General features: G+C 72.7%; 51 protein-coding genes (1 of these 51 cut by a window edge). 21 read left to right on the top strand and 30 right to left on the bottom strand.

Annotated features, from left to right (window positions below; all coding sequences use genetic code 11):
• On the top strand, window positions 1–1,275 hold the 3' portion of the coding sequence (locus ACZ45T_RS02905; RefSeq protein ID WP_468436770.1) for an ABC1 kinase family protein. It extends 54 nt beyond the left edge of the window; only the last 1,275 of its 1,329 coding nucleotides appear in the window; its start codon lies off the left edge, out of view; its stop codon occupies window positions 1,273–1,275.
• A gap of 12 nt (window positions 1,276–1,287) precedes the next feature.
• Here the strand turns inward: ACZ45T_RS02905 and ACZ45T_RS02900 are convergent, their stop codons facing one another.
• The 5 genes from ACZ45T_RS02900 to ACZ45T_RS02880 all read right to left on the bottom strand — a co-directional run bounded on the left by ACZ45T_RS02900 (window position 1,288) and on the right by ACZ45T_RS02880 (window position 5,226).
• Complete coding sequence (locus ACZ45T_RS02900; RefSeq protein ID WP_468436768.1) at window positions 1,288–1,491, bottom strand: hypothetical protein; 204 nt, start codon at window positions 1,489–1,491, stop codon at window positions 1,288–1,290.
• Window positions 1,492–1,591: 100 nt separating this feature from the next.
• Window positions 1,592–1,921, bottom strand: coding sequence for a hypothetical protein (locus ACZ45T_RS02895; RefSeq protein ID WP_468436766.1), 330 nt, complete (start codon window positions 1,919–1,921; stop codon window positions 1,592–1,594).
• Window positions 1,918–2,289: a WhiB family transcriptional regulator gene (locus ACZ45T_RS02890; RefSeq protein ID WP_468436764.1), complete on the bottom strand. Its 372-nt coding sequence runs from the start codon at window positions 2,287–2,289 to the stop codon at window positions 1,918–1,920. Before ACZ45T_RS02890 ends, ACZ45T_RS02895 begins: the two co-directional genes overlap by 4 nt.
• 196 nt (window positions 2,290–2,485) lie before the next feature.
• Window positions 2,486–2,824 (bottom strand): hypothetical protein, encoded by a 339-nt coding sequence (locus tag ACZ45T_RS02885; RefSeq protein WP_468436762.1) that lies wholly within the window; start codon window positions 2,822–2,824, stop codon window positions 2,486–2,488.
• Between the two features lie 167 nt (window positions 2,825–2,991).
• On the bottom strand, window positions 2,992–5,226 hold the full coding sequence (locus ACZ45T_RS02880; protein WP_468436760.1) for an ATP-dependent DNA helicase UvrD2: 2,235 nt from the start codon (window positions 5,224–5,226) through the stop codon (window positions 2,992–2,994).
• A 110-nt stretch (window positions 5,227–5,336) separates the two neighbouring features.
• Here ACZ45T_RS02880 and ACZ45T_RS02875 point away from each other — a divergent pair, with 110 nt between their 5' ends.
• Window positions 5,337–5,597: a mycoredoxin gene (locus tag ACZ45T_RS02875; RefSeq protein WP_468436758.1), complete on the top strand. Its 261-nt coding sequence runs from the start codon at window positions 5,337–5,339 to the stop codon at window positions 5,595–5,597.
• A gap of 74 nt (window positions 5,598–5,671) precedes the next feature.
• Here the strand turns inward: ACZ45T_RS02875 and nudC are convergent, their stop codons facing one another.
• The 5 genes from nudC to ACZ45T_RS02850 all read right to left on the bottom strand — a co-directional run bounded on the left by nudC (window position 5,672) and on the right by ACZ45T_RS02850 (window position 16,827).
• The gene (gene nudC, locus ACZ45T_RS02870) at window positions 5,672–6,613 is read right to left on the bottom strand and encodes an NAD(+) diphosphatase (RefSeq protein ID WP_468436756.1); all 942 of its coding nucleotides are present in this window, start codon (window positions 6,611–6,613) and stop codon (window positions 5,672–5,674) included.
• An 86-nt stretch (window positions 6,614–6,699) separates the two neighbouring features.
• Complete coding sequence (locus ACZ45T_RS02865) at window positions 6,700–8,112, bottom strand: dipeptidase (protein ID WP_468436754.1); 1,413 nt, start codon at window positions 8,110–8,112, stop codon at window positions 6,700–6,702.
• A gap of 10 nt (window positions 8,113–8,122) precedes the next feature.
• Window positions 8,123–12,301, bottom strand: coding sequence for a UvrD-helicase domain-containing protein (locus ACZ45T_RS02860; RefSeq protein WP_468436752.1), 4,179 nt, complete (start codon window positions 12,299–12,301; stop codon window positions 8,123–8,125).
• A 44-nt stretch (window positions 12,302–12,345) separates the two neighbouring features.
• Window positions 12,346–16,293: a UvrD-helicase domain-containing protein gene (locus ACZ45T_RS02855; protein ID WP_468437014.1), complete on the bottom strand. Its 3,948-nt coding sequence runs from the start codon at window positions 16,291–16,293 to the stop codon at window positions 12,346–12,348.
• A gap of 174 nt (window positions 16,294–16,467) precedes the next feature.
• The gene (locus ACZ45T_RS02850; protein ID WP_468436750.1) at window positions 16,468–16,827 is read right to left on the bottom strand and encodes an MGMT family protein; all 360 of its coding nucleotides are present in this window, start codon (window positions 16,825–16,827) and stop codon (window positions 16,468–16,470) included.
• Window positions 16,828–16,946: 119 nt separating this feature from the next.
• On the opposite strand from ACZ45T_RS02850, the gene ACZ45T_RS02845 reads away from it, so the two are divergent.
• From ACZ45T_RS02845 to ACZ45T_RS02825, 5 genes are all read left to right on the top strand, one after another.
• Window positions 16,947–19,802, top strand: coding sequence for a lysylphosphatidylglycerol synthase transmembrane domain-containing protein (locus ACZ45T_RS02845; RefSeq protein ID WP_468436748.1), 2,856 nt, complete (start codon window positions 16,947–16,949; stop codon window positions 19,800–19,802).
• A 66-nt stretch (window positions 19,803–19,868) separates the two neighbouring features.
• Window positions 19,869–20,456 (top strand): hypothetical protein, encoded by a 588-nt coding sequence (locus ACZ45T_RS02840; protein WP_468436746.1) that lies wholly within the window; start codon window positions 19,869–19,871, stop codon window positions 20,454–20,456.
• 9 nt (window positions 20,457–20,465) lie between these two features.
• Entirely contained in the window at window positions 20,466–21,620 is a 1,155-nt protein-coding gene (gene solA, locus ACZ45T_RS02835) for an N-methyl-L-tryptophan oxidase (protein ID WP_468436744.1), read from the top strand.
• 51 nt (window positions 21,621–21,671) lie between these two features.
• A complete protein-coding gene (locus tag ACZ45T_RS02830) occupies window positions 21,672–22,412 on the top strand; it encodes a class I SAM-dependent methyltransferase (protein ID WP_468436742.1) in 741 nt (246 codons plus the stop codon).
• 91 nt (window positions 22,413–22,503) lie between these two features.
• Window positions 22,504–24,069 carry an alpha/beta hydrolase gene (locus ACZ45T_RS02825; protein WP_468436740.1) on the top strand — a complete coding sequence of 522 codons (1,566 nt, stop codon included), beginning with the start codon at window positions 22,504–22,506 and terminating at the stop codon, window positions 24,067–24,069.
• 62 nt (window positions 24,070–24,131) lie between these two features.
• Here the strand turns inward: ACZ45T_RS02825 and moeZ are convergent, their stop codons facing one another.
• From moeZ to ACZ45T_RS02790, 7 genes are all read right to left on the bottom strand, one after another.
• A complete protein-coding gene (moeZ, locus tag ACZ45T_RS02820) occupies window positions 24,132–25,310 on the bottom strand; it encodes an adenylyltransferase/sulfurtransferase MoeZ (protein WP_030011110.1) in 1,179 nt (392 codons plus the stop codon).
• Between the two features lie 63 nt (window positions 25,311–25,373).
• Window positions 25,374–26,129 (bottom strand): spherulation-specific family 4 protein, encoded by a 756-nt coding sequence (locus ACZ45T_RS02815; RefSeq protein ID WP_468436738.1) that lies wholly within the window; start codon window positions 26,127–26,129, stop codon window positions 25,374–25,376.
• The gene (locus ACZ45T_RS02810; protein ID WP_468436736.1) at window positions 26,117–27,124 is read right to left on the bottom strand and encodes an NAD-dependent epimerase/dehydratase; all 1,008 of its coding nucleotides are present in this window, start codon (window positions 27,122–27,124) and stop codon (window positions 26,117–26,119) included. Before ACZ45T_RS02810 ends, ACZ45T_RS02815 begins: the two co-directional genes overlap by 13 nt.
• A 114-nt stretch (window positions 27,125–27,238) precedes the next feature.
• Window positions 27,239–28,423, bottom strand: coding sequence for a hypothetical protein (locus ACZ45T_RS02805; protein ID WP_468436734.1), 1,185 nt, complete (start codon window positions 28,421–28,423; stop codon window positions 27,239–27,241).
• The gene (locus ACZ45T_RS02800; RefSeq protein ID WP_468436732.1) at window positions 28,420–30,003 is read right to left on the bottom strand and encodes a DUF3492 domain-containing protein; all 1,584 of its coding nucleotides are present in this window, start codon (window positions 30,001–30,003) and stop codon (window positions 28,420–28,422) included. Before ACZ45T_RS02800 ends, ACZ45T_RS02805 begins: the two co-directional genes overlap by 4 nt.
• A 205-nt stretch (window positions 30,004–30,208) precedes the next feature.
• A complete protein-coding gene (locus ACZ45T_RS02795; RefSeq protein WP_468436730.1) occupies window positions 30,209–31,531 on the bottom strand; it encodes a DUF3152 domain-containing protein in 1,323 nt (440 codons plus the stop codon).
• A gap of 5 nt (window positions 31,532–31,536) precedes the next feature.
• Window positions 31,537–32,505: an alpha/beta fold hydrolase gene (locus ACZ45T_RS02790; protein WP_468436728.1), complete on the bottom strand. Its 969-nt coding sequence runs from the start codon at window positions 32,503–32,505 to the stop codon at window positions 31,537–31,539.
• 132 nt (window positions 32,506–32,637) lie between these two features.
• Between ACZ45T_RS02790 and ACZ45T_RS02785 the strand changes: the two genes are divergently transcribed.
• The 4 genes from ACZ45T_RS02785 (at window position 32,638) to ACZ45T_RS02770 (ending at window position 34,478) form a co-directional block, all read left to right on the top strand.
• The gene (locus ACZ45T_RS02785) at window positions 32,638–32,853 is read left to right on the top strand and encodes a hypothetical protein (protein WP_326588152.1); all 216 of its coding nucleotides are present in this window, start codon (window positions 32,638–32,640) and stop codon (window positions 32,851–32,853) included.
• A gap of 180 nt (window positions 32,854–33,033) precedes the next feature.
• Complete coding sequence (locus ACZ45T_RS02780) at window positions 33,034–33,672, top strand: TetR/AcrR family transcriptional regulator (RefSeq protein ID WP_360903737.1); 639 nt, start codon at window positions 33,034–33,036, stop codon at window positions 33,670–33,672.
• A 166-nt stretch (window positions 33,673–33,838) separates the two neighbouring features.
• Window positions 33,839–34,066, top strand: coding sequence for a DUF3107 domain-containing protein (locus tag ACZ45T_RS02775; RefSeq protein ID WP_366866474.1), 228 nt, complete (start codon window positions 33,839–33,841; stop codon window positions 34,064–34,066).
• Between the two features lie 109 nt (window positions 34,067–34,175).
• Complete coding sequence (locus ACZ45T_RS02770) at window positions 34,176–34,478, top strand: hypothetical protein (RefSeq protein ID WP_468436722.1); 303 nt, start codon at window positions 34,176–34,178, stop codon at window positions 34,476–34,478.
• 109 nt (window positions 34,479–34,587) lie between these two features.
• Here ACZ45T_RS02770 and ACZ45T_RS02765 read toward each other — a convergent pair whose 3' ends face one another.
• Window positions 34,588–35,346, bottom strand: coding sequence for a ferritin-like fold-containing protein (locus ACZ45T_RS02765; protein ID WP_468436720.1), 759 nt, complete (start codon window positions 35,344–35,346; stop codon window positions 34,588–34,590).
• 460 nt (window positions 35,347–35,806) lie between these two features.
• Between ACZ45T_RS02765 and ACZ45T_RS02760 the strand changes: the two genes are divergently transcribed.
• The 3 genes from ACZ45T_RS02760 (at window position 35,807) to ACZ45T_RS02750 (ending at window position 38,978) form a co-directional block, all read left to right on the top strand.
• Entirely contained in the window at window positions 35,807–37,759 is a 1,953-nt protein-coding gene (locus tag ACZ45T_RS02760) for a DEAD/DEAH box helicase (protein WP_468436718.1), read from the top strand.
• A 102-nt stretch (window positions 37,760–37,861) separates the two neighbouring features.
• Entirely contained in the window at window positions 37,862–38,716 is an 855-nt protein-coding gene (locus ACZ45T_RS02755; RefSeq protein ID WP_468436716.1) for an alpha/beta fold hydrolase, read from the top strand.
• A 109-nt stretch (window positions 38,717–38,825) separates the two neighbouring features.
• Window positions 38,826–38,978 carry a hypothetical protein gene (locus tag ACZ45T_RS02750; protein ID WP_099889616.1) on the top strand — a complete coding sequence of 51 codons (153 nt, stop codon included), beginning with the start codon at window positions 38,826–38,828 and terminating at the stop codon, window positions 38,976–38,978.
• 75 nt (window positions 38,979–39,053) lie between these two features.
• On the opposite strand, the gene ACZ45T_RS02745 is transcribed toward ACZ45T_RS02750, so the two are convergent.
• The 4 genes from ACZ45T_RS02745 to ACZ45T_RS02730 all read right to left on the bottom strand — a co-directional run bounded on the left by ACZ45T_RS02745 (window position 39,054) and on the right by ACZ45T_RS02730 (window position 41,976).
• On the bottom strand, window positions 39,054–39,659 hold the full coding sequence (locus ACZ45T_RS02745; protein WP_468436714.1) for a MarC family protein: 606 nt from the start codon (window positions 39,657–39,659) through the stop codon (window positions 39,054–39,056).
• 73 nt (window positions 39,660–39,732) lie between these two features.
• The gene (locus ACZ45T_RS02740) at window positions 39,733–40,596 is read right to left on the bottom strand and encodes a PHP domain-containing protein (RefSeq protein ID WP_468436712.1); all 864 of its coding nucleotides are present in this window, start codon (window positions 40,594–40,596) and stop codon (window positions 39,733–39,735) included.
• An 81-nt stretch (window positions 40,597–40,677) separates the two neighbouring features.
• The gene (locus ACZ45T_RS02735) at window positions 40,678–41,322 is read right to left on the bottom strand and encodes a DUF6758 family protein (RefSeq protein WP_468436710.1); all 645 of its coding nucleotides are present in this window, start codon (window positions 41,320–41,322) and stop codon (window positions 40,678–40,680) included.
• Between the two features lie 69 nt (window positions 41,323–41,391).
• The gene (locus ACZ45T_RS02730; protein WP_468436708.1) at window positions 41,392–41,976 is read right to left on the bottom strand and encodes a suppressor of fused domain protein; all 585 of its coding nucleotides are present in this window, start codon (window positions 41,974–41,976) and stop codon (window positions 41,392–41,394) included.
• A gap of 378 nt (window positions 41,977–42,354) precedes the next feature.
• Here ACZ45T_RS02730 and ACZ45T_RS02725 point away from each other — a divergent pair, with 378 nt between their 5' ends.
• Together ACZ45T_RS02725 and ACZ45T_RS02720 are read left to right on the top strand one after the other, a co-directional pair.
• A complete protein-coding gene (locus ACZ45T_RS02725) occupies window positions 42,355–43,470 on the top strand; it encodes a magnesium and cobalt transport protein CorA (protein WP_468436706.1) in 1,116 nt (371 codons plus the stop codon).
• Window positions 43,471–43,492: 22 nt separating this feature from the next.
• Window positions 43,493–44,005 carry a hypothetical protein gene (locus tag ACZ45T_RS02720; protein ID WP_468436704.1) on the top strand — a complete coding sequence of 171 codons (513 nt, stop codon included), beginning with the start codon at window positions 43,493–43,495 and terminating at the stop codon, window positions 44,003–44,005.
• Between the two features lie 485 nt (window positions 44,006–44,490).
• Here the strand turns inward: ACZ45T_RS02720 and ACZ45T_RS02715 are convergent, their stop codons facing one another.
• Complete coding sequence (locus tag ACZ45T_RS02715; protein ID WP_468436702.1) at window positions 44,491–45,282, bottom strand: hypothetical protein; 792 nt, start codon at window positions 45,280–45,282, stop codon at window positions 44,491–44,493.
• A gap of 196 nt (window positions 45,283–45,478) precedes the next feature.
• Here ACZ45T_RS02715 and ACZ45T_RS02710 point away from each other — a divergent pair, with 196 nt between their 5' ends.
• The 3 genes from ACZ45T_RS02710 (at window position 45,479) to ACZ45T_RS02700 (ending at window position 48,638) form a co-directional block, all read left to right on the top strand.
• Window positions 45,479–46,750 (top strand): magnesium transporter MgtE N-terminal domain-containing protein, encoded by a 1,272-nt coding sequence (locus tag ACZ45T_RS02710; RefSeq protein WP_468436700.1) that lies wholly within the window; start codon window positions 45,479–45,481, stop codon window positions 46,748–46,750.
• A gap of 85 nt (window positions 46,751–46,835) precedes the next feature.
• Window positions 46,836–47,435 carry a DUF1003 domain-containing protein gene (locus ACZ45T_RS02705; RefSeq protein ID WP_468437012.1) on the top strand — a complete coding sequence of 200 codons (600 nt, stop codon included), beginning with the start codon at window positions 46,836–46,838 and terminating at the stop codon, window positions 47,433–47,435.
• A 42-nt stretch (window positions 47,436–47,477) separates the two neighbouring features.
• Window positions 47,478–48,638 carry an Mrp/NBP35 family ATP-binding protein gene (locus ACZ45T_RS02700; RefSeq protein WP_468436698.1) on the top strand — a complete coding sequence of 387 codons (1,161 nt, stop codon included), beginning with the start codon at window positions 47,478–47,480 and terminating at the stop codon, window positions 48,636–48,638.
• 63 nt (window positions 48,639–48,701) lie between these two features.
• Here the strand turns inward: ACZ45T_RS02700 and ACZ45T_RS02695 are convergent, their stop codons facing one another.
• The 5 genes from ACZ45T_RS02695 to sigE form a co-directional block, all read right to left on the bottom strand.
• The gene (locus ACZ45T_RS02695) at window positions 48,702–49,430 is read right to left on the bottom strand and encodes a hypothetical protein (RefSeq protein ID WP_468436696.1); all 729 of its coding nucleotides are present in this window, start codon (window positions 49,428–49,430) and stop codon (window positions 48,702–48,704) included.
• Between the two features lie 180 nt (window positions 49,431–49,610).
• Window positions 49,611–50,057 (bottom strand): sec-independent translocase, encoded by a 447-nt coding sequence (locus ACZ45T_RS02690; protein WP_468436694.1) that lies wholly within the window; start codon window positions 50,055–50,057, stop codon window positions 49,611–49,613.
• A gap of 118 nt (window positions 50,058–50,175) precedes the next feature.
• A complete protein-coding gene (locus ACZ45T_RS02685; RefSeq protein WP_468436692.1) occupies window positions 50,176–51,480 on the bottom strand; it encodes a S1C family serine protease in 1,305 nt (434 codons plus the stop codon).
• Between the two features lie 98 nt (window positions 51,481–51,578).
• Window positions 51,579–52,235 (bottom strand): zf-HC2 domain-containing protein, encoded by a 657-nt coding sequence (locus ACZ45T_RS02680; protein ID WP_468436690.1) that lies wholly within the window; start codon window positions 52,233–52,235, stop codon window positions 51,579–51,581.
• Complete coding sequence (sigE, locus tag ACZ45T_RS02675; RefSeq protein ID WP_468436688.1) at window positions 52,232–53,011, bottom strand: RNA polymerase sigma factor SigE; 780 nt, start codon at window positions 53,009–53,011, stop codon at window positions 52,232–52,234. The genes ACZ45T_RS02680 and sigE overlap by 4 nt, the downstream gene beginning before the upstream one ends.
• 178 nt (window positions 53,012–53,189) lie before the next feature.
• On the opposite strand from sigE, the gene ACZ45T_RS02670 reads away from it, so the two are divergent.
• On the top strand, window positions 53,190–53,852 hold the full coding sequence (locus ACZ45T_RS02670) for an O-methyltransferase (protein WP_030385883.1): 663 nt from the start codon (window positions 53,190–53,192) through the stop codon (window positions 53,850–53,852).
• 83 nt (window positions 53,853–53,935) lie between these two features.
• Here the strand turns inward: ACZ45T_RS02670 and ACZ45T_RS02665 are convergent, their stop codons facing one another.
• Together ACZ45T_RS02665 and ACZ45T_RS02660 are read right to left on the bottom strand one after the other, a co-directional pair.
• Window positions 53,936–54,553, bottom strand: coding sequence for a hypothetical protein (locus ACZ45T_RS02665; RefSeq protein ID WP_468436686.1), 618 nt, complete (start codon window positions 54,551–54,553; stop codon window positions 53,936–53,938).
• Window positions 54,554–54,664: 111 nt separating this feature from the next.
• Window positions 54,665–54,832, bottom strand: coding sequence for a DUF3117 domain-containing protein (locus ACZ45T_RS02660; protein WP_003966491.1), 168 nt, complete (start codon window positions 54,830–54,832; stop codon window positions 54,665–54,667).
• Window positions 54,833–55,165: 333 nt separating this feature from the next.
• On the opposite strand from ACZ45T_RS02660, the gene chcB reads away from it, so the two are divergent.
• Window positions 55,166–55,969: a 2-cyclohexenylcarbonyl CoA isomerase gene (gene chcB / locus ACZ45T_RS02655; protein WP_468436684.1), complete on the top strand. Its 804-nt coding sequence runs from the start codon at window positions 55,166–55,168 to the stop codon at window positions 55,967–55,969.
• The last annotated feature ends 176 nt before the right edge of the window (window positions 55,970–56,145 follow it).

Raw genomic sequence — 56,145 nt, 5'->3', positions numbered from 1 at the left:
CCGCTCGGCATCGCAGGTCGGGCCACGTGGGGGCTGGGAAAGCGGATCGGCGGCAAGTCCGCCGAGATCGTGGCGCGCGAGCTCCAGCAGCGCACCGCCGAGCAGTTGTTCCGCACGCTCGGGGAGCTGAAGGGCGGTGCCATGAAGTTCGGGCAGGCCCTGTCGGTCTTCGAGTCGGCCCTGCCCGAGGAGGTCGCGGGGCCCTACCGGGCGGCGCTGACCAAGCTCCAGGAGGCGGCCCCGCCGCTGCCCGCGGCGACGGTGCACCAGGTGCTGGCGGAGCGCCTCGGCGAGGACTGGCGGGACCTGTTCGAGGAGTTCGAGGACAAGCCGGCCGCGGCGGCCTCGATCGGGCAGGTGCACCGGGCGGTGTGGCACGACGGCCGGCACGTGGCGGTCAAGGTCCAGTACCCGGGGGCCGGCGAGGCGCTGCTGTCGGACCTGAAGCAGCTGGGCCGGTTCGCGGGGCTGCTGGGCCCGCTGATACCCGGCATGGAAATCAAGCCGCTGATCAAGGAGTTGCGCGACCGGGTCGCGGAGGAGCTCGACTACGAGCTGGAGGCCGAGGCCCAGCGGACGCACGCGGACGCCTTCGTGGACGACCCCGACGTGGTCGTGCCGGACGTGGTGCACCAGGGCGACCAGGTGCTGGTCACCGAGTGGATGGAGGGGACCCCGCTGTCGGAGGTGATAGCCGACGGCACCCCGGAGGAGCGCGACCGGGCCGGACAGCTGCTGGCCGGCTTCCTCTTCTCCGGTCCGGCCCGCACCGGTCTGCTGCACGCGGACCCGCACCCGGGCAACTTCCGCCTCATAACGGGGGCGGACGGCCGGATGCGGCTGGGCGTCCTGGACTTCGGCACGGTCGACCGGCTGCCCGGCGGCTGGCCCAAGCCCATCGGCCGGTCGCTGCGGTTGACGCTGGACGGGGACGCCGAGGGGGTCTACGGGCACCTGCGCACCGAGGGGTTCGTGAAGGAGTCCATCGAGCTGGACCCCGAGGCGGTGCTGGACTACCTGAAGCCCATGCTCGAACCCGCGGAGGCCGAGGAGTTCACCTTCACCCGGCCGTGGCTACGCGGTCAGGCGGCACGGATCGCCGATCCGCGCTCCCCCGCACACCAGTTGGGCCGGCAGATCAATCTGCCGCCCTCGTACCTGCTGATCCACCGGGTGACGCTGAGCACCATCGGGGTGATGTGCCAGCTGGGCGCGACGGTGCGACTGCGGGACGAACTGGACGCCTGGCTGCCGGGGTTCACCGCCTCGGAGTGACGCCGTGGCGGGTCACCACCAGGAGGAGTCGAGCCTGCCTTCGATCGCCCGGAGGTTGGCGCGCGCGCAATCGACGCAGAAGTACTGTCTGGTCCCGTTCTCCACCGAACACGTCCAGGTGGGCGGGGCGCCGTCGGGGGCCTGGGTGCCGCAGCGCGCGCAGACGACAGGCTGGGGTTCGGATCCCGACGGGGTGGGGGGTGTCGGCTGGTCCACCTCCAGACGATATCCCCGAACGGGGCGGACAGCCGTCCGCAACGCACCGGGGGGACCGGTCCGTTCGGACCGGTCCCCCCGGGGATGCTGTTTTCAGCTCTTAGTGCATGACGGCCATGGCCAGCGCGCGGCGGGCGCGCATCGAGACGCGCTCGGCTCGCCGCTGCATGCGGCGGGCGGCGACCAGGCGCACGGCGTGACGCTCGGCGTCCACCTCACGCATGCGCTCGTCCATATGGGCGCGAGCCAGGGCTTCTGGGATGAGTTGCATTTCGCGGGTCCTGTTCTGACGCGAGGTGATCGCGCCGGCGGTGATGAAGTCTGCGTGGGCGGCGCCGTGGGGCTGCTCGCTCGTGATGTGGGCGGTCATGAGGGCCTGCTTCAGGGGGTCGTGCGTGACGGGGCGGTCGATGGTGCCGATGGCGGTCATGCCGCGACAACCGGGTTCTTGCGCGGACGGCCACGCGGCCGCTTGCGAGCGACGACGACACCCTGGACGAAGAGCTCGCCACCCCAGACACCCCAGGGCTCGCGGCGCTCGGTCGCCCCGGCGAGGCAGGCCTCGACCAGCGGGCAGGTGCGGCAGAGCGACTTGGCGTACTCGACGTCGGCCGGGGACTCGGCGAAGAAGACCTCGGGGTCGAAGGTACGGCAGGGAACCGGGACGCCGAGGTTCTCGATGGCGTCGTCGAGCGCGGTCAGCGCGGTGAGCGGGGTCAAGGTGTGGTCCTCCGGGACTGCGGGCGGGGAGATCGTTTGGGTCTGCGATACGGACGGGGCGTGCGCTTCGAGTTGCACGGTGGTTTCTTCCTCGTCTTGGTCGGCTAGTCGTTCCGGCCGGTCGGCCGGGTTCGGCTTGGCTGCGTTTCACACCGACTGGTCTTGCCAGTCCCGAGGCCCCTTCGCTCCGTCATCCCCGTTCGGGGACAAACAGAAGGGCCGCGGATCCCGGGTGGGGTTCCGCGGCCCTGAAGGCGCCGGCCTGATCATGCGATCAGGCTGGATCACTCCAGGGTTCGAGCCCACGGAAGGCCCACATCAGGTGGTGCTGCTGCTTCGTCTGCTTCGTCTGGCGCTTGAATCCGGCACTGGCGGCACCGGCTGCGGCACCGAAGCCATAGGCGCCATGCGCCTTGGCTTCTGCTGCCAGTACTGCCACCGGTGCCTGGGTCGGTCGCTCATTGCGCTCACTGACCGGAAGGGTCGCCAGCAGGGCGGGGCGGTCGGCGGAAATCGCGGACACACCGGTACCCAGGAGGGAGACGGAACCGAGCAGGCAGGAAGCGTCGACCGAGCGATCGGTCATTTTGGTGAAGGTCATGAAGCTGGTCACTGGTCTCGCCTCCTCTCGGCGTCTCGGGGACTCGGCCCGGGGGCCTGTCCCATGCGTATTCGGATAAGTACAGCACGGATCCAGGGCTTCGGAGAAGCCACCGTTTCCGTTGCTAAGAACCTATGGGTCTTCGCTGGGCATGTGCAAACTATTTTTACGACGAGTTTTCACGCGTCGTCAGGATCCTCGGCCCCGTGCTCCTGACCTGTGCAGATGGCCAGGACCTCAGCTCCGTACCGCTCGAGCTTGCGGCCGCCCACTCCGGAGATCATCGAGAGCTCTCCCGCCTCGCCTGGCGCGGCCTCCGCGATCGCCATCAGCGTCTTGTCCGTGAAGACGCAGTACGCGGGCAGGCCTTGCTCCTTCGCCTGGTCCGCGCGCCACTCCCGCAGCCGCTCGTAGAGCCCTTCGTCCATGTCGGACGGGCAGTCCTCGCAGCGCATCAGCTTCAGCTCGCCGGCCTCGGTCAGGGTCTTGCCGCAGACCCGGCACAGCACCGGGCCGCGACGGCCGCGCTTGCGCGCACCCCGCTCGGTGGCGGAGCCGGGCCCGCTTCCCGGGGCTGCGGAGCCCGGCCGCAGGCCGTTCAGGAAGCGGCTGGGGCGTCGGGAGGCCCGGCCGCCGGGGGCGCGGGAGAGCGCCCAGGAGAGCGTCAGGTGCAAACGGGCCCGGGTGACGCCCACATAGAGCAGCCGGCGCTCCTCCTCGACCTGCTCGTCGGTCTTGGCGTATGTGATCGGCATCATGCCGTCGGCGAGGCCGGCGAGGAACACGGCGTCCCACTCCAGGCCCTTGGCCGCGTGCAGCGAGGCCAGGGTGACGCCCTGGACGGTCGGGGCGTGCTGGGCGGCCTTGCGCTCCTCCAGCTCGATCGTGAGGTCCGCCAGGGTGGCCCCGGGCCGGGCCCGGGCGAAGTCCTCGGCGAGCCGGACCAGCGCGGCCAGCGATTCCCACTGGTCGCGCACGGCGCCGGAGCCGGCGGGCGGCTCGGTGGTCCAGCCGGTGGAGCTGAGCACCGCCCGCACCTGGGAGCCCAGCTCCACGACATCGTCGAGCAGCGGGTCGTTCCCGCCGGAGCGGGCGGCACCGCGCAGCGCGAGGATCGCCTTCTGGACCTCCTGGCGCTCGAAGAACCGCTCGGCTCCGCGCAGCTGGTAGGGGACCCCGGCGTCGGCGAGGGCCTGCTCGTAGACCTCGGACTGGGCGTTGATGCGGTAGAGCACGGCGATCTCGCCGGCCGGGACGCCCGCGGCGATCAGGTGCCGGATCCGGTGGGCGACGCCCTCGGCCTCGGCGGGCTCGTCGGCGTACTCGGCATAGACCGGGTCGGGGCCGGGCTCGCGCTGGGAGATCAGCTCCAGCCGGTGCTCGGCGGCCCGCCCCTTGGCCTGGTTCAGGAGCCCGTTGGCGAGGTGGACCACCTGGGGGGTGGAGCGGTAGTCGCGGACCAGCTTGACCACGGTGGCCTGCGGGTAGCGCGTGCGGAAGTTCAGCAGGTGGTCGGGGGTGGCCCCGGTGAAGGAGTAGATGGTCTGGCTGGCGTCGCCGACGACGCAGAGGCTGTCGCGCTCGCCGAGCCACAGGTCCAGCAGCCGCTGCTGGAGGGGGCTGACGTCCTGGTACTCGTCGACCACGAAGTGCTGGTACTGGGCGCGGATCTGCTCCGCGATGTCGTGGCGGTCCTGCAGGATGCCGACGGTGAGGAGCAGTACGTCCTCGAAGTCGATCATTGCTCGGTCGCGCTTGAGCTGCTCGTACGTCCCGTAGATCTGGGCGATCTCGGCCATGTCCCGGGGGACTTCGCGGCCCGACTTGAGGGCGGCCGCCGGATAGTCGGCGGGCACCGTCTGAGTGACCTTGGCCCACTCGATCTCGCCGGTCACGTCGCGCAGCTCATTGCGGTCCAGGCGGATGCGGCAGCGCGCGCCGGCCTCGGCGACCAGCTGGATCTTGCGCTCCAGCAGCCGGGGCACGTCCCCGCCGACCGCCTTGGGCCAGAAGTACTGGAGCTGGCGCAGGGCGGCGGAGTGGAAGGTGCGGGCCTGGACACCGCCCGCGCCGAGGGTGCGCAGGCGGCCGCGCATCTCTCCGGCGGCGCGGTTGGTGAAGGTGACGGCCAGCACACTGGCCGGCATGAGCTGGCCGGACCGGACGCCGTAGGCGATGCGGTGGGTGATCGCGCGGGTCTTGCCGGTACCGGCACCCGCCAGCACGCACACCGGTCCGCGCAAGGTCGTCGCGACCTCGCGCTGCTCCGGGTCCAGGCCCAGGAGCACCGCGTCGGCCGAGTCGGCGATGGCGGGGCCGGCCGGGAAGGATGAGGAGTGCGTTGCTGCTGTCACCCCGCCATGCTGCCAGGTCCGGTGGGTCGGGCGAGAAACTTGTCCACAGGCCAGAGGCATCCGTCATATGAGTCACACCGGCGGTGCGGGGAGGCCCGTGCGGGAATGGCCGCGGGGTCCGTCGCGTTCGACTACTCGTACCACCGAGCCTTCACCAAGGAGAGCGCAGCATGCAGGACACGGGCACCGTCACGATGTACAGCACGACCTGGTGCGGGTACTGCCGTCGGCTGAAGACCCAGCTGGACCGGGAAGGCATCGCGTACAACGAGATCAACATCGAGCTCGACCCGGAGTCCGCGGCGTTCGTGGAGAAGGCCAACGGCGGCAACCAGACGGTTCCCACCGTGCTCGTGAAGTCCACCGCCGGCAGCGAGTCCGTCATGACGAACCCGAGCCTTGCCCAGGTCAAGCAGGCCCTCGCCGTCTGAGCGGTCGCCCCGGGCGCGTAGCGAGCACGAAGAAGGCCCCCGCCGCGGCGGGGGCCTTTCCCGTGTGACGAAGGTTACGAAGCGGACTTCGGGAGCGGCTCGCCGTACCAGCGCTCGACCAGCCGGGCGGCGATGGAGATGCCCGACGGCGGCAGCACCGCGCCCGTCTCGAACGCCACCCGCAGCTCCTCGCGCGAGAACCAGCGGGCCTCCTGGATCTCCTCGCCGTCCACCGTGATGTCGGAGGTGGTGGCGCGGGCCGTGAAGCCCAGCATCAGGCTGTACGGGAAGGGCCACGGCTGGCTGGCCACGTACTCGACCGTGCCGACCCTGACGCCCGCCTCCTCCCACACCTCGCGGATGACGGACTGCTCGATCGACTCGCCCGGCTCGACGAATCCGGCGAGGGTGGAGAAACGTCCCTCCGGCCAGTGCACCTGGCGGCCCAGCAGCGCGCGGTCCTGCTCGTCGGTGACCAGCATGATCACGGCCGGGTCGGTGCGCGGGTAGTGCTCGGCGCCGCAGCCCGGGCAGCGGCGGATGTGCCCGGCGGCCGCGACCACCGTGCGCTCGCCGCAGCGGGAGCAGAAGCGGTGCATCCGCTGCCAGTTCTCCAGCGCCACCGCGTTCACCATCAGCCCGGCGTCGCGGTCGTTCAGCAGCAGTCCGGCCTCGCGCAGGCCGGCCGGGCGGGCCGACTGGTCGATGCGGCCCGGCAGCGAGTCCTTCTGCAGCGCGAAGTACCGCACGCCGTCCTCGTCGGTCCCCAGGAAGTAGCGGTGGGTCTCGGTGACCGGGGCCTCGAAGGCCGGGGTCATCACGATGCCCGTGCCCCCGTCGGGGGTGTCGTCGATCAGGACCTGGCCGCCGGAGACGACGAAGACGCGGGTCGTCGGGTGGCTCCAGGCGGCGGCGAGCCAGGCCTCGTCGAGGCGGTGGTGCGCGGCACGGTCGATTCCGCTGGGCGCGGCGAGCGAGAGAGGGCGCTCGGTATGGGTGCTCACTGGTACTTCCAACTCCCCCGGTGGTGGGACAGGCAGGCTCGGTACTCGGTACTGGTACTCGCTACTCGGCACTCGGTACGACAGGTGTGTGCCTCGGATCAGGCGGGCGTGCGGTGGGCGGCGGCCAGGTCTCCCCAGAGGTAGGCGGTCGTCTCGACGCCCTTGAGCAGGAGGTCCAGCTCGACCTTCTCGTTCGGCGAGTGCCAGCCGTCGGACGGTACCGAGATTCCGAGGAAGAGGACGGGCGCGTCCAGGACGTCCTGGAGGTCCGCCGCCGGCCCGGATCCGCCCTCGCGGGTGAAGCGGACCTTCTGCCCGAAGGCGCGGCCCATGGCCCGTACGACGGACTGCAGGGCCGGGTGGTCCAGCGGGGTCAGGCACGGCCGGGTCGGGGCGCCGAAGGTGATGGAGTGGCGGATGCCGTCGGGGATCCGGGCCGCGACCCAGGCCTTGACGGCTTCCTCGACCTCGTAGGGGTCCTGCCCGGACACCAGGCGGAACGACAGCTTCAGGTGGGCGGAGGCGGGCACGATGGTCTTGCCGCCGGGACCCTGGTAGCCGCCGCCGATGCCGTTGACCTCGGCCGTCGGGCGGGCCCAGACCCGTTCCAGCGTGGAGTACCCGGCCTCGCCGGAGGCCGCGTACGACTTGGCCGTACGGAGCCACTCGGCCTCGTCGAAGGGCAGCTCCGCGATGAGCGCGCGCTCCGCGTCGGTGAGCTCGGCGATGTTGTCGTAGAAGCCGGGGACGGTGACCCGGCCGTCCTCGTCGTGCAGGGCCGCGACCAGGCGGGCGGCGGCGGTGGCCGGGTTGGGCACGGCCCCGCCGAAGGCGCCGGAGTGGATGTCCTGGTCCGGGCCGTGGAGGTCGATCTCGCAGTCGGCGACGCCGCGCATGCCGGTGCAGACGGTGGGGGTGGTCTCGGACCACATGCCGGTGTCGGAGACGATCACGACGTCGGCGGCGAGTTCGGCGGCGCGGGCCTCGACGAGCTCGCGGAAGTGGACGGAGCCGGACTCCTCCTCGCCCTCGATGATCATCTTGAGGTGCACGGCGGGGGCGGAGGCGCCGGTGGCCGCCAGGTGCGCCCGTACGCCGAGGGTGTGGAAGAACACCTGCCCCTTGTCGTCGGCGGCGCCGCGCCCGTACATGCGGCCGTCGCGGATCACCGGCTCGAACGGGTCGGTGTGCCAGCCGTCGGCGAGGGCGGCGGGCTGGACGTCGTGGTGCCCGTAGACGAGGACGGTGGGGGCGTCGGGGTCCTCGCTCGGCCAGTGCGCGAAGACGGCGGGGGCGCCGTCCGGATTCGTCTCCCAGACTTCGGCGACCGGGAAGCCGGTCTCCTTGAGCTTCGCCGCCAGCCATTCGGCGCTGCGGCGTACGTCGCCCGCGTGCTCGGGCTGGGCCGAGACGGAGGGTATGCGGAGCCACTCGGCGAGGTCGTCGAGGAAGGCGGCGCGGTGGGTGTCGATGTACGTGCGGACGACGTTGTCCGGCTGGGTGTCGCTCATGCCCACGAGCCTAACCGTCCACCTGATGATCACCGTCCGGGCCCGATTCGCCTTGGAGGATCCGCTCAAGGCGGGCCCGGTCGGGGAGGTTGCGGGGGCGGATCACCCGGCCGCTGCGGACGTGCAGGAAGGCGGCGGTGACCTGGGCGAGCGGGGTGTTGGTGGCCTCCGCCCAGGCCAGTCGGTACACGGCGAGCTGGAGGGGGTCGGCCTCGGTGGTCCGGCCGGTCTTCCAGTCGACGATCTCGTAGCCGGTGTCCGTGCGGTACACGGCGTCGATCCGGCCGCGGATGACTCGGCCGGCGAGGGTGAGCTGGACCGGGGCCTCCATGCGGTGGGGGGGCCGGTCGGCGTACTCGCTGCGCTCGAAGGCGGCCTTGAGGGCGTCGAGATCGGCCTCGTCGGCGATCTCCTGGTCGGACCCGGGCAGCTCGGTGGCGGGGTCGAGGACGTCGAGGAGCGGGAGCGGGAGCTCGTCGAAGCGGGACTCCACCCAGGCGTGGAATCGCGTGCCCTGGCGGGCGGCGGGCTGCGGGGGCTTGGGCATGGGGCGGGCGAGGTCGCGTACGAAGCCCTGCTCGTCGGCCGCGAGCCGGAGCAGCTGGCTGGCGGAGAGGGCTGCGGGGAGCTCGACGTCGCGGACGGCCGCGCGGGCGCGGCGGAGCTCGCCCTCCAGGGCGTCGAGGTCGCGGTCCCAGGAGGCGATGGCCCGGGCGTCCTCGGGAGCCAGCCGGCCGCCGGCCTGGTCGGCGGCGTACGGGGGCCTCGCCTGCCGGGGCTTCGCCGCCCATGGCTCGGCCGCCCATGGCTCCGCCGCCCACGGGTCGTCGGCTTCCGGGTCGTCGGCCTCCGGCCATGCGGGGGCGCCCTGCTCGGCTGCACGCGGGCTGGGCTCGGCGTGGCCGGTGTTCTCGTCCGGCCCGCCGGCGGAGGTCGGGGCGCCGGCACCGCGCGCGGCTGCGCCTGCGGCGGGCCGGGCCGGGGCGGGGGCCCACAGGGCTGCCTCCGGCCAGAGGTCGTCGTCGAGCGGCGCGGCGGGGTCGACCGGGGCGGGCTCTTCCCCCACCCCGCCCCTTCCCGAAACCGGGGCTCCGCCCCGGCCCCCGGCACGGGACGGGCCTGCGGCCCCGGCAGGAGCGAAGGAGTCAGCACCCGCCACGTCAGCGGCACCCGCATGCGGCTCCGCCGCAGCACGGGACCCGGCCCCGGCAGGGGTCGGGCCTACGGCCCCGGCAGGAGCGAAGAGATCAGCACCCGCCGCATCGGCGGCACCCGCATCCGGCTCCGCGGCAGCACGGGACCCGGCCCCGGTAGGCGTCGGGCCTGCGGCCCCCGCACGAGCGAAGGGGTCAGCACCCGCACGCGGCTCCGCCGCAGCACGGGCTTCGGCTCGGGCCGGGGCGGCGGCCTCGGCCGGGGCTCGGAGGGCATCGCCCTCTGGGTCGTCGTTGCCGGCATGCGGCTCCGCCGTGGGGCGCGGAGCGGCCCCAACGCCGGCAGGGGCCGGGGCGGTAGTGCCGACGGGCGGTTTTGTCTGGGGGCGGGCTTCGTCCGTCGGGTGTGGCGGGGCCGGCTCGGGGTCGGGCCATGGGTCCGGCCAGGGTTCGTCGTCGTAGGACGGGTCTTCGCAGTCCGGGGGCCAGAGGTAGGACTCGTCCTGCGGCGGAGAGGGCGGTGGGGGCGGGGTCGTCAGGTAGGACTCCACCAGGGCTGCCGCCGCGCGGCGGAGGGTGAGGGACTGGGGGTCGAGCGGCAGGGGCCAGGAGTGGTCCGGGGTGGACTCGGCGGACAGGGCTGGGTTCTCGGCCGACGGGTCGGGCTCGTCCGCCCAGGCCTCGATCTCGCCGAAGCCGGCCGCGCAGTGCTCGTACAGCGCCGACAGGAACGCGGACGGGCCGCGGCGCTTCTTCTGGGTCGGGCCCCACCAGTGGCCCGAGGCCAGGAGGAGGGAGCGGGGGCGGGTGAAGGTCACGTAGCCGAGGCGGAGCTCCTCCACCGACTTGTGGTCCTTGAGGGCGGCCTTGAAGGCCTTCAGGCCGGCCGAGGTCCAGGCCGGGTCCTCCGGCAGGGTCGGGGCGTCGCCGCGCAGCGCGTACGGCAGCACCTTCGCGTACGAGGTCCAGGCCTCAGGTGCCTTGTCCTTCGGGAAGGACCCCGCGCAGAGGTCGGGGACCACGACCACGTCCCACTCCAGGCCCTTGGACTTGTGGGCGGTCAGGACCTTGACCGTGTTCTCGCCGCCGGGCAGCGCGTGGTCCAGGCCCTTCTCGTACTGGGCGGCCGTGCGCAGGAAGGCCAGGAAGGCGAGGAGGGAGGCCTCGCCGTCCAAGGCGGCGAAACCGGCCGCCACGTCCATGAAGTTCGACAGCGTCTCGCGTCGGCGGGCCGCCAGCGCGTGCGGGGAGGCGGACAGTTCCACCTCCAGGCCGGTGGCGGACAGCACGCGGTGCAGTACGTCCATCAGCGGGTCGGCGAGCGAACGCCGCAGGTCGCGCAGCTCCTGCGCGAGGTGCGCGAAGCGGACCCGGGCCTCCGCCGAGAAGGGGAGGTCGTCCGGGGCCTGTCCGGCGCCGTCGAGGAAGGTCTCCAGGGCGTCGGCCAGGGACACGATCTCCGCCGGGTCCACGCCTTCGACGGCCGCCGCGAGGCGTTCGTCCGCGTCCTCCGCCGAGGACGGCGCGCGGCCCACCAGCAGGCGTGCCCGGCGGCCCAGCAGGGCCAGGTCCCGCGCGCCGATCCGCCAGCGCGGGCCGATGAGGAGCCGCACGAGGGAGGCGTTGGCGCCCGGGTCCTGGAGCACCTCGCAGACCGCGACGAGGTCCGCGACCTCGGGGAGGTGGAGCAGCCCGGACAGGCCGACGACCTCCACCGGCACGTCCCGGGCCACCAGTACGGCCTGGATCTGTGCGAAGTCCCCCGCCGAGCGGCACAGCACCGCGATCTCCCCCGGCTCCGTGCCCGTGCGCACGAGGTGCGCGACGGAGTCCCCGAGCCATTCGAGTTCCTCGGCGTGGGTCGGGAGCAGCGCGCAGCGCACGAAGCCGGCCTGTTCCTCGCCCGGCGCCGGGCGCAGCGCCTCCACCCCCTCGTGCATGGCGCGCAGCGGGGCGGCGAGGCCGTTGGCCAGGTCCAGCAGGCGGCCGCCGCTGCGCCGGTTCTCGCTGAGGGAGAGCCGGGTGGCGGGGGTGCCGTCGGCGTGCGGGAAGTGCTGGGGGAAGTCGTCGAGGTTGGCCACGGAGGCCCCGCGCCAGCCGTAGATCGCCTGGCAGGGGTCGCCGACTGCGGTCACGGCGTGGCCGGAGCCCGCGCCGAAGAGGCCCGAGAGCAGGAGGCGCTGGGCCACGGAGGTGTCCTGGTACTCGTCCAGGAGCACGACACGGAACTCCTCGCGCAGCAGCGCCCCCACCTCGGGCCGGGTGGTGGCGAGCCGCGCGGAGAGGGCTATCTGGTCGCTGAAGTCGAAGAGGTCGCGGGAGCGTTTGGCGGCGCGGTAGCGGCTGACCAGCTCCAGCAGTTCGAGGCGGCCGCGCACGGCCTCCGGGACCTTGCGCAGGTCCTCGTTGGTGAGCTTGGCGTCGGCGAGGACGCCGAGCAGCTCGGTGTCGTACGCGCGCAGCTCGGCCGGCTCGACCAGGTGCTCGGAGAGCTCCCCGTCGAGCGCGAGGAGGTCCCCGACCAGGTCGGGGACGGACTTGGTGAGCGAGGGGTACGGGCCGGGGGCCTCGCGCAGCACCTTCGCGGCGAGCTGGAAGCGGGTGGCGTCGGCGAGGAGGCGGGAGCTGGGCTCCAGGCCGATGCGCAGGCCGTGGTCCTTGAGGAGCTGGCCGGCGAAGGCGTGGTACGTGGAGATGCGCGGCTCGCCGCCGGCCGCGTCGGGATCGGCCGGGGAAGGGTCCGGGTCGGTGATCCCGGCCCGCGCGAGTGCCTTCCGTACGCGCTCCGACAGTTCACCGGCGGCCTTGTTGGTGAAGGTCAGGCCGAGGACCTGCTCGGGCGCGACCGCGCCGGTCCCGACGAGCCAGACCACGCGGGCGGCCATGACGGTGGTCTTGCCGGAGCCGGCGCCGGCGACGACGACCTGCGGGGCGGGCGGGGCGGTGACGCAGGCCATCTGTTCGGGCGTGAAAGGGATCCCGAGGAGCTCCTTGAGCTGCTCGGGGTCGGTGAGGACGGACGGACGCGCGGACACGTAAAAAGGCTAGCCGCCCCCACCGACAGTCCCCGACGGCCTCGTCACTCGACGGTCTGGCGGCCTTCGGGGCGGGCGCTGCACGCACTGCGGAAGGAGCAGTGGTCGCAGTGCTTGCCCGCGGCGGGCGCGAACCGCTCGTCCAGGACCCGGCCGGCGGCGGTGGCGAGCAGGTCGCCGACCCACTCCCCGTCGAGCGGCTGCTGGGCCTGGATCTTGGGGACGGTGTCGCCGCCGTCGCGCTGGGCGGCGCCCTGGCGGAGCTGGACGAGTTCGGCGCCGCCGGGCGCGGGGCGCAGGCCGTCGAAGACCTCGTCGACGGCGCCCTCGCGCACGGCGAGCTGGTAGACGGCGAGCTGGGGGTGGCGCGCGACCTCGTCCTTCGTCGGCGCGGACTTGCCGGTCTTGAAGTCGACGACGTACGCACGCCCCTGCGGGTCCGATTCGACCCTGTCCATGGAACCCCGGATGCGAACGGCGACGTCGCCGGCTTCGAGCGTGACGTCGAATTCGTGCTCGGTGGCCACGGCGGCCCGGCCCCCGCGGTCGGTGGTGTGCCAGCGCAGGAAGCGTTCGAGGGCGGCGCGGGCGTTGTCCTTCTCCTGGCGGGATTTCCAGGGCGCGTCGAAGGCGAGGGCGTCCCATACGGAGTCGAGGCGTTCCATGAGGACGGCCAGGTCGGCGGGGGTGCGGCCGGAGGCGACCTCGTCGGCGAGGACGTGGACGACGTTGCCGAAGCCCTGGGCGGCGGTGGAGGGGGCGTCGGCCTTGACCTCGCGGCCGAGGAACCACTGGAGGGAGCAGGTGTTGGCGAGCTGGTCCAGGGCGCTGCCGGACAGGGCGACGGGCCGGTCCCGGTCGCGCAGCGGGACGCTGCTGCGGGTGGGCTCGTACAGCCCCCACCAGCGCTGCGGGTGCGCCGCGGGGACCAGGGGGCGGTCCTCGTCGTCGGTGAGCGCGGCGAGGCGGGCGAGGCGGCGGGCGGCCGCGTCGCGCAGGGCCTCGGATGCCTCGGGGTCGACGGTGGTGGCCCGCAGTTCGGCGACGAGCGCCGGGACGGCGAGGGGGCGGCGGGGGCGGCCGGTGACGTCCTTCGGGGTCACCCCGAGCTCGGTGAGGAAGCGGGAGGGCTGGTCGCCGTCGTCGGCGGGGGCCTTGACGGCGGTGACGACGAGGCGGTCGCGGGCGCGGGTGGCGGCGACGTAGAAGAGCCGGCGTTCCTCGGCGAGGAGGGCGCCGGGGGTGAGGGGTTCGGCGAGGCCGTCGCGGCCGATGCGGTCGGCCTCCAGGAGGGAACCGCGGCGGCGGAGGTCGGGCCACAAGCCCTCCTGGACGCCGGCGACGACGACGAGGGACCACTCCAGGCCCTTGGAGCGGTGGGCGGTCATCAGGCGGACGGCGTCGGAGCGGGTGGCGCGGGTCGTCAACGTGTCGGCGGCGATGTCCTCCGCTTCCAGTTGTTCGAGGAAGTTGAGCGCACCGCGGCCTCCGGTGCGTTCTTCGGCGCGGGCGGCGGTGTCGAAGAGGGCGCAGACGGCGTCGAGGTCGCGGTCGGCGTTACGGCCCGCCGGGCCGCCGCGGCGGGCGCTGCGCTCCAGCCGCTGGGGCCAGGGGGTGCCGTCCCAGAGGATCCACAGGGCCTCTTCGGCGGTGCCGCCGCCCTGGAGCAGCTCGCGGGCCTTGCGCAGGAGCAGGCCGAGGCGCTGCGCTCCGCGGGCGTAGGCGGGGTCGTGCGCGGTGAGCCGCTCGGGCTCGGCGAGGGCGCGGGCGAGCAGGACGTCGGAGGGCGCGGGCACCTTGACGCCCGCGGCGCGCTCCTCGTCGCGCAGCGCCCGCCCGAGGCGCCGCAGGTCGGCGGCGTCCATCCCGCCGAGCGGCGAGGTGAGCAGCGCGATGGCGGCCTCGACGCCTCCGGCGGGGTCGGCGGCCTCGACTGCGTCGGGCTCGGCAGAGTGCTCGGGCTCGTCGCCCGGACCCGGCTCCACGGCGTTGGCCGGGCCCTCCGTACCGAAGCCGAGACCTGCGCGTGCGCCGGGGTCGGGCTCGGGCTCGGGGGAAGTTCCCCGCCCACCCGCCCCGAAGCCACGAGCAAGCTCGCCCACCTCGACGCCGGCCGCAGCGGCAGGGCCGACGGCCGGGACGGACGCCAGGCCTGCGGGCGGGGCCGGCTCGGCGACCGCGTCGGGCTCAAGGGAAGTTCCCTCCCCACCCGCCCCGAAGCCACGAGCAAGCTCGCCCACCTCGCCGCCGGCTGCGGCAGGGCCGACGGCCGGGACGGACGCCGTGCCTGCGGACGGGGCCGGCTCGGCGGGCGCGTCGGGCTCGGGGGATGTTCCCCGCCCACCCGCCCCGAAGCCACGAGCAAGCTCGCCGGTCGTAGCGGCAATGCCGGCTGAGCCGGACAGCGGGTCCTCGGTCGGGTCGGCCGGGACTGCGTCGGGCCGGCCCCCCGGGCCGGATGCGCGGCCTGCAGCCGGGGTCGGCCCGGCGGTGACCGGCTGCTCGCCGGTCTCGGCCGGGGCGGCCGGGGCGGCCGGGTGCGCGGGGCCGGGACTCCGGCTCCCCGCCGGGTCGGTGTCGAGGGCTGCCGCCGGGTCGGACTCGGCGTCGGGCTCGGGCGGGTTGGTCGGCGCGGTCACGCCGGACGCGGCCGTGGCCGTGAGGCGGAGGGCCGTCAGGAGGGGGGCCACGGCCGGTTCGTGGCGGAGGGGGGTGGTCGTGGCGTCCGTCTCGGCCGGCACTCCCGCCGAGATCAGGGCGCGGCGCATCGCCGGGAGGGTGCGGCCGCCCGAGCGGACCAGGACGGCCATGTCCTGCCAGGGCACGCCGTCCTCCAGGTGGGCCCGGCGCAGGATGTCGGCGATGTTGTCGAGCTCGGCGCCGGCCGTCGGGTACGTGAAGACCTCCACCCGGCCGCCCTCCCGCGTCGGCTGGAGGCTCCGGTGGGCGCGTACCGCAGCCGCGGGCAGGCGTGGGACCGGCATCCGGGTCGTGAGGAGGCGGGTGGCCGTCAGCAGGGCCGCGCCGGAGCGGCGGCCGACGGTCAGGGCCTTGACGGCCGCGCCCGGGAAGGCCGACTCGAAGTCCAGGGTGTTGTTGATGTCGGCGCCGCGGAAGGCGTAGATCGACTGGTCGGGGTCGCCGAAGGCGACCACGGTGCCGCCCGGTCCGGTCAGCGCCCGCAGCAGCCGTAGCTGCGAAGCGTCCGTGTCCTGGTACTCGTCCACGAAGATCGCGTCGTACGAGGAGGCCAGCGACGGGGTGCGCTCCGCCAGGAGGACCGCGCGGTGCAGGAGCTCCGCGTAGTCCAGCATCCCCTGGAGGTCCAGGACGTCCAGGTACTCGGAGAGGAAGGCCGCGGCCGCCTTCCAGTCCGGGCGGCCGATGCGGTCGGCGAAGGAGGACAGGGCCTGCGGGCCGAGGCCCAGCTCGCGGGCGCGGGCCAGGACGGCGCGGACCTCGTCCGCGAAGCCGCGCGTGGTGAGCGCGGCCCGCAGGTCGTCCGGCCAACGGATCGAGCGGAGCCTGCGCTGGCCCTCCAGGAGGGTGCGGACCATCACGTCCTGCTCGGGGCCGGACAGCAGCCGCAGCGGGTCGGCGAAGAGGTCGGCGTCCTGGTGGGCGCGGACCAGGCCGTAGCAGAAGGAGTGGAAGGTGGTGGCCTGCGGAGCCCGCGCACCGCCCAGTCGCAGGGCCGCCCGGTCGCGGAGTTCCACCGCCGCCTTGCGGCTGAAGGTGAGGATGAGGATCCGCGCGGGGTCCGTCCCCGCTTCCACCCGGGCGGTGACCGCCTCGACCAGCGTGGTCGTCTTCCCGGTACCCGGTCCGGCCAGGACCAGGAGCGGTCCCGCGGTGTGGTCAACCACGGCCCGCTGCGCTGCGTCCAGCACAGGGGGATCCACCCGCTCCGGCCCGGTGCGCACCAGGCGGTACGCGTCGGGGGTCCGCGTACGCCGCCGTTCGGTGCGGCGGCTGTCGGAGGAAGAGGTGATCACGTGGGGTGCCGGTCCTGGTGGGTCTTCGGGTGGTGCCGTGACGGCTCGGGGAGAAGCCGAAGAGGCAACGCTACGGCAACCGGCCGACGCCGCGCAGTCCCCCCGGGTACCCCGTACGGGCGTTCGCACGGTCACTCGACCGCCCGCCGGGGCCGCGCATGGCCGAAGCTGTCAGGTGTGAGCCTCGTCGCGCGTGCCGTCCTGTCCGGGGTCCCCGTCCCAGCGCGCCCGGCGCATGTCCAGCCGCGGTTCGCCGCCGCCGGCGCCGGCCGTCAGGCGCAGCGGGGTGCCCTCGGTCCGGTAGTGCTCCAGGGCGCGCAGCTCGTGCCCGGGCAGCGGCACGCCGTCCGCCCGCACCACCCGCCACCAGGGCACGGCTCCCCCGTACAGGGCCATGACGCGCCCGACTTGGCGCGGTCCGCCCTCGCCGAGCCACTCGGCGACGTCCCCGTACGTCATCACCCGGCCGGGCGGAATACGCTCGGCCACCTCCAGCACGCGCTCCGCGTAGGCGGGCAGCTCCTCACTCATTCGGCACATGGTGCAGTACGCCGGACGCCCGCCGGCGGAAGTTTCGGTTCCACACCGGCTCGCACCCTGATGCCCCGCCGACCCGTCGGTCCGTGCCACCATCTTCCGGGCGGTGACTGGTGATACGTGATCACGAAGAGACGGAAGTGACGACGAAGGAGCAGGGTGTGAGCCCTCCGGACGGCGCGGCGACGGACGACGGCGCACGCCCTGACGACGGCCCCACCCCCCGATCTGGCCCCCGCCCGGAGAGCCACGAGACCCCGGAGACCCCGGAGCCCCGTCCGGACCGCCGCCGGGCCGACGGCGGCACCGGCACGACCGGCGACGCCGAGGCCGAGGCGGAGACCGACACCGCCGCCGAGGCCGAGGGCCCGCACGGCCACGCCCCCACCGCCGCCGACCGGGTCGAGGTCGACGAACCGCTGCTCGCCGCCCGCGTGCACCGGCCGTCCGACCTCGTACGCCTGCTCGTCGGCATCCTCGGCATCGCCGTCCTGCTCGGCATCGCCGCCTTCGCCCACGGCACCACCGTCGGCCTGGAGGAGGACATCAACAAGGGCACCGGCCAGGCGCCGGACCTGTTGATCAAGGTCGCCGCGCTCGTGTCGAGCATCGCGGTGCTGCTGCTCCCCGTCGCCTTCGCCATCGAGCGGCTGATCAAACGCGACGGGCTGCGCATCGCCGACGGCGTACTCGCCGCCGTCCTCGCGCACGGCGTCACCCTCGCCACCGACCTATGGGTCTCCCAGGCCGCCCCCGGCACCATCCAGGACGCCCTCACCCGTCCCGCGGGCGGCGGAGCCCTCACCGATCCGGTGCACGGCTACCTCGCGCCGGTCATCGCGTACATGACCGCCGTCGGCATGACCCGCAGGCCCCACTGGCGCGTCGCGCTGTGGGTGGTCCTGCTGCTCAACGCCCTGACCATGCTGGTCAACGGGTACACCACCCCCTTCTCGATCATCCTCACCGTGCTGATCGGCTGGAGCGTCGCGTATGGGACCCTCTACGCCGTCGGCTCCCCCAATGTGCGTCCCACCGGGCAGAACCTTCTCGCCGGGCTGCGCCGGGTCGGCTTCCAGCCGGTCAGCGCGATGCGCGCGGAGGGCCCCGAGGGCCCGCCGCCCTCCGAGGTGAGCGACCGGGGCCGGCGCTACCACGTCACCCTGGAGGACGGGCCGCCGCTCGACGTCACCGTCGTCGACCGCGAGCAGCAGGCCCAGGGCTTCTTCTACCGGGTCTGGCGCCGGCTCACCCTGCGCGGCATCACCACCCGGCGCAGCCTCCAGTCGCTGCGCCAGGCGCTGGAGCAGGAGGCGCTCCTCGCGTACGCCGCCATCGCGGCCGGGGCCAACGCGCCGAAGCTGATCGCCACCTCCGAGCTCGGCCCGGACGCCGTGATGCTCGTGTACGAGCACCTGGACGGCCGGACCCTGGACTCCCTCCCCGACGAGGAGATCACGGACGACCTGACCCGCAGCACGTGGAAGCAGGTACGGGCGCTCCAGTCGCGGCGGATCGCGCACCGGCGGCTCACCGGGGACGCCCTGGTGGTGGATCGTTCCGGCAATGTCGTCCTCACCGACCTGCGGGGCGGCGAGATCGCCGCCGGCGACCTGGTGCTCCGGATGGACATCGCACAGCTGCTGACCACGCTCGGCCTGCGGGTCGGCGCGGAGCGGGCGGTGGCCTCGGCGGTGTCGGTGCTCGGCCCGGACGCGGTGGCGGACTGCCTGCCGCTGCTCCAGCCGATCGCGCTGAGCCGCTCCACGCGGGCGACGCTGCGCAAGCTGGCCCGGGAGCGGGCCGAGCGGCAGCGGGAGGCCGTACTGGAGTCCTCGCGGGCGGCGAAGGCGGCGCGCGAGGCGGATGCGGCGGCCTCGGGCTCCGCGTCGGCTTCGGCCGCGGCGGCCGACCGCAAGGCCGAGAAGAAGGCGCTCGACGACGCGCTGGACGGGGCCCGCGAGGAGGACCTGCTGAGCCAGATCCGCCAGCAGGTGCTGCTGATCCGCCCGCAGGCGCCGGTGGAGCCGGCCCGGCTGGAGCGGATCCGGCCGCGCACGCTGGTGTCGTTCATCGCGGGCGCGTTCGGTGCGTACTTCCTGCTCACGCAGCTCGCCCACGTGGACTTCGGGACCGTTATCGGCGAGGCGCAGTGGGGCTGGGTCGGCGCGGCCTTCGCCTTCTCGGCGCTGACGTACTTCGCGGCGGCGATGAGCCTGCTGGGCTTCGTACCGGAGCGGGTGCCGTTCCTGCGGACGGTGGTCGCGCAGGTGGCAGGGTCCTTCGTGAAGCTGGTGGCCCCGGCGGCGGTCGGCGGTGTCGCGCTGAACACCCGCTTCCTCCAGCGGGCGGGGGTCCGCCCGGGGCTGGCGGTCGCGAGCGTGGGCGCCTCGCAGCTGTTCGGGCTGGCCAGCCACATCCTGCTGCTGCTGTCCTTCGGCTACCTGACCGGGACCGAGAAGACCCCGGAGATGACCCCCTCGCGGGCGGTCATCGCCGGGCTGCTGACGGTGGCGGTGCTGGTGCTGGTGGTGACGGCGGTCCCGTTCATGCGGAAGTTCGTCGTGACGCGGGTGCGGGCGCTGTTCGCGGGCGTCGTACCGCGCATGCTGGACGTGCTCCAGCGGCCGAAGAAGCTGATGACGGGCATCGGCGGCATGCTGCTGCTGACGGGCTGCTTCGTGATGTGCCTGGACGCGTCGATCCGCGCGTTCGGGGGCGGCGAGGCCATCAGCTACGCGAGCATCGCGGTGGTGTTCCTGGCGGGCAACGCGCTGGGGTCGGCGGCGCCGACGCCGGGCGGCATGGGCGCGGTGGAGACCACGCTGACGCTCGGGCTGATCGCGGCGGGGCTGGAGAAGGAAGTCGCGATCTCGGCGGTGCTGCTGTTCCGCCTGATGACCTTCTGGCTGCCGGTGCTGCCGGGGTGGATCTCCTTCAACTTCCTCACGCGCAAGGAAGCCATTTAGGGGTGTAGTCGCAGCCCGCCCGGGCACGATATCGGGACGCGGAACAGGCGGACCGGGGGGACTGCGATGCTCCACTTCCTGAGTGGCTCCGAGGAACCGAACTGGCTCATCAGCGCTCTCCTGGGAGCGGTGATCGGCGTGCTCGTGGCACCGACCGCAAAAGCGGCCTTATATCCGGTACGCCGAATGAAGCGGCACCCCATGGCCGGGAAGTGGTATTCCTACCACTTCAGCTTCATGGCCGGACAGCCGATCCTCCGGTACGGCACGATCACCGTCAGGACCGGTGTGCGCACCCGCTACGCCATCCAGCGGACGACGTCCGCGGCGCCCTTCGGGGCCGACGGGAGACCGACGCCTCCCGTCCTCAGGTACAGCGGCGGAGCCCTCACCGAAGAGGCCGATCACATCCTCATGGTCTTCTCCGGCAGTTCCCACCAGGAAACGCTCACTTATCGATTTCTCAGCCGAATTCCGTCGAACTCCAGTGTCATACCGGGAGTTTGGATGGCTTACGATCACGATTTGAACCCCGCTGCCGGCACCGCTATCGTCAGCCGCGATCCGCTGACCGACGAAGAAGCACGCCGACTTCTCGGCGCCTGGGTGGTCAGCGAGGGATTTGCACTGCACCTCAGAAAATCTCCTCAATGAGGCATATCCATGAGCAGTTCAATTGATGCGGATGTCATTGTCGTCGGTCTCGGTGCGATGGGGAGCCAGACCCTCTGGCGCCTCGCCGAGCGGGGCGTGGACGCGATCGGCATCGAGCAGTTCACCCCGGGACACGACCGCGGAGCCAGCCACGGCGAATCCCGGATCATCCGCAGCGCGTACGCCGAGGGCGCCGCGTACGTGCCGCTCGTCAAGGAGGCGTGGCAGCTCTGGCGGGAGCTGGAGGAGACCTCGGGAGCGCACCTCCTGGAGCAGACCGGCGCCCTGATGGTGGGGCCGGCCGACTCGTCGGTCATCGCCGGGCCACTGGCCTCCGCCCGGGCCTGGGACCTGAAGTACCGGCTGCTCGACACCGCGGAGCTGCGCGAGGACTTCCCCCAGTACGTGCCCGCCGAGGGACTGCTGGGCTTCTACGAGGAGGACGCCGGCTACCTGCGCCCCGAGGCCTGCGTCACCGCGGCCGTCGGGGCGGCCGAGGCGCGCGGGGCCGAGGTGCTGAGGGACCGTGCCGTCACCGCCGTCCTGCCGGACCCCGTCCGCCCCCGGGTCCGCGTCGGCGACCGCGAGCTGACCGCCCGCCACGTGGTCGTGGCCGCCGGCGGCTGGCTGCGCGGGCTGCTGCCCGCCACCGCGCCGCTGATGACGGTCGAGCGCCGGGTGATGGGCTGGTTCCGTACGGAGGACCCCGCCGCCTTCGACGCCCGCCGTTTCCCCGTGTTCGTCCACAGCGACGCGTCGGGGGACCACAACCTCTACGGATTCCCCTCGCTCGACGGCGAGAGCATCAAGGTGGGCCTGCACACCTGGCCGGGGATCTACGAGGTGACCGACCCGGCCGGCGGCCACCGCCCGCCCGACGCGGCCGACGCGCAGCGCTTCGCCGACGCCCTCGGGCGCACGTTGGTCGGCGTGGATCCCCAGCCGCTCCGCATGGAGTCGTGCATGTACTCGCTGACCCCGGACCGGCACTTCCTCATCGGCCCGCGCGCCGACCTGCCCGGGCTCACCCTGCTCGGCGGGTTCTCCGGTCACGGATTCAAATTCGCCAGTGTCATCGGCGAGATCGCCGCGCAGTTCGCCGTCGCGGGAAAGACGAGCCTGCCCGTGGAGACGTTCGACCCGCACCGCTTCGACCGACGCTGACGCCGACGCCAGGAGGCCGCCATTTTCTCGGACGCCGATTACGGGGAGCACGTGGCGGCCTCGTACCAGGACGGCCAGGGTCTGCCCGCACGGACCCTGGCCCTGTGGCTGGACGTCTTCGAGCGGCACGCGGGAGCGCCCCCGCCGCGCACCGTCGTGGACCTGGGCTGCGGCACCGGCCGCTTCACGCCGCTGCTCGCCGAGCGCTTCGGCTCCCGCGTCTTCGGCGTCGAGCCCTCGGCCTCCATGCTGGACGTGGCCCGGGCCACCCGCGCCCACCCGCGCGTCGCCTACCTGGACGGGCGCGCGGAGTTCATCCCGCTGCCCGCCGACTGCGCGGACCTGGTCGTGCTCTTCCAGGTGGTCCACCACTTCTCGGACGTCGTGAAGGCGGCCTCCGAGATCGCGCGCGTACTGCGCCCGGGCGGCCTGATCGTCCTGCACGGCTTCTTCTCCGGCCTGGACTACACCCGGCGCCACTCCCGCTACTTCCCGAGCGCCCATGCCATCGAGGAGGCCCGGCTGCCCACGGTCGGCCACACGGTGGCCCAGTTGCGGACGGCCGATCTGGAGCTGGTCGCCGTGGAACGACATGTCATGGACCTGGCAGTGAGCCGTCGCGCGTACGCCCGGCGCATGGGGCACCGGGCCCTGTCGATCTTCCAGTACCTGCCGGCGGAGGAGATAGCCGCCGGCCTGGCCCTGATGCGCGCGGAAGCCGACGAGGAGACCGTCCCCAGACCCGTACGCACGCCCGCGGAGCTGCTGGTCCTGCGCAAGCCGCGCCCGTGATCGGCCGCGGGGTCCGGGGCGGAGCGCCGGAAAGGGACCCGTTCGGGTCAGCGCGGGGGCGGGGGTGGGCAACCCCGCACAGGATGGGGGCATGCCGAGAAACGCCTGGCGGGTCACCGCCGCCGCCGCGCTCGCCGCCGCACTGCTCACCACGGCCGCCTGCTCCGACGACGGCGACGGGGGCGGGGGCGGGGGCGGGGAGAAGACGAAGGCCGGCGGCACCAAGGGCGCCAAGCCCCTCAAGTGGGGCGACTGCCCGGCCCCCACCGCCGCGGAGGGCGGCGGCCAGGTCCCGCCCAAGGACTGGCAGTGCGCCACCCTCGACGTGCCGCTCGACTACGCGGAACCCGAGGGCGAGACGATCCCGATCGCCCTGATCCGCGCCAAGGCCCGCGACCGCAAGAACCGCATCGGCTCCCTCGTCTTCAACTTCGGCGGCCCCGGCGGCTCCGGCATCACCACCCTGCCCGGCGCCGCCAAGGAGTACGCGGCCCTGCGCGCCCGGTACGACCTGGTCAGCTTCGACCCCCGCGGGGTGGGCCGCAGCGCCCCCGTCCGCTGCGAGGACGACAAGCAGCTGGACGCGTACTACGCCTCGGACTCCTCCCCCGGCACCCCCCAGGAGGAGGCGGCCTTCCTCGGGAACATCCGCGAGTACCAGTCGGCCTGCCGGAAGAACTCCGACAAGCTCCTCCCCCACGTCGGCACCCCCAACGCCGCCCGCGACATGGACCGCATCCGCCAGGCCCTGGGCGACGAGAAGCTGCACTACTTCGGGATCTCCTACGGCACCGAACTCGGCGGGGTCTACGCCCACCTCTTCCCCAAGAACGTCGGCCGGGCCGTCTTCGACGCCGTCGTGGACCCGACCAAGGACTCCGAGGAGGGGGCCCTGGGCCAGGCCAAGGGCTTCCAGCTCGCCCTCGGCAACTTCGCCCAGGACTGCGTGGACCGCGGCGACGAGTGCCGGCTCCAGGGCAGCACCCCCAAGGAGATCGAGGCCAACGTCATCAAGCTCCAGAAGGACCTGGCCGCCAAGCCCATCACGGGCATCGGCAACCGGCAGCTCACCGAGAGCGCCGCGACCAACGGCATCGCCCAGGCCCTCTACTCGAAGGAGCTGTGGCCCCTGCTGGAGCAGGGGCTGGACGAGGCCGACGGCGGGCAGGGGCAGTTGCTGCTCGCCCTCTCCGACGCGCTCAACGGCCGTGACCAGCAGGGCCGCTACAGCAACATCGGCGCCGCGAACACCGCGATCAACTGCGCCGACTCCAAGGAGCGCTACACCCTCGCGCAGACCAAGGCCAAGCTGCCGGCGTTCCGTGCGGCCTCTCCCGTCTTCGGGGACTTCCTCGGCTGGGCCATGATGGCCTGCACCGGCTGGCCGGTCGCGGGCGCCTGGACGACCCCGGACGTGTCCGCCCCCGGCGCCGCCCCGATCCTGGTCATCGGCAACACCGGCGACCCCGCCACCCCCTACGAGGGCGCCCGCAAGATGGTGGAGCGGCTCGGCCCCGGCGTCGGCGTGGAGCTCACGTACAAGGGCGAGGGGCACGGCGCGTACAACAGCGGCGACACGTGCGTGCAGCAGGCGGTGAACACGTACCTGCTCGACGGGAAGCCGCCGGCCGCGGGCACCGTCTGCACCGCCCCGTAGGGCGGGGGAACGCCGAAGGGGCCGTACCGCCTCACGGCGGGTACGGCCCCTTCGGGTGACTCCTAGTAGACCGGCTTCTCGGGCTCGATCTGGTGGACCCAGCCGATCACGCCGCCGCCGACGTGCACCGCGTCCGCGAAGCCCGCGGACTTCAGGACGGCGAGGACTTCCGCACTGCGGACACCCGTCTTGCAGTGCAAGACGATGCGCTTGTCCTGCGGCAGGTCCTGGAGGGCGGTGCCCATCAGGAACTCGCCCTTGGGGATCAGCTTCGCGCCGGGGATCGAGACGATCTCGTACTCGTTGATCTCGCGGACGTCGATGATCTCGATGGGCTCGTCGGTGTCGATCCACTCCTTGAGCTGCTTGGGAGTGATCGTCGAACCGGCGGCCGCCTCCTGGGCCTCCTCCGACACGACGCCGCAGAAGGCCTCGTAGTCGATGAGCTCGGTGACGGTCGCGTTCGGACCGCAGACCGCGCAGTCGGGGTCCTTGCGGACCTTGACCTGGCGGTACTGCATCTCCAGGGCGTCGTAGATCATCAGGCGGCCGACCAGCGGCTCACCGACACCCGTGAGGACCTTGATGGCCTCGGTGACCTGGATGGACCCGATGGACGCGCAGAGCACGCCCAGCACGCCGCCCTCGGCGCAGCTCGGGACCATGCCCGGCGGCGGGGGCTCCGGGTAGAGGCAGCGGTAGCACGGGCCGTGCTCGGACCAGAAGACCGAGGCCTGGCCGTCGAAGCGGTAGATCGAGCCCCACACGTACGGCTTGTTCAGCAGCACGCAGGCGTCGTTGACCAGGTAGCGCGTGGCGAAGTTGTCCGTGCCGTCGACGATGAGGTCGTACTGGCTGAAGATCTCCATCACGTTCTCGGCTTCGAGCCGCTCTTCGTGAAGGACCACGTTCACGTACGGGTTGATGCCCAGCACGCTGTCGCGGGCCGACTCGGCCTTGGAACGGCCGATGTCCGCCTGGCTGTGGATGATCTGGCGCTGCAGGTTCGACTCGTCGACCTCGTCGAACTCCACGATGCCCAGGGTGCCGACACCGGCCGCGGCCAGGTACATGAGGGCGGGCGAACCGAGGCCGCCCGCGCCCACGGCCAGCACCTTGGCGTTCTTCAGGCGCTTCTGGCCGTCCATCCCGACGTCCGGGATGATCAGGTGGCGGGAGTACCGACGGACCTCGTCAACGGTGAGCTCAGCAGCTGGCTCGACCAGGGGTGGCAGCGACACGGGGACTCCGTAGATGGTTACGTCTTCAGGGTGGTTCTCTCCGTAACACTGCCACGCCCGTCTTCATTCCAAGACACCTGTCCCGATACGTGAGACGATTTCGTCCCAGTACGCGGGCATAGAGGCCCACGGATCACGGTCGCCGACCGCGCGCCGGTCCGTGAACCAGATGGTGCCGGCGCCCTGCCAGCGGGCGATCCGCATGGCCTCCTCCAGGTGCGTGCGCGGCACCCCGTGGACGAGGTGGCAGAACCGCTCCGCCGGGTGGTCGGCGGTCCACTCCGCCACCTGCGACCAACGGTAGTCGGCCCAGGCTCCGGAGAAGGTGACCAGCTGGTCGGCGGCCTCCGCGTAGCCCTCGTACGGATGGGTGCCGTGGCCGAGCACGATCCGCAGGTCCTCCCCCAGTCCCCGCAGGGTGTCGACGACCCGGCACACCGAGGCCAGTTCCGCCTTGTCTGCGGGGGCCTGCGCGAGGTAGAAACCGCCGACTCCGTACCAGTCCCGGAAGCGGTGGGCGTCCGAGACCAGCTCCCCGAAGGACCGCGAGCCGTCTCGCATCGCGAGATGGCCGAGGACGGTGCCGCCCACCCCGCGCAGCTTCGCGGCCGCTTCCGTGCAGTGCGGGTCGGGCCGCCCGCCCGGGCCGTCCGTGACGTTGAGCACGGCCCAGTGCAGCGGGGTGCCGGGGCGGGTCAGCTCGGCCCACTCGACGGGGGCGAGCAGCGGGTGCGCGTAGCCGGGGATCCCGAGGCCGAGCCGGCCCGCCTCGGTCGCGGCGGCGGTCATGGACCCCGGTGGGGTGGTCAGATGCGGCACGCCGCCTCCATCCAGATGTCCGCGAGGGACTCCTCCAGGTTGATCCGGGGCCGCCAGCCGAGCCGGTCCCGGGCGGTACGGACATCCGCCTGCTGCCAGGCCCCGCAGCCGTCGGGGTAGGGGTACGGCTGGGGGGCCGCGGCGGCGAGCTGCTCGGCGGTGGCCTCGGACCGCGGGGATCCGATGGAGGCGAGCCCGACCGGGCGGCCGGGGTGCCCGTGCTGCTGGGCCCCGCCGTGCGGGACGTCCAGCTCGTGCAGGGCGCCTCCGTAACCGGCGACCCGGGCCAGGACGGCCGCCGCGTCGCGCAGCCGGACCGCGCGGCCGGTGCCGATGTTGACGACGCCCTGGGCGGCGGACAGGGAGGCGGCGTGCACGGCCCGCGCCACGTCCCGTACGTCCACGAAGTCGCGCTGCACGCCGAGCCCGCTGAGCTTGAGCTCGCCGTCCCCGGACTGCATCGCGCGGCGCATGGCCTCGGCGAGCCGGCCGAGCGGGGATCCGGCGGGGGTGCCGGGGCCGACGGGCGAGAAGATCCGCAGGACGACGGCGTCCAGCCCGGAGCCGAGGACCAGCTCGGTGGCGGCCAGTTTGCTGACGCCGTACGGCCCGCCGGGTCTCGGCACGGCGTCCTCGGCCGTGGACGACCCGGGCTGGCTGGGCCCGTACTCGGCGGCGCAGCCGAGCTGGACGAGGCGGGCCCCGCAGCCGCTGCGGCGCAGCGACTCGCAGATCGTCGCGACGGCGACGGTGTTGTGCCGGGTGAGTTCCCGGGCCCCGCCCCGGGTGGCGCCGGCGCAGTTGATGACGACGCCCGGGTGGACGGCGTCGAGGAAGCGGGTGAGCGCGCCGGGGCTGCCGGTGGCGAGGTCGAACCGGACGTCGGCGTCGTCGCCGCGGCCGAGCGCGGTGAGCTGGACGGCGGGGTCGGCGAGCAGCCGGTCGGCGACGTAGCGGCCGAGGTATCCGTTGGCTCCGATCAGCAGCACCCTCATCGCGTGACCCCTTGGTTGGTTGGCTGGCCGGTCATGTCTGTTTCTCCTTGCGGGTGGATGGACGGACGGGTGGGGCGGGGTACGGGTACAGCGGTTCGGCATCGGCTCCGAAGATCAGGGCCGCGCGTGCGCGGACGCGCGGGACAGGGCGAGGACGGCGTGTACGAGGAGTCCCGCGGCGGCGGCGAGGGCCGCCGCCGGGACCGGCACCAGGGCGAGGGCGAGAGCGGCGGCGACGGGTCCGCGGTGCGCTCCGTGCCGGAGCAGGAGCCGGGTCAGGAACAGCAGCAGGGCGAGCGGCACGGCCACCGGGAGCGGCGCTCCGGCGAGCGCGGCGGCCCCGGCGGCGGCCGCGGTGAACACGGCGACGGCCGCCAGCAGCAGGGGCCGGGCCCGGGCCGCGAAGTCCTCCAGGGCACGGCTCCCGTCGAGCCGGGCCCGGCCCCCGGCGGCGAAGGCGGCGGCGAGCAGGTGCCCGGGGGCGACGGCCAGCGCGAGGCCGACGGCGAGGGCGGTGCCGTGCCGGTGCGCGGCCCAGCCGACGAGGAGGGCGGCGAGCAGGTGCGCGGCGTAGGGGAACCGGCCCCCCGCGGCCCGCCCGGGCCACACCAGTGCGGCGACCGTGGCGGCCACGGCGGCGGGCCCGGCCCACGCCTGTCCGGCGGCGGCCGCGCCCAAGGCGAGCGCCCCGGGCAGCAGCGCGCAGCCGAAGCCACGGAACGCGGAGGCGCCTGTGGGAACGCGGTCGGGAAGGGCGCGGGAATGCTCCCCGCGCGGGGTGCGGGCGTACAGCTCCTCGGCGAGGGAGAAGACGTCCCGGTGCCGGAACCGCGCGGCGGTGCGGTCGGTGATGCCGTGGGCTTCCAGCCCGGCGGCGATCTCCAGCGGGTCCACGGCCCGCGCGCACAGCTCCCGGTGCCGGTGCAGCAGCGCCTTGACGGGATCCCCCGCGGCCCGCCGCCGAACCGGCTTCGCAGCCGCCTCCACCGGCCGCGGCCCGGCCGCACCTTCCGCCTCGCCGGGGGCAAATCCAGCCTCGCCGGCGTTTGAGGCGCGGGGGTCCGGGGGCAGCGCCCCCGGCAACGGCGCCGCGCCGGACCCCGCGCCCGGGGACGGCATCGCGAGTGCGGCGCCGCTGCCGGGGCGCTGCCCCGGACCCCGCGCCTCAAACGCCGGCGAGGCTGGATTGGCCCCCGGCGAGGCTGGATTGTGCGGCCAGGCTGGATTGGCCCCCGGCAGCGCACCCGCGTCCCCATCGGCGCGGGGTTCGGGGCGGAGCCCCGGGTTGACGGTGGTCATGCAGTCGCCTCCGGAACGGGCTCGGCCCAGGTCGGGCTGGTCCAGTGCCCCGGGACCCGGGCCTCGGCGGGACGCCCGAAGGGCACCACCCCGTCCGGCCGTTCGGAGCCGCGCGCCAGCAGCCGCAGGTAGATCTCCTGGAAGGCCGTCACGTTCTGCTCGACGGTGAACAGCTCCTGGGCCCGCGCCCGGGCGGCCGCGCCGAGCCGCTGTGCCCGCTCGGGGTCCTCCAGCAGCGACAGGCAGGCCTCGGCGAGCGCCCGCGGATTGCGCGGCGGGACGACGAGCCCGGTGCCCCCGATGACCTCGTACACGGCGCCGACGTCGGTGGAGACGGTGGCGCGGCCGCAGAACATCGCCTCGGCCAGGGTGATCGGGAAGCCCTCGATCACGGAGGACAGCACGACGATGCGCCCGGCTCCGTACGCCTCGGCCGAGGAGGGGGTTTCGGGCCCGCCGATCTCCTCGAAGGTGACGGGGTTCTCCCCGGCGGTGACGGCGTCCGCGGCCTCGTCGGGGAAGAGCTGCGCGGCCAGGGACCGGCAGTCGGCGAGGTAGCCGGGGGTCACGGCCGTGGCGAAGATCCGCAGACGGGTGTGCGGCGCGGCCTTGCGGACCTCGGCGAAGGCGTGCAGCAGGCCGATGAGGTCCTTGGCGGGCTCTATCCGGCCGACCCACACCAGGGTGTCGGGGTCCCCGCAGTCCACGGCCTCCCCGACGGTGGCGAATCGGTCCGCCTCCATCCCGGGGTAGACCGTACGCAGCCGGTCCCTGGTGGCCCCGCACCGCTCCTGCCAGCGCCGGGCGTGCGCGTTCCCGGGGGTCAGCAGGTCGGCCCGGGCGTAGATCTCGGCGGCCAGCCGCAGGTGGAAGGCCGCGAGCAGGGCCCGTACGGCGGGGCGGGCCTGCGGCTGGTGCTCCAGGTAGTGGGCCCGGAGCTGGACCCCGTACTCGGTGACCAGCAGCGGTACTCCGAAGAAGCGTTTGGCCAGCAGTCCGGGGATCGCCGCGACCCCGCCCGCCGCCGCGTGGCAGATGTCGACCGCGCCGAGATTGCCGGGCTCCTCGTACCAGTCGAGGGACAACGGCCGCAGCATGCGCTCCAGTTCGTCCACGAACTCCAGCAGGTCGGGCACCTGCGCCGCCTGTACGGTGCGGCTCGCGCCCGGAGCGCGGCAGGCGGACTCCAGTGCCCGCACCGCGGACTCGGAGCGCAGCGCCGCGTACAGCCCGCCCTCTTCGCGGGCGAGTTCGGCGAGCCCGTACAGCCCGGAGGCGAAGGGCTCGGCCTCGCCGGCGCAGATCCCCCTGACCAGCTCCGTGAAACAGGCCGCGAACCGCCGCCGCTCACGCCGGGAGTAGCTGCGCCCGTCGTCGGCGGGGGCCCACAGGGGGGCCGTCCGCACCTGGGTGACGTGCTCGGGCAGCGGCACCCGGGCGCGTTCCTGCTCGGCGCTGCGGCTCAGTGCGTAGAGCTCGAACTCGTGCTGCGGGAGCCCGCGCACGAGCCGGTCGCACCACAGCCTCGCCTCTCCCGTCGCATACGGATAACCACCTTCCGTGAGTAGTCCGATCCGCACGAGTGGCACCCCCGATCTCCCGTTCAGGCGGTCACCGTCGGTCAGGCGACCCGCCGCGGGAGAACTCAAGCGGATATGCCGAAGGCGCGACGGACGGTTGTCCGTCGCGCCACCGGAAGGGGTGAAGAGTCGTAACTTTCCCGTACGGTTCGCGTTCGAGCACGCTAAGAAGTACTGCGTCGGAAGTGCGTCTCCGGCCGGGGCCTCAATTCCCCGGATGCACCCACGGGTTGGGCTTGCACTGGATTCCGTCGATGTCCAAGGACTTGGTCTGCTGCTGCATGATCGGGGCGAGCTCGCCCGGCGTGCGGCAGTTCACGTGCCCGTGTCCGAGGCGGTGGCCGACCTCGTGGTTGATGAGCATCTGGCGGTAGGCGACCATCTGGTCCGGGCCGTACGTCGAGGAGCCCTGCGCCCAGCGGAAGGCGTTGATCATCACCCGGTCGGTCGACGCGGAATCGCAGGAGACGTTGTCGACGGTGGTGTCCAGGCCGGACTTGGCGCACCACTTCCCGGTGGTCCCGGGACTGGCCAGCGTGATCACGAAGTCGGCCTCGCCGCCCGGCACCCGCTCGAAGGTCATCGCGCCGTTGTGGGCCCAGCTGCGCGGGTCGTTGAGGGTGCGGTGGACGGCCTCGGCGAAGAGCTGCGGGTCCAGGCCCAGTCCCTGCTCGACGTCGACACGGTAGCGCACGAGCTTGCCCTTGCCGGGGGCCTTGGCCAGGCCGGGCACGGTGTCGAAGGTGCCGGGACCGGTGAGTTTCGCGTCGATCGGCAACTGCTGGGCCATCTGCTGCTCGTACGTCAGCTCCGGCGCGGGCGCGGGCGCCGCGGCGGGGGTCGCGGCGGGCGCAGCCGGCGTCGCGGCGCCCGCGGGCGCGCCGGCCCGGTCCTGGCCGGGGGCGGCGAGCGTGCCCGGCTTCGCGCCGTCGGCGTCGGAGGTCACCTGGACGGCGACGAAGACGGCGAGCACGGTAGTGACGGCCGCGGCGGCCATGCCGGTGTACGTACGGGCCTTCAGGCCGCGGCTGGAGCCGGGCCGTTCGGCGACGGGGTCGACCGGATTGCGCGGCCCCGGCACCCGGCGGTGCGAGCCGGTCGAGGTGACGGCGTCGGGCGCGGGCCTCCGTACGGGGGCGGGCGCGGGCGCGGGGGCGGGCGTCGGTGCGGGCGCGGGCGTCGGTGCGGGCGCGGGTGGAGTGAGGGTGACCTGCGGGAAGCCCACGGCCGGGGTTCCGAAGGCCGGGGTGTCGCTGTCGAGGAGGGCGGTGGCGCTCCGGGTGGCGCGCGGGACCCCGCGCCAATCCCCGTACACGGAGCCCGAGTCGGGGCCGGCGCCCCAGGCGCCGCCGGACTCGTACTGCTGGGGGTGTCCGCCGGCCCGCGCCTCCTGGGGCACGTACCCCTGGTGGGTGACGGTGGGTTCGGGCCGGTACGGGGCGGGCGGCTCCTCGTACGGCAGGGGCGCGGGCGCCGGCCTCGGGCGGGCAGGGGCCGGGGCGGGGTCCTTGCGACTATGTCGTCCCACGGTCCTCAGCCTCTGTCGTCTTCGGTATCTCGGAGCAGCTCCCGGAAGGCGGCGGCCACCACCTCGGGGTACTCCATCATCGCCACGTGCCCGGCCTCCGGCAGGCACAGCAGCCGCGAGCCCCGGTAGGAGGCGGCCGCCTTGTGCGCCATACGGTACGAGACCAGTTGGTCCCGGCCACCGTAGACCAGCAGGGACGGGGCGAGCACCCGCTGTGCCTGGCGCCACAGTCCGTGCTGGCCACCGAGGGTGTAGGCGTCGACGATGCCGCGCGAGGAGCGGGTCATCGCGTCCCAGAAGTACGGCAGGGCCATCCGCCGCTCCATCTCCTCCACGGCGTGGCCGAAGCCCTCGGGTGTCACCCGGGAGGGGTCTCCGTAGCAGAGGTCCGTCACCCCGCGGGTGCGCTGCTCGGCGCTCAGGCCCCGCGTCAGGCGGCCGAAGAGCGCGGCCACCCCGGGGACCGCGAGGAGCGCGGTCGGCACGGCCGACTTCTGCACGCGCAGCTCGGGCAGGGCGGGCGAGACCAGGGTCAGGGTGCGCACGAGGTCGGGCCGGACGGCGGCGACCCGGGTGGAGACGGCTCCGCCGAGGGAGTTCCCGAACAGGTGGACCGGCCCGCGCCCGGCGGCGTCGAGGTGCCGGATGACGGCGCGGGCGAAGGCCGTGACGGAGTAGTCCCGGTCGGCGGGCGGCGGGGACCAGCCGAAGCCGGGCAGGTCCAGGGCCTCGCCGTCGACGGTGTCCGCCAGCTGCGCCATGAGGTCCGACCAGTTCTGCGAGGAACCGCCGAGTCCGTGCACGAACAGCGCGGGCGGCAGCCCCGTACGCAGCGGCGGGCGCACCCGGACGGCCATTTCCAGGCCGGGCAGCACGGCGGTGTGCAGCTGCTCCCCGTCGGCCACCCGGACGGCTCCCACCAGGGAGGACAGCTCGGCGGTGGACCGTACGCCCGGCAGCTCGGTCGAAGACATGCGGGCAATGTTACGAGACGATCACGCCCGTCTTCTTGTGTTCGCGGTCACAGGCGCGTGCCGATACGTATAGCGGGGTATCCGCGATCCTCCTAGGCTCATAGATGAGAACAAGGAAGCGAGGGGAGCGGCATGACTGTCGACCCTGCGGAGCCGGACACCTTCCGGGAGCCGTTTCCGGAAACCCTCGATCCTGAGGCGCCCGAGGCGGATGTGGCGGAGCAGCTGGCCGATCTCCGGCCGGACGAGGACGACCCGATCACCGGTGCGGAGGCGGGCGAGGCCGCGGACGGTGATGCCGCCGAGCAGGCGCGGGTGGTCCCGCTGGACGAGGACGACTACCGCTGAGTGATCGCCGACCGGCCGCCGACCGGCCGCTGACCAACCGCTGACCAGCGCCTCCGGGCGTCCGTGGCGCGTCCGTACCGCGAGAAAACTCGGCTTGAACCCTCCAGATTCGGTTACCGAAAAGTACGATGGCGGCGCGGCGCAGAGCGCACTGTGTTCTTAGAGAAAGTGGGAGGCGGCGTGACAGCCATCGAGCAGACCGAGGCAGCGCGTCCGCGGGGCACGCGACTGCCGCGCCGAGCCCGACGAAACCAGCTCCTGGGCGCGGCTCAGGAGGTTTTCGTCGCGCAGGGGTACCACGCGGCAGCGATGGACGACATCGCCGAGCGTGCCGGAGTGAGCAAGCCGGTGCTGTACCAGCACTTCCCCGGCAAGCTCGATCTCTATCTGGCGCTGCTGGACCAGCACTGCGAGTCCCTGCTGCTGGCCGTGCGCACCGCGCTCGCGTCGACGACGGACAACAAGCTGCGTGTGGCCGCCACGATGGACGCGTACTTCGCGTACGTGGAGGAGGAGGGCGGCGCCTTCCGGCTGGTCTTCGAGTCCGACCTGACGAACGAGCCGGCGGTGCGCGAGCGCGTCGACCGCGTCTCGCTCCAGTGCGCCGAGGCCATCTGCGAGGTCATCGCCGAGGACACCGGCCTGTCCAAGGACGAGTCGATGCTGCTGGCCGTGGGCCTGGGCGGGGTCTCGCAGGTCGTGGCCCGCTACTGGCTGTCCAGCGAGAGCCCGGTCGCCCGTGATACGGCGGTCGGCCTGCTGACCTCGCTCGCCTGGCGCGGCATCGCCGGCTTCCCGCTGCACGGCACGGAGGCCTGACCTCCTGACGGTGCCGGCCCCGCGCCGGTGTCGTGCGGGCCTCGCGCCGCCCTCTGTTCGCTGCGAGCGTGTCCGCTCTGCGCGGTCCGCGTCCCCTCTCCGGGCTAATGTGGACCGCGTACGGCGCGGCTGATCGCGCGAACCGGATCGTCGGAGGGACATAGCCGTGGAGGTCAAGATCGGCGTGCAGCACGCACCCCGGGAGATCGTGCTGGAGAGCGACCTGAGCGCCGAGGAGCTGGAGAGCATCGTGACCGCCGCGCTGTCCGGCACCGCGCCGCTGCTGAGCCTCACCGACAACAAGGGCCGCAAGGTCCTGGTGCCGTCCGACCGCCTGTCGTACGTCGACCTGGGCGAGCCGAGCGTGCGCAAGGTCGGCTTCGGCACGCTCTGAGAACTGTCCGAAACGGCCCGGTGGTTGATTCCGCCGGGCCGTTTCCGTTTCTTCCGCTTCGGGTAGGACGGCAGTGACACGGTTTGCCCTGACGTATGGGAGAGACCTCATGCTGCTGATGGAAGTGCTCGGCTCCGCTCTGTTGGGCCTCGCCCTGTCCGCGACAGCCTCCCGGGTGTTCGCGCGTCGGCTGCCCTCCCCGAGGGTGGTGCTGGTCAGCGGTGTGGCCGGGGCGCTGTTCGGGGCGTACCTCACCCACTTCGCGCTGGGCCCCGGGCACAACACGCTGACGGCGACCTTCGTCGGCGGGGTGCTCGTTTCGGCGGTGGTCCTGTCGCTGCTGCTCCGGCCGGCCTCCGGGCCCCGCAGGCCCTCCCACAGGACTCCGTTTTCGCTCCCGTCGGGGGGCTGACCCCTGATCGTTCCCTGAGCACGCACGTCGGCCACACACGTCGACCACACACGTCGGCCCCGGCACGCATGAGCGCGTGCCGGGGCCGAGGTACGTGAAGGGCGTCCGGTCAGGCCGCGAGGCCGAGGGCCGCCATCCGCTTGGTGTGCGCCTTGGTGATCCGGGTGAACATCTCGCCGACGGCCGCCAGGTCGAAGCCGGCCGCCATCCCGTCGACGCCGCCGACCAGCATGGTCGAGAGCGCGTCGCGCTCGGCGACCACGCGCTGGGCCTGCGAAAGGGCCTCGCCCATCAGCCGGCGGGCCCACAGTGCGAGCCGGCCGCCGCAGCGCGGGTCCGCCTCGATCGCGGCGCGCACCTTCTCGACGGCGAAGTTGCCGTGGCCGGTGTCGTCGAGCACGCCGAGCACGAGCCCGCGGGTGTCGGTGTCCAGGTGGGAGGCGACCTCGCGGTAGAAGTCGCTGGCGATGGAGTCGCCGACGTAGGCCTTGACCAGGCCCTCCAGCCAGTCGGACGGCGCGGTCTGGCGGTGGAAGTCGTCGACGCCCTTCGCAAAGGGCTGCATCGCGGCGGTGGGCTCGACCTCGATCGCCGCGAGCCGGTCGCGCAGCCGCTCGAAGTGGTGGAATTCGGCGGAGGCCATGGCGGCGAGCTCGGCCTTGTCGTCCAGGGTGGGCGCGAGCTTCGCGTCCTCCGCGAGGCGCTCGAAGGCCGCGAGCTCTCCGTACGCGAGCGCGCCGAGCAGGTCCACGACGGCTGCGCGGTACTGCGGCGAGGCAGAGGCGGCCGCCCAGTCCTGGGAGGCGATACCCACGGCTTCGGCAGGTGCGCTGTCGTCGGCGGGCGAGGCGTTTTCTACGGTCGACATGCTCCGCACAATAGCCCGCCGAATAGCCCCGCGAACCACCTGCCCTGTCCAGCTAAACGCGCCTACCCGGTGAATTCACCCGACACACCTGCGCGATTCCGGGGTACAGTGGTAATGCGCCTGCCGAGCACTCGGCGGGCCATCCGAATGAGGATGCCCGGTCGGTGGCCCGATCGGCTCCAACCGACCGCCCTCAGTGTGGTGCGTACGTTCATGCGTACCGCCTCTTACGAGGGGCCCCCTCAGCGGCAGATGCGCCTGAGCGAAGGCTAGTGGTCCCGCGCAGCTTCGTACGTAGCAGTACTGCAAGCAGAGCACGGTACGACCCCCCTCGCCGCCTCGCGCCGCGTCTCACAGAAGAGGCAGCACCCTGACTACGTTCCGAGACCTCGGGATCCTTCCCGAGACGGCCGAAGCCCTTGAGGCCGTCGGCATTGTGTCCCCCTTCCCGATCCAGGAGATGACCCTCCCCGTCGCCCTTTCCGGCACGGACGTCATCGGCCAGGCCAAGACCGGAACCGGCAAGACGCTCGGTTTCGGCCTTCCCCTGCTGGAGCGGGTCGTCGTCCCCGCGGACGTCGAGGCCGGCCGGGCCAAGCCCGAGCAGCTGACCAACGCTCCGCAGGCCCTCGTGGTGGTTCCGACCCGCGAGCTGTGCACCCAGGTCACCAACGACCTCCTGACCGCGGGCAAGGTCCGCAACGTCCGCGTCCTCGCCATATACGGCGGCCGCGCGTACGAGCCCCAGGTCGAGGCGCTCAACAAGGGCGTCGACGTGATCGTCGGCACCCCGGGCCGTCTGCTCGACCTGGCCGGGCAGAAGAAGCTCGACCTGTCGCACGTCAAGGCGCTCGTCCTGGACGAGGCCGACGAGATGCTCGACCTGGGCTTCCTGCCCGACGTCGAGAAGATCATGGGCTACCTGCCCGCGAAGCGTCAGACCATGCTGTTCTCGGCGACCATGCCGGGCGCGGTCATCGGCCTGGCCCGCCGGTACATGACGCAGCCCACGCACATCCGCGCCGTCTCCGAGGACGGCGAGGGCGCGACCGTCGCCAACATCGCGCAGCACGTCTTCCGTGCGCACAACATGGACAAGCCGGAGCTCGTCTCCCGCATCCTGCAGGCCGAGGGCCGCGGCCTGGCCATGATCTTCTGCCGTACCAAGCGCACGGCGGCCGACATCGCCGAGCAGCTCGAGAAGCGCGGCTTCGCGTCCGGCGCCGTCCACGGCGACCTGGGCCAGGGCGCGCGCGAGCAGGCGCTGCGCGCGTTCCGCAACGGCAAGGTCGACGTGCTGGTGTGCACCGACGTCGCCGCGCGCGGTATCGATGTCGAGGGTGTGACCCACGTCATCAACTACCAGACGCCGGAGGACGAGAAGACCTTCCTGCACCGCGTGGGCCGTACCGGCCGCGCGGGCAACAAGGGCATCGCCGTCACCCTGGTCGACTGGGACGACATCCCGCGCTGGCAGCTGATCAACAAGGCGCTGGAGCTGGACTTCCACGACCCGGTCGAGACGTACTCCACGTCGCCGCACCTGTTCGAGGAGATGAACATCCCGGCCGGCACCAAGGGCATCCTGCCGCGCGCCGAGCGCACGCGGGCCGGCCTGAAGGCCGAGAACCTGGAAGACCTGGGCGAGACCGGCGGCCGTGGTGGCCGTGGCGGTCGCGGTCCGGCCGCCGCCGCCGTGGTGACCGAGGAGCGCCCGGAGCGCACCCGTACGCCGCGTCAGCGCCGCCGTACCCGTGGTGGTTCGGATCTGGGCGACGAGGCTGCCGCGACCACCCCCGTGGTGGACGCGCCCGCGTCGGAGGCTCCGGCCGCCGACGAGCCGCGCAGGCCGCGCCGCCGCCGTACCCGTGTCGCCGCCGTGCCGGCTCAGGCCGTGCAGGCCGTGCAGGTCGTCGAGGCCGCCCCGGTGGCCCCGGCAGCTCCGGTCGCCGTGGTCGCTCCGGTCGTCGAGGCCGCTCCGGTCGCCGTGGCCGAGGAGGCTCCGGCCAAGCCGAAGCGCACCCGCACCCGCAAGGCCGTCGCCCCGGTCGCCGAGGCCGCCGTGGCCCCGGCCCCGGTCGCCGACGAGGCGCCCGTGAAGCCGAAGCGCACCCGCGCCCCCCGCAAGGTGGCCGAGGTCGCCCCGGAGCCGGACTTCCAGATGGCCCCGCCCATGGAGCCCGTGAAGCCGAAGCGTGCCCGCGCGCCCCGCAAGGTGGTCGCGGCCGCTCCGGAGCCGGACTTCCAGATGGCCCCGCCCGTGGAGCCGGTCAAGCCGAAGCGTGCCCGCGCGCCCCGCAAGGTGGCCGAGGCCGCCCCGGCTGTCGCCAAGGCCGCCCCGGTGGCCGAGGAGGCCCCCGCCAAGCCGAAGCGCACCCGCACCCGCAAGGTCGCGGCCGCCCCGGAGGCGTAGCACTCCCGTACCGCGCCGATGGCCCCGATCCCCTTCCGAGGGGGCCGGGGCCATCGGCGTATCCGGGCTGTGCGGGGGCGTACGGGCCGGTAACCTCGGGCCATGAGCAAGCCTCCGCGCCTCACCCTGCCGTCCGTCGCCCGTGCGTACGACCTCCCCACCGACCGTGGCACCTTCGCGGTGCACGAGGCCGGTGAGCCGGTCCGCGGCACCGCCTTGCTGGTCCCCGGGTTCACGGGCAGCAAGGAGGACTTCATAGGCCTCCTGGAACCGCTGGCCGCCGCCGGGTACCGGGTGGTCACCGTCGACGGGCGCGGCCAGCACGAGAGCCCCGGCCCGCGCGAGGAGGCCCCGTACGCCCTGGAGGAGCTGGCGCTGGACGTCCTCGCGCAGGCCCGCGCGCTCGGAGCGGACCGCGTGCACCTGGTCGGCCATTCGCTCGGCGGTCTGATCTCGCGCGCCGCCGTGCTCCGCGACGCCGCCCCCTTCGCCTCGCTGACCTTGATGAGCAGCGGGCCCGCCGCGATCTCCGAGGAGCAGCAGGCCCGTACGAAGCTGCTGGTGGCCGCGCTGGAGGCGATGGGCGACGACATGCCGCGCATCTGGGCGGCGATGCGCGCCCATGACCCGCAGGACGAGGCCCCGGACTCCCCCGAGCTGGCGCGGTTCCTGCGCGAGCGGTGGGTGGGGACCGTCCCCGAGCAGTTGATCGTCACGGGCCGGGTGCTGATCTCGGAGCCCGACCGGGTGGACGAGCTGGCCCGTGTCGAGCTGCCGAAGCTGGTCCTGTCGGGGGCGATCGACTACGCGTGGCCGGTCCCGCTGCTGGACGAGATGGCCCTGCGGCTGGGCGCGGAGCGGGTGGTCGTCCCGGGGACGGAGCACTCCCCGAACGCCGAGGCGCCGCAGGTCACGGCCACCGAGCTGGCCGCGTTCTGGGACGCCTGCGCCCGCTAGGAACCGCCCGATCCTTAGCCAGTGAAAAAATTTCCTTAGCGTAGGGAATGATTGCGGCTTACGCTTCGTTAACCCTGTGCAAGGAGAACACTGACGAAGGGAGAAGCCCATGCGCTTCGAAATTCTGCGCCTGGACGACGTCGACGGATCCGCCGTGGACAGCACCGTCGTGGACGCGGCCTCCGTCAACAGGATCGTGCAGCAGGCCGCATCCGTCGGCCAGCGCATTCTGATCCGACCGGCCGAGAGTGCGTCCTCCTGACGCTTCGCGCGATACGTTCACGCCCCCGCACCGATCCCGGTGCGGGGGCGTTCGCGTGTGCGGGGCGGGTGGCCGTCAGGCGCCGTGTACGACCTGGAGCACACCGTTGATGATCTGCTGGACGGCGATGGCCGAGAGCATCATGCCTGCGAGCCGCGTCACGAGGACGACGCCGCCGTCCTTGATGACCCGGATGATCACCAGGGAGTAGCGCATGGTGATCCACAGCACGATGTGCATGGCGAGGATCGCGGCCCAGACGGAGACCTGCCCGCTGACCCCGTCCGCCTTCTGCACGGCCAGGATGACGGACACGATCGCACCGGGCCCGGCAAGCAGCGGCATGCCCAGCGGGACCAGGGCGACGTTCACGTCCTTGGTCTGCTTCGGCTCGTCGGTCTTGCCGGTGAGCAGGTCCAGCGCGATGAGCAGGAGCAGCAGACCACCGGCGATCATCAGCGCCGGAACGGAGACGTGCAGGTAGTCCAGGATCTGCTGACCGCAGATGCCGAAGACGGCGATGACGCCGAAGGCCACGCAGACGGCCTGCCAGGCCATGCGGCGCTGCACCTTGGCGGGACGTCCGGAGGTCAGGGCGAGGAAGATCGGCGTGATCCCGGGCGGGTCCATAATCACAAAAAGCGTGAGAAAAAGGGATCCGAAGACGGCGAAGTCAAACACAGTGATGCCTTGCAGGAGAGAGGGGTGTCGCGAAGAGGGGTGCGGAGACGGGTGGAGCGGGCCTCGGGGCCGGTCAGCTCTCGCGTCCGCCGGCGCCGGGCACCGGGAAGGCCCCGGTCGCGCGGCGCGTGATCTCGCCGTAGATCTCGGGGTCGGTCGTGTACTCCCCGAGGCGGCAGGTCTTGCGGCTGCCGTGGTAGTCGCTGGACCCGGTGGTCAGCAGTCCGAGGTCCGCCGCCAGGGCGCGCAGCCGCGCCCGGGTGTCGGTGTCGTGGTCCATGTGGTCCACCTCGATGCCGTCCAGACCCGCGGCCGCCAGCTCGGCTATCGCGGCCTCGGGCACGCACTGGCCGCGCTTGACGGCGGCGGGGTGCGCGAAGACGGTGACGCCGCCGGCCGCCTTGACCAGGCGGATGGCGTCGAAGGGGTCGAGCTCGTGCTTCTCGGCGTACGCACGGCCGCCGTCGGCGAGCCATTCGGGCGTGAAGGCGTCCGAGACGGTGCGTACGACGCCCAGCTCGACGAGGGCGGTGGCGATGTGCGGCCGCCCGACCGAGCCTTCACCGGCGATCTTGGCCACCTGCTCCCAGGTGACGTCCACGCCGAGGGCCCGGAGCTTGCCGACCATGGTCTGCGCGCGGGGGATCCGGTCGTCCCTGACGAGCTCCCGCTCGGCGGCGAGCTCGGGCTCCTCGGGGTCGAAGAGGTACGCCAGCATGTGCATCCCGACGCCGTCGAGGCGGCAGGACAGTTCGGCCCCGGTCACCAGGGTCAGCCCGGCCGGCACCGCGGCGATGGCCTCGGCGTACCCGCCCACGGTGTCGTGGTCGGTCAGCGCGACCACGTCCAGCCCGGCGCCGGCGGCATTGCGCATCAGCTCGGCGGGGGTGTCCGTACCGTCCGAGGCGGTGGAGTGGGCGTGCAGATCGATGCGCACAGCCGAGCTCCATGGGTCGTACGGGCGGGGGGGGACGCTCCAGGATAACCGGGTCGAAGGGCCCCAGTTGTCCAGACCACGCTAGGCCGGCCCCAGGATCCTCGGGCTCAGGGCCCCACACGGAAGGAGCTCGACCTCCGCTCCCGCGTCGCGGAGGTCGGTGAGGACGAGCTCGTCGTACATCAGCAGGCCGGATTGCTCCGGCCAGACGATCGCCCAGAGCCACAGACCCCGGGCCTCGCCGGCGAAGACGGCCCGGTCGTCGGGGCCGCCGTTGACGTGCCAGAGCGGGGTCGGGCGGCCCGCCGCGACCACCTTGGCGTGGGGCGGTGAGGACACGTTGATGTGCGAGCCGGGGTCGGGGCCGTCGATCCCCGCGTACCGCGCGCCCAGGCCGACGCCCAGTTCCTCCGCGATCAGCAGCAGCTCGCCGATGCCGCCCAGCGGCCCGGGACCCGAGCAGGCCACCGCCGTCGCCCGGCCCCCGCTGCGGTCGTCACCGGCGGACGCGACCCCCGTGAACAGCCATCCCACCGGCAGCGGCCACGGCATCCATACCGGCACGTGCGCCCGGTGGACCACCACGCCCAGGCCTTCGACACTGGGCGGGATGACGGGTTGCAGGGGGTGGACAGTGCCGTGCACGGCGCACTGCCAGGAGTCGGAGAAAAGTCCGGGCGCCCTGACCCGGCCACCGCACTTCGGGCAACTTGGTTCACCCCTCATAAGAAACCACGCTCCTCCCCGCCCGGCCCCCCGTCAAGGCACGCTCGCCCATCCGGGCTGCGGGTCCCGTCAGTCGAGCGCGACGGCGCTGCGCAGGGGGTCCCGCAGGTCCGTCCCGCGCGCGAGCCAGCGCTCCTGGAGGGCGGCCGCGCCGTGCACGCGCTTCCACGCGGCCTCGTTCGCCGTCATCGGCAGGAGCGGCAGGAACCGCACCGGGTCCATGGGCTCGTCCAGCTCCAAGTCCTCTACCAGCCCGCCCGGTTCCGCCACCAGGACGGAGCTGAAGGGCGCCCCGTCCCAGAGCGGCCCGCCCACGTCCAGCGAGGCTCCGGGCGCCACGATCAGCCCCTCGACCTGAGGGGACGCGGCCAGCACCGCGAGCGGCCTGAGCAGCTTGTCGGTGGCCGCCAGCCCGGCCCGTACGGTCAGGACCAGCTCGGCGCGCGGTCCCCGTACGGGGTCGGCGACCACGGCGGTCGGATCGGTCATCGGGTGCGCGGACATCCCGAGGGTCGCGTACCGCACGAGGTCGCCCTCGGCGAAGCGGAGTACCTCGATGCGGTCGGTGCCCAGGAAGGTGACGGCGGCGCGGGCGTCGGGGTCACCGAACGCGGTGCGCAGCCGGGACTCGACGAGGGCCAGAATTTCTGCCATGGATGGAGCATAGAACTCGTATCAGCCGGGTAAAGGGCGGGTCTTGACCATCCGTCGGCTGATAGTGTTGACAGCTGGTTCGGGCCGCACGCAGAAGCGTTGTTTCAAGGCTCCGGACGACAGGACGTCCCCTACGGGGGACCGGCCGGAGGAGGTGGGGCTGCGATGGATCGAAGTCGATCGTGCAGTACCAATCGCTCTTCCGCTTCCATGCCGGGCGACTCCCGCCCCCTGTGATCTTCTGATCAGTAGAAGAGCGACGGCAGAACGTTTTGTCCTCCCGTCCTGTTCCTTCCGGCTGTCCGGGCCTGCCTGCCCACAGCACCGGAAGGTCTCCCACCCGTACGGTCCGCAGCCGTGCGCGCGAAGGAGCCTGCCATGTCGATGCTGCCCTACCTGCGTGCGGCCGTCCGTCCGTCCCTGCGCAAGTCCTCCCCGGCACAGCCCGGCTACGACACCACCCGCGACCCCTCGGCGAGCAGCGCGGTGGTCGACTGCGCCGTGTACCGCGACGGCCGGCGGGCGCTCGGACCCGCCTGTCTGACGCCGCGTGAGGCGATGCGCAGGGTCCGCGAGGACGGCGGTTTCGCCTGGATCGGCCTGCACGAGCCGACCGAGGCCGAGTTCGCGGGGATCGCCGCCACCTTCGGTCTGCACCCGCTGGCCGTGGAGGACGCGGTGCACGCGCACCAGCGGCCGAAGCTGGAGCGCTACGACGACACCCTCTTCACCGTCTTCAAGACGATCCACTACGTGGAGCACGCGGAACTGACCGCCACCAGCGAGGTGGTGGAGACCGGCGAGGTGATGTGCTTCACCGGCCCCGACTTCGTCATCACCGTGCGGCACGGCGGCCAGGGCTCCCTCAAGGGGCTGCGGCACCGCCTCCAGGACGACCCCGACCTGCTCTCCAGGGGCCCCTCGGCGGTCCTGCACTCCATCGCCGACCACGTCGTCGACGGGTACATCGCGGTCGCGGCGGCGGTACAGGACGACATCGACGAGGTGGAGAGCGAGGTCTTCGCCGCCCCGGCCAAGGGCAGTGCGCGCGGCGGCGACGCGGGCCGCATCTACCAGCTCAAGCGCGAGGTACTGGAGTTCAAGCGGGCGGTCGCGCCGCTGCTGCGTCCGATGGAGCTGCTGAGCGAACGGCCGATGCGGCTGGTGGACCCGGCCATCCAGAAGTACTTCCGGGACGTCGCCGACCACCTGGCGCGGGTGCACGAGCAGGTGGTGGGCTTCGACGAGCTGCTGAACTCGATCCTCCAGGCCAACCTCGCGCAGGCGACGGTCGCCCAGAACGAGGACATGCGCAAGATCACCTCCTGGGCGGCGATCATCGCCGTGCCGACGATGATCTGCGGGGTGTACGGGATGAACTTCGAGCACATGCCCGAGCTCCAGTGGAAGTACGGCTATCCGATGGTGATGGCCTCGATCGTCGGCATCTGCTTCACCATCCACCGCGCCCTGCGCCGCCACGGCTGGCTCTAGAGGGGTGTCTTACGCTGTCCGCATGACTCTCAGCACGCTCGACCTGGCCCTCGTCGAGGAGGCCACCAAGAAGTCCGGCCTGATCTGGGTCCAAGGCTCCGAGGCCGACCGCGCCCTGTGGCACGCCTGGGTGGACGGCGCGGCCCACGTGCTGGGCGACGGGCCCGGCGAGCAGCCGTTCCCGGGGCTGGCGGACGGCGCGGCCTGCGAGGTGACCGTGCGGAGCAAGGACAAGGGCGGCCGGCTGGTGGCCTGGACGGCGACGGTACGGGAGCTCCCGCCCCGCGGCGAGGAGTGGGCGGCGGCGGTCGCCGAGCTCAAGGGCAAGCGGCTGAACGCGCCCGACTCGGAGGACATGACCGAACGCTGGGCCCGCGAGTGCCGACTGCTGCGCTTGGAGCCGCAGTCGGTCGCCGCCCTGCCCGGCGGCTCGCTGGCGGCCGCCCCCCTCCCCTCCCCGGCGATCACCCGCCGCCCGATCCCGGCGCACCTGCCGAAGCTGCTCCTGAAGCGCAAGAAGCGCGCCGGAAGCTAGGGCCCGCCGGGTGTGTGCCGGGGCGCCGACCGCAACGCCGCACGGGCACCCGCGTCTCCATCGCCGGCGGGGCTCACACACCTGGGGCTCCGCCCCAGACCCCGCGCCTCAAACGCCGGCGAGGCTGGATTTGGCCGAGCGGAGCCGGATTTGCCCCCGCGGAGCTGGATTTGCCCCGTGAGGCTGGATTTACCCGGCAGGCTGGATTTACCCGGCAGGGCTGGATTTGTCCCGCGGGGCTGAGACAGCCGCCGGTTGTGGCGGGGTCGGTGTGTGCCGGGGCGTCCCCGCAGGGCGCCGAACACAACACCGCCGCACCCCCCGACCCCTCGCCACGTTCGGCGCCCGAGGAGACGCCCCGGCGCGCGCCCGGCCCCGTCGCAACCGGCCCCGCCCCGACCCGGCCCGGGAGGGCAACGGCCCCATTCACCGCGGGCGGCCCGCCGCGACCGGCCGTGCTCCCCGCCCCGCCCCGCCCCGCAGGGCTACGGCTTAGTCGGGTTGGCTCCCTGGCCGGAGCCCTTGGAGGGGGCCGGGGCGGAGCCGCCGCCCTGATCCTTGGTCGTCGGCAGCTGCGACCCGTAGTCGACCGTCTGGTCCTGCGCCGGCGGGTCCAGCGGGAACGCCTTGCCCCACTCCGCGAGTTCCACCCGGCCCGCGCCGCCCGCGCGCTCCATGACCAGCGGGTACGGGGTCCCCTCCAGGGACACCGAGAGCTTGCCGCCCTTGCCCTCGTCCGCCGTGACCTGGACCGCGCGGGTGTGCCCGACCTTGGTGTAGGAGCCCTTGGCGAGCTTGCCCTCCAGGCCGAGCAGCCCGTCCAGCAGCACGTCCATGTCGGTGAAGCCGCGGAACTGCTTGTACGAGGGGTCGGCCTCGGGCACCTTCACGTACTTGTCGCCGAGCTTGCCGGCCGAATCGGACTGGCCCCAGAACGCCGCGCTCGCCTTCAGGTAGAGCTGCTCCCCCACCCGCAGCAGCTGGAAGGTGTCGTCCTTCGACTTCACCTCACCGGAACCGCCGTCCGACTTCAGCCGCATGTCGACGGTGAAGGACTTGCCCCCGCTCACCAGCGTGCCGGACAGGTGCACCGACTCGGCCTCCGCTGCGGCCGCCTTCGCCTTCGCCTCGATCTTGTCGGCGGAGAGCTTGCCGACGCCGTTCGTGCCCTCGTCGGGGTCGTCCCCGCAGCCCGTACCGGTGACGGCGAGGCTCGCGCACAGCGCACCGATCAAGGCGGCCCGGCGCAGCCGCGCGGCAGGGAAGTAGGCGGTCACGGGCCGTGCCTCTCGTCGGTCGTCTGCAAGCAGCAGGCAGCGTACCCGGCCGTCCGCCGCCTCCCGCGACCGCGCCCCGGCTGACGCGGGGGGCTCCGCCGGGCCCCGGGCGGACCGCCCACCAGGACGCTTTCCGGCGGCACGGGCTAGATTGAGGTCGGCACGACTGTTGATCGACACTCAAGGAGGCGCTCGGATGGTTGCAGGCGCCCCGCGGATCTTCGTCTCGCATCTGTCGGGTGTCCCCGTCTTCGATCCCAACGGCGACCAGGTCGGCCGCGTCCGCGACCTCGTCGCGATGCTGCGCGTCGGCGGCCGGCCGCCGCGGTTGCTGGGCCTGGTCGTCGAGGTGGTCAGCCGTCGCCGGATCTTCCTGCCGATGACCCGGGTCACGGGCGTGGAGTCGGGGCAGGTCATCACCACCGGTGTCATCAACATGCGGCGCTTCGAGCAGCGCCCCACGGAACGCCTCGTCCTGGGCGAACTGCTGGACCGGCGCGTCACGCTGGTCGCCAGCGCCGAGGAAGTCACCGTCCTGGACGTCGCCATCCAGCAGCTGCCGGCCCGCCGGGACTGGGAGATCGACCGGATCTTCGTACGGAAGGGCAAGTCGGGTGCGCTGCGCCGACGCGGCGAGACCCTGACCGTGGAGTGGTCGGCGGTGACGGGGTTCTCGCTGGAGGAGCACGGGCAGGGCGCCGAGAACCTGGTCGCCACCTTCGAGCAGATGCGCCCGGCCGACGTGGCGAACGTCCTGCACCACCTGACGCCGAAGCGGCGCGCCGAGGTGGCCAACGCCCTCGACGACGACCGGCTCGCGGACGTGCTGGAGGAGCTGCCCGAGGACGAGCAGGTGGAGATCCTCGGGAAGCTGAAGGAGGAGCGCGCCGCGGACGTCCTGGAGGCGATGGACCCGGACGACGCTGCCGACCTGCTCTCCGAGCTGCCGGAGGACGACAAGGAGCGGCTGCTGACGCTGATGCAGCCGGACGACGCGGCCGACGTGCGCCGTCTGCTGTCCTACGAGGAGAACACCGCCGGCGGGCTGATGACCACCGAGCCGATCGTGCTGCGGCCGGACGCGACCGTCGCGGACGCGCTGGCCCGCGTACGGCAGGCGGACCTGTCGCCGGCGCTGGCGGCGCAGGTGTACGTGTGCCGGCCCCCGGACGAGACGCCGACGGGCAAGTACCTGGGCACCGTGCACTTCCAGCGGCTGCTGCGCGACCCGCCGTTCACGCTGGTCAGCTCGATCGTGGACACGGACCTCCCGCCGCTGCGGCCGGACGCCTCGCTGCCCGCGGTGACCACCCACCTCGCCGCCTACAACATGGTCGCGGTGCCGGTGGTCGACGAGAGCGGCTCGCTGCTCGGCGCGGTGACGGTGGACGACGTACTGGACCACCTGCTGCCGGACGACTGGCGCGAGACGGACTTCCATTCCGAGGAGGCCGTGCGTGGGCACTGAACGAGGGCGCTTCGAGCGGGGGCGCGGCGAGCAGGCGCGCGAGCGGCGCCGGGAGCAGATCCGGGAGCGGCGCGAGCAGGCGCGGATGCAAGCGCGCGAGCAGGGGCTGGCCGCGGAAGCGGCGGAGCGTTCCGCCGAGCGCGCCGGGAAGTCGGGGCCGAGCACCGGGGCGAGCGCGCTGACGCGGTCGAGGGTCCGGCTGGACCTGCCGCGGCCCGCGCGGCGCCGGCTGCTGCCCGAGTACGACCCGGAGGCCTTCGGGCGGCTCTCGGAGCGGGTGGCGCGGTTCCTCGGCACGGGCCGGTTCATCGTCTGGATGACGATCGTCATCATCGTCTGGGTGTTGTGGAACATCTTCGCCCCGGACGACCTGCGCTTCGACAAGTACCCGTTCATCTTCCTGACGCTGATGCTGTCGCTCCAGGCCTCCTACGCCGCTCCGCTGATCCTGCTCGCGCAGAACCGGCAGGACGACCGCGACCGGGTCAACCTGGAGCAGGACCGCAAGCAGAACGAGCGCTCCATCGCCGACACCGAGTACCTGACCCGGGAAATCGCCGCCCTGCGAATGGGTCTGGGCGAGGTCGCCACGCGCGACTGGATCAGGTCCGAGTTCCAGGACCTGATCAAGGAGATGGACGAGCGGCGGCTATTCCCCGCGGAACGTGACGAAGGCGACCGCTGACGGGCTTCCCCGAGCCCTGCTACCGAGCCGTACCATCGGGGCATGGCTACCGACACAAGCTCCGCCGCCGTGCCTGAGCAGGACGCGATCCTGGATGCGCTGGCGACGGTGAACGACCCCGAGATCCACCGGCCGATCACCGAGCTCGGCATGGTCAAATCGGTGGAGATCGGTGACGGCGGCGCGGTCGCCGTCACGGTCTACCTGACCGTGTCGGGCTGTCCCATGCGCGACACCATCACCCAGCTCGTCACCCAGGCCGTCGAGAAGGTCGCGGGCGTCACCTCGGTCGCCGTCACGCTGGACGTGATGAGCGACGAGCAGCGCAAGGAGCTGGCGGCCTCGCTGCGCGGCGGCACCGCCGAGCGCGAGGTGCCCTTCGCCAAGCCGGGCTCGCTGACCCGTGTGTACGCGGTCGCGTCGGGCAAGGGCGGCGTCGGCAAGTCCTCGGTCACGGTCAACCTGGCCGCGGCGATGGCGGCGGACGGCCTGAAGGTCGGCGTGGTCGACGCGGACATCTACGGCCACAGCGTGCCGCGCATGCTGGGTGTGGACGGCCGTCCGACCCAGGTCGAGAACATGATCATGCCGCCCTCCGCGCACGGCGTGAAGGTCATCTCCATCGGCATGTTCACCCCGGGCAACGCCCCGGTGGTGTGGCGCGGTCCGATGCTGCACCGGGCCCTCCAGCAGTTCCTGGCGGACGTGTACTGGGGCGACCTGGACGTGCTGCTGCTGGACCTGCCGCCGGGTACGGGTGACATCGCGATCTCGGTGGCCCAGCTGGTGCCGAACGCCGAGATCCTGGTCGTCACCACCCCGCAGCAGGCCGCGGCCGAGGTCGCGGAGCGGGCCGGCTCGATCGCCGTGCAGACCCACCAGAAGATCGTCGGCGTCGTCGAGAACATGTCGGGCCTGCCGTGCCCGCACTGCGACGAGATGGTGGACGTCTTCGGCTCGGGCGGTGGCCAGAAGGTCGCCGACGGCCTCACCAAGACGGTCGGCGCGACGGTCCCGGTGCTGGGCTCGATCCCGATCGACGTACGGCTGCGCGAGGGCGGCGACGAGGGCAAGCCGGTCGTCCTGTCCGACCCGGACTCCCCGGCCGGTGCGGCCCTGCGCTCGATCGCGGGCAAGCTGGGCGGCCGCGCCCGCGGCCTCTCGGGCATGTCCCTGGGCATCACGCCCCGGAACAAGTTCTGAGCAACCGGAACCAGTTCTGAGCGAAGGGCACCGCCGGTCGGCGGTGCCCTTTCCCGTGCCCGGTTACTCGTACGTCGCCAGGTCGGCGATCGCCGAGAACCCGAGGCCGTACGCGCTCATCCCGCGCCCGTAGGCACCCAGGTGAACCCCGCTCCCGGTGGAGCCGGCGAGCACCCACCCGAACTCCGACTCGCGGTAGTGGAAGGGCGTCGGTTCCCCGTCCACCGGCAGCGACAGCGTCGACCAGTCCTCCCCGCCCAGATCGTCGGCGAGTTCCCACGCGGCCTCGGTCTGCTGGTCCAGCCAGTCGTCGCGCAGGGAGTGGTCCATCTGCCCGGGCCAGCTGTAGGCCAGCAGCCCGGAGCCGGCGAGCCAGGCCGCCGAGGAGACCGAGGTGGCCTCCAGGACGCCGGTGCCGTCGCCGCTGCGGCGCAGCGGGTTGCTCGCCACGGTGATGACCACCGCGAAGCGCTCCTTCTCGCCGGTGGCGATCTCGCCCCGGGCGGAGGGCTCGTCGCCGTGGCCGGTGGAGCCGTGCTCCACCGTGCCGTCCGCGGCGGTGCCGACCTGCATGAGCCAGCGGGGGCCGGTGAAGGCCCCGTCCAGCCCGTACCAGGGGAAGTCGGCCGCCAGGAACCCCTCGGCGGTCCGGCGGGCAGCCGGCACGGGAGCGGTGCCCTCCTGCGGCTGCTGCGTCGGGGTCTGCGGGCTGGTCTGCGGGTCTTGCGCGGGCGCGTCGGCGGGTGCTTCGGCGGTCTGCGCCCCTACCCGGCTACTGCTCGTCGTCTCCATCTGGGCGGCCTCTCGTTCCGTGGGGTCCGGAACGGCCCTCCCCCTCGCTTCGCTGGGGGGACCCCCACCCTCGGGCGTCGTCGGTCCGGACAGATGGAGGATAGCCATCCGACCCCGGATCGCCGGGCAGGCTGAGCGTAGGGGGTGTCTTCCGGGTCCGGCCTGATCGGAAAGTCGCCCCTAGGTGGCGTCGGCGTCGAAGCGTGCGCGCTGGTCCTGGGCCGGGGCGGCGGGCTTCTTCACCAGGTCGGGCCCGCTGCCGGCCGGCGTGGCGGCCGCTGACGGGGAGGCCGGGGCGGGGGCGGTCTCGGTGCCGTTGACGGCGTCGCTGACCTCGTTCAGCTCCTTGCGGAGATCGAAGCTGCTGCGGAGCTCCTTGAGGTCCTCGTTCTCCGTGAGCTGCTTGCGGATGAAGGTCTTCGGATTCAGGTCCTCGAACTCGAAGTCCTTGAACTCGGGCCCGAGTTCGGAGCGGATGTCTTGCTTCGCACTGTCGGAGAACGCGCGGATCTTCCGGATGACACCGGTGATGTCCTGAATGACCTTGGGCAGCTTGTCCGGGCCGAAGATGAGAATGCCGAGAACCACGATCGTGACAAGTTCGAGTGCGCCTATGTCGTTGAACACCTTGCCGCTCCTCGGCTCTCTATCACTTCGGGCCCCGACACACGGTACCCGGCGTTGTCCGCGCGCCCATACCTGCGTACCGCCTCCGTGGTGGTTTCACCCGCCTGTCATCCGGTGCTCATGAGCCGTTCGCCGATCCGAGGACGACTTCCAGCGTGCGTTCCCGGCCCTCGCGGAGCACCGTGAGGGTCAGCGGATCACCCGGGCGGTGGGCACGGATCTTGATGATCAGCTCGTCGCCGCCGCGTACGCGCTGGCCGTCCACCTTGGTGATCACGTCGCCCGCCTTGATCCCGGCGCGCGCGCCGGGCCCGTCCGCGATCACGGACGGCTTGCCGTCCTCGCCCTTGTCCCCGACCCGGGCTCCGTCGCCCGTGTAGTCCATGTCGAGGGTGACCCCGATGACGGGGTGCGTGGCGCGGCCGGTGCGGATGAGCTCCTCGGCGACCCGCTTGCCCTGGTTGATGGGGATGGCGAAGCCGAGTCCGATGGAGCCGCCCTGCCGGGTGGGATCGTCCTTGTCGGCTCCGCGGATCGCGCTGTTGATGCCGACCACGTGGGCCTTGGCGTCGAGGAGGGGGCCGCCGGAGTTCCCGGGGTTGATGGGGGCGTCGGTCTGCAGGGCGTCGACGTAGCTGATGTCGCTGCCGTCGCCCTTGTCCCCGCCCGCGGTGACGGGCCGGCCGGTGGCGCTGATGATGCCCGCGGTGACGGTGTTCGACAGGTCGAAGGGCGCTCCGATGGCCACCACCGGGTCGCCGACCTTCACGTTCTCGGAGTTCCCCAGGCTCAGCGGCCGGAGCCCCCGCACCCCGCTGACCTTGACCACGGCCAGGTCGTACCCGGAATCGCGGCCCACCAGTTCGGCGGTGACGCTCTCGCCCGTACTGAAGGTGACCGCTATCTCCTTGGAGTCGGCGACCACGTGGTTGTTGGTCAGGATGTGCCCCTGCTGGTCGAGTACGAAGCCGGTACCCGTCCCGCCGCCCTTCTCGCCCCGCACGTGCAGGGTCACCACGCCCGGGAGCGCGGTGGCCGCGATGCCGGCCACGCTGTCGGGGGCCCGGCCCTTGTCGGCCACGGCGGCCTGGGGCAGTTCCAGCCGGGTGCTGCTCTGCCGCTCGGCGAGCACGCCGAGGTAGCCTCCGACGCCACCGGCGAGCAGGGCGGTTCCGGCGCTGAGGGCCGCCACCTGCCACAGCCGGAACCCGCGCCGCTCCCTGCCCCGGTCGACGACTTGGAGGGGCTGCTCGCCCCAGGGGTCGTACCGCACCGCGCGGGCGGGGGTCTCCTGGTCCGGCGCCGTGTCCTCGGGCCCGCCCTCGGGCCGGGGGGCCGGGACCCCTTCGCGGCGGCTGTCGGCCGTGCCCTCGGGCCGGCTCCACCACTGCGGAGCCGGATCGGTCTGCTGCCTGTCGGCCATGGGCGCTCCCCGCGTACCTATGCGCATGTGCCGCCGATTCAATCAGGTCTCAGGGGGTGTCTTCCCGGTCATGCCGGATCGGGAGGACACCCCCTTGCTCAGCGCAGCAGGGAGACCGGGCGGGCCGGGCTCGGCGGGGCGGGGTTCAGCGGCGGGAGGGTCGCCACGGTCGGCAGGAGGGTCGGGACGGCCGCCGGGGTGGGCAGGCCCTCACGGACCACCGCGTCGGCCATGGGCACGACGGGGCCGGGCCGGGACGCGGGGGCACCGCCCCCGGCGTTCGGTTCCACGCCCTCCAGCGGCATCGCGCCGCCCAGCGCGAGCGCGGCCAGCGAGACGGCTCCGGCGGCGACGAAGGCGAACCTGCGGCGCGGACGGCCCACTTCGTGGATGCGGAAACCCTGCTGCTGCGGCCGGGCGGGCACCGGCAGCCCGTACGCGAACGCCTCGAAGGGATCGGCGCCCTGCGGGCCGGCGGGACCCTGCGGACCCCCGGGCCCGGACGGACCGTCGGGGTCGCCTCCGGGCAGCCCCTGGAGCCGCGCCAGCAGCCCTGCGGACAGCGGCGGCGGTGCGCTCTCCACGAACATGGTCTTCAGGCGGCGCTGCGCGTCGGCCTCGGCCTTGCACTTGGCGCACGTCGCCAGGTGGGCCAGGACCCGCTCGCGCGCGTCGTGTTTCAGCTCCCCGTCCACCAGGGCGGCGAGTCGGTCGCCCAGGTGCTGTTCGGCAGGAGACGGACTGACTCCGCTCACTCGGCTCCGCCCTCTCCCCCGGCGCCGGGCGCACCCATCGCCACCCCCGCCAGCGCGCGCTGCTCGGCGCGGGCCTCGGGAGACCGGTGCTTGAGCGCCTTGCGCAGGTGCGAACGGCCCCGGTGGATACGGCTGCGCACGGTGCCGAGCTTCACGCCGAGCGTGGCGGCGATCTCCTCGTACGACAGGCCCTCGATGTCGCACAGCACCACGGCGGCGCGGAACTCGGGCGCGAGGGTGTCCAGCGCCTGCTGCACGTCCGCGTCGAAGTGGGTGTCGTGCAGCACCTGCTGCGGGGACGGCTCGCGGCTCGGCAGCCGCTCGGCGGCGTCGTCGGCGAGCGCGTCGAAGCGGATCCGCTGCTTGCGCCGGACCATGTCCAGGAACAGGTTCGTGGTGATGCGGTGCAGCCAGCCCTCGAAGGTGCCGGGCGTGTACGTGGACAGCGACCGGAAGACCCGGACGAAGACCTCTTGGGTCAGGTCCTCGGCATCGTGCTGGTTACCCGTCAGACGGTAGGCAAGGCGGTAGACCCGCGCGCTGTGCGTGCTGACGATCTCCTCCCATGAGGGAGGCGTCCACGCCTGGGAGCCCGCATCGGCGGCAAAGGTCGCGGTGGTTGCGGTGTCTGCGGTGTGGAAGCGGTCAGCAATGTAGGTCACGGATTTCGGCTCACCCGCCGACCAGAAGAGGCGTCTCAACACGCCCCCACGATCCACAGGCGCAGCCGCACCTCCCCTATCGGCTCTGGTGGTGTCCAGTGGAGTCCCTACCATAGCCACCCCCTCTGTCAGCTCCGGATAAGCATTTTTGCAGTATCTTTACGCGGGACTTAGGTCCCGGAGCGGTCCCGGCCGTCGATCTGCCCGGCACCGTCCCTTCTTATCCCGCCTCCACCCCTCACAACGCCCGGTCCCATCTGCGGGTTCCCGGCGTCAACGGATACAGTCACCGTTGCGCCAACTATGGGGACAGGAGAGGGTCATTACCGGCAACCGGCAGACGAGCTGGGCGTTCGCCGACGCGTTTGTCGCCGAGGACGACGCTCTGCGATGGGCCCGCGACCGGTCCAGGGAAGCGGGCCTGCGCTCGGTCTCCCCCGGTACCGGGGCCGCGCTGCGCCTGCTGGCCGCCACCGCGGACGCCAAGGCCGTCGCCGAGATCGGCACCGGAACGGGCGTCTCCGGCATCCACCTCCTGCACGGAATGCGCCCCGACGGGGTGCTGACCACGGTGGATCCCGAAGCGGACCGGCAGGCATTCGCCCGCCAGGCCTTCCGCGCCGCCGGCTTCGCGGGCAACCGCGCCCGCTTCATCCCCGGCCGCGCCCTCGACGTGCTGCCCCGCCTCGCCGACGGCGGATACGACCTCGTCTTCTGCGACGGGGACCCGTCCGAGTCCCTCGACTACCTCGCTGAATCGTTGCGGCTGCTGCGCCCCGGCGGACTCGTGTGCTTCGAGGGAGTCTTCTCCGACGGCCGTACGGTCGACTCCGCGGCCCAGCCGGTGGAGGTGCTCCGGGTCCGCGAGCTGCTGCGCAGCGTCCGGGAGAGCCCCGCCTTGGAGGCCGCGCTGCTCCCGGTGGGCGACGGGCTGCTCTGCGCCGTGCGCCGCTGAGCCCGCGCCGGCTCGCACGGAAGCCCGCGCGGAAGCCCGTACGGACGCCCGCGCGGGCGTCCTTGGACCCGTAGGCCCCCGCCTCAGCTCAGGAGCGCGTAGGTGAGCGCCGCGGTGCCGCCCAGCGCGGTGCCGGCCAGGAGCTGCGCGGGCGTGTGCGCCTTGAGGACCAGGCGGGACCAGCCGACGGCGGCGGCGATCAGGGCCGCGGGGAGGACCGGCGGGCCGAAGACGAGCAGCAGGATCATCACCGTGCCGCCGGCCACCGACATGTGGATCGATATCTGCCAGCCGACCGTCACCAGCAGGGACGAGACCAGCCCGACCAGCATGGCGACGACGAGCGCGAAGACGTTCCGGGGGGCGCCGAGTACGTACAGGAGGGTGATTCCGGCGGCGACCGAGACCAGGCTCAGCGCCATCGGCAGGACCCGCTGGCGCCGCACCCGGATGTGCTGGTCGGTCAGCGCTCCGCGCCGGACGCCGAACGCGATGATGCCGATCGGGACCACTCCGCAGAACAGGGCCGCGAGCAGGCCCCAGCCGAGGCCGGACCAGGAGGCGGTGCTGCGCCATCCGATGAGCAGGAGCAGGGCGACGACCAGGTTCGCCGGTGCCAGGGCGTCCGAGAGGACCCGGGCCGCCTTCTGGCGGGGGGTGCAGTCGGCGAAGGCGGGCGGCGCGGGCGGCGAGAAGGTCACGGCGTGGCTCCGGAGTGGCTCATGTCCTCGAACACGACACAACGCTGCCCCGGCCGCTGATCGCGGTCGGGGCAGCGCAGAGAATGCAGGTGGAGAAGTGCTGTCAGCGCCTTAGCCGACGACCTTCTTCAGGGCGTCACCCAGGGCGTCCGCCTCATCAGGGGTCAGTTCGACGACAAGCCGACCGCCGCCCTCGAGCGGTACGCGCATGACGATGCCCCGCCCCTCCTTGGTGACCTCGAGCGGGCCGTCGCCCGTCCGCGGCTTCATGGCCGCCATGCTCGTTCCCCTTCCTGAAACCAGCTCATCGTCAGCCGACGGCCCCATTCAGGCGCCTAATACCCGGCATCGAACACATTGCTTCCCAGCCATTATCCCGCATGTCAGGACCCGATGACCAACATCGCATGGGAACGCTTGGGCAACGCGCTCGGCCAAAACCACTCATTTCGGGGACCCGCCTGCGATACTTCGCCGCCGCACCACGCCACCGCCCTCGGCTTTCTTTGACACACATCACATGTGCGCGCCCCGTCCGGTCCGCCATGCTGGCCCTTGCACCGGCCGGTACCGGCCGGTAGCCAAGCCCGCGACGAAGGGGGACCCCCTGCCATGGCCGACAGCGTGCTCTACGAAGTGACCGACGGACTCGCGACCATCACGATCAACCGTCCGGACGCGATGAACGCGATGAACACCGAGGCCAAGGTCGCCCTGCGCGACGCGGTCCAGGCCGCGGCCGGGGACACCGCCGTACGGGCCGTGCTGCTGACCGCGGCCGGCAACCGGGCCTTCTGCGTGGGCCAGGACCTCAAGGAGCACATCGGGAACCTCGCGTCGGACCGCGAGACCGGCTCCTCGCTGACCATGACCACGGTCGCGGACCACTACAACCCGATCGTGCGGGCGCTCACCGAGATGCCGAAGCCGGTGGTGGCCGGGGTGAACGGCGTCGCGGCCGGAGCGGGCTTCGGCTTCGCGCTGGCGGCGGACTTCCGGGTCGTCGCCGACACCGCTTCCTTCAACACCTCGTTCGCCGGGGTGGCGCTGACCGCCGACTCCGGCGTCTCGTGGACCCTGCCCCGCCTGATCGGCGCCTCCCGCGCCTCGGACCTGCTGCTCTTCCCGCGCTCGGTCAAGGCCCAGGAGGCGTACGAGCTCGGCATCGTCAACCGCCTGGTGCCCTCGGACTCGCTGCACGCCGAGGCCGAGGCCGTGGCCCGCGCGCTGGCCTCCGGCCCCACGGTCGCGTACGCCGCGCTGAAGGAGTCCCTGGCGTACGGGGCCTCCCACTCCCTCGCGGACTCCCTGGCCCACGAGGACACCCTCCAGACCCGTGCGGGGGCCTCCGAGGACCACGGCATCGCCGTCCAGGCCTTCCTCGCGAAGCAGCCGCCGAAGTACCTGGGCCGCTGACCCTTCGGATCCCGCGGCCCGGACGTCCAGGGGCAAGGCAGCCCCTAGGGGGTGTCTTGCCGATCAGGCCGAGCCCGGCCCGATCGAAAAAAAAACCCCCAAAAAGGGTGCTGGGAGAACCAAGGAGAAAGGGGGGTTTTGCCGAACCCCCAAAACCCACACAAGGATAAGACCCC

The organism is Streptomyces sp. NPDC030995 (genome assembly GCF_055571215.1).
The sequence above is the reverse complement of the archived record's forward strand: the minus strand, read 5'-3'. Positions and strand labels throughout refer to the sequence as shown.

What these genes read in the sequence shown, in the direction of transcription:
- ACZ45T_RS02895 (WP_468436766.1), bottom strand. Translation starts at nt 1,921, where the DNA reads ATGACCGCCATCGGCACCATCGACCGCCCCGTCACGCACGACCCCCTG.
- ACZ45T_RS02880 (WP_468436760.1), bottom strand. Translation starts at nt 5,226, where the DNA reads ATGCCTCTGGCCTGTGGACAAGTTTCTCGCCCGACCCACCGGACCTGG.
- ACZ45T_RS02875 (WP_468436758.1), top strand. Translation starts at nt 5,337, where the DNA reads ATGCAGGACACGGGCACCGTCACGATGTACAGCACGACCTGGTGCGGG.
- ACZ45T_RS02865 (WP_468436754.1), bottom strand. Translation starts at nt 8,112, where the DNA reads ATGAGCGACACCCAGCCGGACAACGTCGTCCGCACGTACATCGACACC.
- ACZ45T_RS02850 (WP_468436750.1), bottom strand. Translation starts at nt 16,827, where the DNA reads ATGAGTGAGGAGCTGCCCGCCTACGCGGAGCGCGTGCTGGAGGTGGCC.
- ACZ45T_RS02840 (WP_468436746.1), top strand. Translation starts at nt 19,869, where the DNA reads ATGCTCCACTTCCTGAGTGGCTCCGAGGAACCGAACTGGCTCATCAGC.
- solA (WP_468436744.1), top strand. Translation starts at nt 20,466, where the DNA reads ATGAGCAGTTCAATTGATGCGGATGTCATTGTCGTCGGTCTCGGTGCG.
- ACZ45T_RS02825 (WP_468436740.1), top strand. Translation starts at nt 22,504, where the DNA reads ATGCCGAGAAACGCCTGGCGGGTCACCGCCGCCGCCGCGCTCGCCGCC.
- ACZ45T_RS02810 (WP_468436736.1), bottom strand. Translation starts at nt 27,124, where the DNA reads ATGAGGGTGCTGCTGATCGGAGCCAACGGATACCTCGGCCGCTACGTC.
- ACZ45T_RS02805 (WP_468436734.1), bottom strand. Translation starts at nt 28,423, where the DNA reads ATGACCACCGTCAACCCGGGGCTCCGCCCCGAACCCCGCGCCGATGGG.
- ACZ45T_RS02790 (WP_468436728.1), bottom strand. Translation starts at nt 32,505, where the DNA reads ATGTCTTCGACCGAGCTGCCGGGCGTACGGTCCACCGCCGAGCTGTCC.
- ACZ45T_RS02785 (WP_326588152.1), top strand. Translation starts at nt 32,638, where the DNA reads ATGACTGTCGACCCTGCGGAGCCGGACACCTTCCGGGAGCCGTTTCCG.
- ACZ45T_RS02770 (WP_468436722.1), top strand. Translation starts at nt 34,176, where the DNA reads ATGCTGCTGATGGAAGTGCTCGGCTCCGCTCTGTTGGGCCTCGCCCTG.
- ACZ45T_RS02765 (WP_468436720.1), bottom strand. Translation starts at nt 35,346, where the DNA reads ATGTCGACCGTAGAAAACGCCTCGCCCGCCGACGACAGCGCACCTGCC.
- ACZ45T_RS02760 (WP_468436718.1), top strand. Translation starts at nt 35,807, where the DNA reads ATGACCCTCCCCGTCGCCCTTTCCGGCACGGACGTCATCGGCCAGGCC.
- ACZ45T_RS02755 (WP_468436716.1), top strand. Translation starts at nt 37,862, where the DNA reads ATGAGCAAGCCTCCGCGCCTCACCCTGCCGTCCGTCGCCCGTGCGTAC.
- ACZ45T_RS02750 (WP_099889616.1), top strand. Translation starts at nt 38,826, where the DNA reads ATGCGCTTCGAAATTCTGCGCCTGGACGACGTCGACGGATCCGCCGTG.
- ACZ45T_RS02735 (WP_468436710.1), bottom strand. Translation starts at nt 41,322, where the DNA reads ATGAGGGGTGAACCAAGTTGCCCGAAGTGCGGTGGCCGGGTCAGGGCG.
- ACZ45T_RS02730 (WP_468436708.1), bottom strand. Translation starts at nt 41,976, where the DNA reads ATGGCAGAAATTCTGGCCCTCGTCGAGTCCCGGCTGCGCACCGCGTTC.
- ACZ45T_RS02725 (WP_468436706.1), top strand. Translation starts at nt 42,355, where the DNA reads ATGTCGATGCTGCCCTACCTGCGTGCGGCCGTCCGTCCGTCCCTGCGC.
- ACZ45T_RS02720 (WP_468436704.1), top strand. Translation starts at nt 43,493, where the DNA reads ATGACTCTCAGCACGCTCGACCTGGCCCTCGTCGAGGAGGCCACCAAG.
- ACZ45T_RS02710 (WP_468436700.1), top strand. Translation starts at nt 45,479, where the DNA reads ATGGTTGCAGGCGCCCCGCGGATCTTCGTCTCGCATCTGTCGGGTGTC.
- ACZ45T_RS02705 (WP_468437012.1), top strand. Translation starts at nt 46,836, where the DNA reads ATGCAAGCGCGCGAGCAGGGGCTGGCCGCGGAAGCGGCGGAGCGTTCC.
- ACZ45T_RS02700 (WP_468436698.1), top strand. Translation starts at nt 47,478, where the DNA reads ATGGCTACCGACACAAGCTCCGCCGCCGTGCCTGAGCAGGACGCGATC.
- ACZ45T_RS02695 (WP_468436696.1), bottom strand. Translation starts at nt 49,430, where the DNA reads ATGGAGACGACGAGCAGTAGCCGGGTAGGGGCGCAGACCGCCGAAGCA.
- ACZ45T_RS02685 (WP_468436692.1), bottom strand. Translation starts at nt 51,480, where the DNA reads ATGGCCGACAGGCAGCAGACCGATCCGGCTCCGCAGTGGTGGAGCCGG.
- sigE (WP_468436688.1), bottom strand. Translation starts at nt 53,011, where the DNA reads ATGGTAGGGACTCCACTGGACACCACCAGAGCCGATAGGGGAGGTGCG.
- ACZ45T_RS02660 (WP_003966491.1), bottom strand. Translation starts at nt 54,832, where the DNA reads ATGGCGGCCATGAAGCCGCGGACGGGCGACGGCCCGCTCGAGGTCACC.
- chcB (WP_468436684.1), top strand. Translation starts at nt 55,166, where the DNA reads ATGGCCGACAGCGTGCTCTACGAAGTGACCGACGGACTCGCGACCATC.